The 54,685-nt window shown below is 56.9% G+C and carries 60 protein-coding genes (2 of these 60 cut by a window edge); 35 read left to right on the forward strand and 25 right to left on the reverse strand.

What is annotated here, in order from left to right; genetic code table 11:
• Positions 1-501 carry the 5' end (the start) of an HNH endonuclease gene (locus QOL81_RS07020; RefSeq protein ID WP_283439753.1) on the reverse strand. 675 nt of this gene lie to the left of the window's left edge, so 501 of the gene's 1,176 nt are visible here — the first part of the coding sequence; it begins with the start codon at positions 499-501; the stop codon falls past the left edge of the window.
• 211 nt (positions 502-712) lie between these two features.
• Entirely contained in the window at positions 713-1,045 is a 333-nt protein-coding gene (locus tag QOL81_RS07025; RefSeq protein WP_197757417.1) for an NIPSNAP family protein, read from the reverse strand.
• 1,073 nt (positions 1,046-2,118) lie between these two features.
• On the opposite strand from QOL81_RS07025, the gene QOL81_RS07030 reads away from it, so the two are divergent.
• From QOL81_RS07030 to QOL81_RS07050, 5 genes are all read left to right on the forward strand, one after another.
• Positions 2,119-3,807: a P-loop NTPase fold protein gene (locus tag QOL81_RS07030; RefSeq protein ID WP_197757415.1), complete on the forward strand. Its 1,689-nt coding sequence runs from the start codon at positions 2,119-2,121 to the stop codon at positions 3,805-3,807.
• Between the two features lie 145 nt (positions 3,808-3,952).
• On the forward strand, positions 3,953-4,576 hold the full coding sequence (locus tag QOL81_RS07035) for a recombinase family protein (protein ID WP_283439830.1): 624 nt from the start codon (positions 3,953-3,955) through the stop codon (positions 4,574-4,576).
• A gap of 66 nt (positions 4,577-4,642) precedes the next feature.
• Complete coding sequence (locus QOL81_RS07040) at positions 4,643-4,987, forward strand: hypothetical protein (protein ID WP_197757413.1); 345 nt, start codon at positions 4,643-4,645, stop codon at positions 4,985-4,987.
• 28 nt (positions 4,988-5,015) lie between these two features.
• Positions 5,016-5,963 carry a DUF4365 domain-containing protein gene (locus QOL81_RS07045; RefSeq protein WP_197757411.1) on the forward strand — a complete coding sequence of 316 codons (948 nt, stop codon included), beginning with the start codon at positions 5,016-5,018 and terminating at the stop codon, positions 5,961-5,963.
• A gap of 7 nt (positions 5,964-5,970) precedes the next feature.
• Positions 5,971-6,894 (forward strand): SIR2 family protein, encoded by a 924-nt coding sequence (locus QOL81_RS07050; protein ID WP_197757409.1) that lies wholly within the window; start codon positions 5,971-5,973, stop codon positions 6,892-6,894.
• A gap of 14 nt (positions 6,895-6,908) precedes the next feature.
• On the opposite strand, the gene QOL81_RS07055 is transcribed toward QOL81_RS07050, so the two are convergent.
• Complete coding sequence (locus QOL81_RS07055; RefSeq protein ID WP_197757407.1) at positions 6,909-7,406, reverse strand: hypothetical protein; 498 nt, start codon at positions 7,404-7,406, stop codon at positions 6,909-6,911.
• Between the two features lie 240 nt (positions 7,407-7,646).
• Between QOL81_RS07055 and QOL81_RS07060 the strand changes: the two genes are divergently transcribed.
• The 3 genes from QOL81_RS07060 (at position 7,647) to QOL81_RS07070 (ending at position 10,937) form a co-directional block, all read left to right on the forward strand.
• On the forward strand, positions 7,647-8,111 hold the full coding sequence (locus QOL81_RS07060) for a helix-turn-helix domain-containing protein (RefSeq protein ID WP_001570728.1): 465 nt from the start codon (positions 7,647-7,649) through the stop codon (positions 8,109-8,111).
• Positions 8,112-8,375: 264 nt separating this feature from the next.
• Positions 8,376-10,145, forward strand: a complete 1,770-nt coding sequence (locus QOL81_RS07065; RefSeq protein WP_283439754.1) for a hypothetical protein — start codon at positions 8,376-8,378, stop codon at positions 10,143-10,145.
• A 573-nt stretch (positions 10,146-10,718) separates the two neighbouring features.
• On the forward strand, positions 10,719-10,937 hold the full coding sequence (locus QOL81_RS07070) for a TM2 domain-containing protein (RefSeq protein WP_015376761.1): 219 nt from the start codon (positions 10,719-10,721) through the stop codon (positions 10,935-10,937).
• Positions 10,938-10,988: 51 nt separating this feature from the next.
• On the opposite strand, the gene QOL81_RS07075 is transcribed toward QOL81_RS07070, so the two are convergent.
• Positions 10,989-11,522 carry a hypothetical protein gene (locus tag QOL81_RS07075; RefSeq protein ID WP_060423146.1) on the reverse strand — a complete coding sequence of 178 codons (534 nt, stop codon included), beginning with the start codon at positions 11,520-11,522 and terminating at the stop codon, positions 10,989-10,991.
• A gap of 485 nt (positions 11,523-12,007) precedes the next feature.
• Between QOL81_RS07075 and QOL81_RS07080 the strand changes: the two genes are divergently transcribed.
• Positions 12,008-13,123: a hypothetical protein gene (locus QOL81_RS07080; RefSeq protein ID WP_283439755.1), complete on the forward strand. Its 1,116-nt coding sequence runs from the start codon at positions 12,008-12,010 to the stop codon at positions 13,121-13,123.
• A gap of 3 nt (positions 13,124-13,126) precedes the next feature.
• Here QOL81_RS07080 and QOL81_RS07085 read toward each other — a convergent pair whose 3' ends face one another.
• The 5 genes from QOL81_RS07085 to QOL81_RS07105 all read right to left on the reverse strand — a co-directional run bounded on the left by QOL81_RS07085 (position 13,127) and on the right by QOL81_RS07105 (position 18,764).
• The gene (locus QOL81_RS07085; RefSeq protein ID WP_283439756.1) at positions 13,127-13,831 is read right to left on the reverse strand and encodes a hypothetical protein; all 705 of its coding nucleotides are present in this window, start codon (positions 13,829-13,831) and stop codon (positions 13,127-13,129) included.
• Between the two features lie 16 nt (positions 13,832-13,847).
• Positions 13,848-15,023 carry a hypothetical protein gene (locus tag QOL81_RS07090; protein ID WP_197757403.1) on the reverse strand — a complete coding sequence of 392 codons (1,176 nt, stop codon included), beginning with the start codon at positions 15,021-15,023 and terminating at the stop codon, positions 13,848-13,850.
• Positions 15,020-16,306, reverse strand: a complete 1,287-nt coding sequence (locus QOL81_RS07095; RefSeq protein WP_197757401.1) for a hypothetical protein — start codon at positions 16,304-16,306, stop codon at positions 15,020-15,022. Before QOL81_RS07095 ends, QOL81_RS07090 begins: the two co-directional genes overlap by 4 nt.
• A gap of 53 nt (positions 16,307-16,359) precedes the next feature.
• Positions 16,360-16,884, reverse strand: a complete 525-nt coding sequence (gene cybB, locus QOL81_RS07100) for a cytochrome b561 (RefSeq protein WP_197757439.1) — start codon at positions 16,882-16,884, stop codon at positions 16,360-16,362.
• Between the two features lie 278 nt (positions 16,885-17,162).
• Positions 17,163-18,764, reverse strand: coding sequence for an ABC transporter substrate-binding protein (locus QOL81_RS07105; protein WP_169318083.1), 1,602 nt, complete (start codon positions 18,762-18,764; stop codon positions 17,163-17,165).
• 174 nt (positions 18,765-18,938) lie between these two features.
• On the opposite strand from QOL81_RS07105, the gene QOL81_RS07110 reads away from it, so the two are divergent.
• Complete coding sequence (locus QOL81_RS07110) at positions 18,939-19,520, forward strand: flavin reductase family protein (protein ID WP_033641194.1); 582 nt, start codon at positions 18,939-18,941, stop codon at positions 19,518-19,520.
• Here QOL81_RS07110 and QOL81_RS07115 read toward each other — a convergent pair.
• Positions 19,517-19,897 carry a winged helix-turn-helix transcriptional regulator gene (locus QOL81_RS07115; RefSeq protein ID WP_084826778.1) on the reverse strand — a complete coding sequence of 127 codons (381 nt, stop codon included), beginning with the start codon at positions 19,895-19,897 and terminating at the stop codon, positions 19,517-19,519. The genes QOL81_RS07110 and QOL81_RS07115 overlap by 4 nt on opposite strands.
• A gap of 84 nt (positions 19,898-19,981) precedes the next feature.
• Here QOL81_RS07115 and QOL81_RS07120 point away from each other — a divergent pair, with 84 nt between their 5' ends.
• The gene (locus QOL81_RS07120; protein ID WP_070915491.1) at positions 19,982-20,749 is read left to right on the forward strand and encodes an NAD(P)H-dependent oxidoreductase; all 768 of its coding nucleotides are present in this window, start codon (positions 19,982-19,984) and stop codon (positions 20,747-20,749) included.
• Here QOL81_RS07120 and QOL81_RS07125 read toward each other — a convergent pair.
• Positions 20,746-20,994 (reverse strand): hypothetical protein, encoded by a 249-nt coding sequence (locus QOL81_RS07125; protein WP_038873128.1) that lies wholly within the window; start codon positions 20,992-20,994, stop codon positions 20,746-20,748. The genes QOL81_RS07120 and QOL81_RS07125 overlap by 4 nt on opposite strands.
• Before the next feature lie 191 nt (positions 20,995-21,185).
• On the opposite strand from QOL81_RS07125, the gene QOL81_RS07130 reads away from it, so the two are divergent.
• Positions 21,186-21,590 (forward strand): Exc2 family lipoprotein, encoded by a 405-nt coding sequence (locus tag QOL81_RS07130; RefSeq protein WP_197757400.1) that lies wholly within the window; start codon positions 21,186-21,188, stop codon positions 21,588-21,590.
• A 107-nt stretch (positions 21,591-21,697) separates the two neighbouring features.
• Positions 21,698-22,339 carry a DsbA family protein gene (locus QOL81_RS07135; RefSeq protein ID WP_049202306.1) on the forward strand — a complete coding sequence of 214 codons (642 nt, stop codon included), beginning with the start codon at positions 21,698-21,700 and terminating at the stop codon, positions 22,337-22,339.
• A 35-nt stretch (positions 22,340-22,374) separates the two neighbouring features.
• On the opposite strand, the gene QOL81_RS07140 is transcribed toward QOL81_RS07135, so the two are convergent.
• Entirely contained in the window at positions 22,375-23,097 is a 723-nt protein-coding gene (locus QOL81_RS07140; RefSeq protein ID WP_049202307.1) for an acid phosphatase, read from the reverse strand.
• Positions 23,098-23,319: 222 nt separating this feature from the next.
• Here QOL81_RS07140 and feaR point away from each other — a divergent pair, with 222 nt between their 5' ends.
• Entirely contained in the window at positions 23,320-24,219 is a 900-nt protein-coding gene (gene feaR / locus QOL81_RS07145) for a transcriptional regulator FeaR (RefSeq protein WP_197757399.1), read from the forward strand.
• A gap of 33 nt (positions 24,220-24,252) precedes the next feature.
• Here the strand turns inward: feaR and QOL81_RS07150 are convergent, their stop codons facing one another.
• A complete protein-coding gene (locus QOL81_RS07150) occupies positions 24,253-25,752 on the reverse strand; it encodes an aldehyde dehydrogenase family protein (protein ID WP_060456776.1) in 1,500 nt (499 codons plus the stop codon).
• A gap of 159 nt (positions 25,753-25,911) precedes the next feature.
• The gene (gene leuE, locus QOL81_RS07155) at positions 25,912-26,550 is read right to left on the reverse strand and encodes a leucine efflux protein LeuE (protein ID WP_016928933.1); all 639 of its coding nucleotides are present in this window, start codon (positions 26,548-26,550) and stop codon (positions 25,912-25,914) included.
• 237 nt (positions 26,551-26,787) lie between these two features.
• Here leuE and ada point away from each other — a divergent pair, with 237 nt between their 5' ends.
• Both ada and QOL81_RS07165 read left to right on the forward strand, forming a co-directional pair.
• Positions 26,788-27,843: a bifunctional DNA-binding transcriptional regulator/O6-methylguanine-DNA methyltransferase Ada gene (ada, locus tag QOL81_RS07160; RefSeq protein ID WP_070915494.1), complete on the forward strand. Its 1,056-nt coding sequence runs from the start codon at positions 26,788-26,790 to the stop codon at positions 27,841-27,843.
• Entirely contained in the window at positions 27,840-28,553 is a 714-nt protein-coding gene (locus QOL81_RS07165; protein WP_070915496.1) for a 2OG-Fe(II) oxygenase, read from the forward strand. Before ada ends, QOL81_RS07165 begins: the two co-directional genes overlap by 4 nt.
• Here the strand turns inward: QOL81_RS07165 and tehB are convergent.
• Complete coding sequence (gene tehB / locus QOL81_RS07170; protein ID WP_070915498.1) at positions 28,548-29,411, reverse strand: SAM-dependent methyltransferase TehB; 864 nt, start codon at positions 29,409-29,411, stop codon at positions 28,548-28,550. The two genes, QOL81_RS07165 and tehB, sit on opposite strands and share 6 nt — an antisense overlap.
• 178 nt (positions 29,412-29,589) lie before the next feature.
• On the opposite strand from tehB, the gene QOL81_RS07175 reads away from it, so the two are divergent.
• On the forward strand, positions 29,590-30,693 hold the full coding sequence (locus QOL81_RS07175; RefSeq protein ID WP_060423200.1) for a DUF1615 domain-containing protein: 1,104 nt from the start codon (positions 29,590-29,592) through the stop codon (positions 30,691-30,693).
• Between the two features lie 53 nt (positions 30,694-30,746).
• Here QOL81_RS07175 and QOL81_RS07180 read toward each other — a convergent pair whose 3' ends face one another.
• Positions 30,747-32,426 carry an alpha-keto acid decarboxylase family protein gene (locus tag QOL81_RS07180; protein ID WP_060423204.1) on the reverse strand — a complete coding sequence of 560 codons (1,680 nt, stop codon included), beginning with the start codon at positions 32,424-32,426 and terminating at the stop codon, positions 30,747-30,749.
• 674 nt (positions 32,427-33,100) lie between these two features.
• Between QOL81_RS07180 and QOL81_RS07185 the strand changes: the two genes are divergently transcribed.
• The 4 genes from QOL81_RS07185 to QOL81_RS07200 all read left to right on the forward strand — a co-directional run bounded on the left by QOL81_RS07185 (position 33,101) and on the right by QOL81_RS07200 (position 35,256).
• Positions 33,101-33,580: an adenine nucleotide alpha hydrolase family protein gene (locus QOL81_RS07185; RefSeq protein ID WP_060423210.1), complete on the forward strand. Its 480-nt coding sequence runs from the start codon at positions 33,101-33,103 to the stop codon at positions 33,578-33,580.
• 156 nt (positions 33,581-33,736) lie between these two features.
• Positions 33,737-34,327 carry a lipid IV(A) palmitoyltransferase PagP gene (gene pagP / locus QOL81_RS07190; protein WP_025301698.1) on the forward strand — a complete coding sequence of 197 codons (591 nt, stop codon included), beginning with the start codon at positions 33,737-33,739 and terminating at the stop codon, positions 34,325-34,327.
• Positions 34,328-34,453: 126 nt separating this feature from the next.
• Positions 34,454-34,942 carry a YjjA family protein gene (locus QOL81_RS07195; RefSeq protein WP_015376789.1) on the forward strand — a complete coding sequence of 163 codons (489 nt, stop codon included), beginning with the start codon at positions 34,454-34,456 and terminating at the stop codon, positions 34,940-34,942.
• 50 nt (positions 34,943-34,992) lie between these two features.
• The gene (locus QOL81_RS07200) at positions 34,993-35,256 is read left to right on the forward strand and encodes a putative hemolysin (RefSeq protein WP_004940597.1); all 264 of its coding nucleotides are present in this window, start codon (positions 34,993-34,995) and stop codon (positions 35,254-35,256) included.
• A gap of 42 nt (positions 35,257-35,298) precedes the next feature.
• On the opposite strand, the gene QOL81_RS07205 is transcribed toward QOL81_RS07200, so the two are convergent.
• Both QOL81_RS07205 and QOL81_RS07210 read right to left on the reverse strand, forming a co-directional pair.
• Positions 35,299-35,916 (reverse strand): hypothetical protein, encoded by a 618-nt coding sequence (locus QOL81_RS07205; RefSeq protein ID WP_047728779.1) that lies wholly within the window; start codon positions 35,914-35,916, stop codon positions 35,299-35,301.
• A 106-nt stretch (positions 35,917-36,022) separates the two neighbouring features.
• Positions 36,023-36,712: a ZIP family metal transporter gene (locus QOL81_RS07210; protein WP_070915500.1), complete on the reverse strand. Its 690-nt coding sequence runs from the start codon at positions 36,710-36,712 to the stop codon at positions 36,023-36,025.
• A gap of 138 nt (positions 36,713-36,850) precedes the next feature.
• Between QOL81_RS07210 and QOL81_RS07215 the strand changes: the two genes are divergently transcribed.
• The gene (locus QOL81_RS07215; RefSeq protein ID WP_070915501.1) at positions 36,851-37,633 is read left to right on the forward strand and encodes a DeoR/GlpR family DNA-binding transcription regulator; all 783 of its coding nucleotides are present in this window, start codon (positions 36,851-36,853) and stop codon (positions 37,631-37,633) included.
• Between the two features lie 2 nt (positions 37,634-37,635).
• Complete coding sequence (locus QOL81_RS07220) at positions 37,636-38,019, forward strand: VOC family protein (RefSeq protein ID WP_060423221.1); 384 nt, start codon at positions 37,636-37,638, stop codon at positions 38,017-38,019.
• On the opposite strand, the gene QOL81_RS07225 is transcribed toward QOL81_RS07220, so the two are convergent.
• Positions 38,020-38,928: a LysR family transcriptional regulator gene (locus QOL81_RS07225; protein WP_049273915.1), complete on the reverse strand. Its 909-nt coding sequence runs from the start codon at positions 38,926-38,928 to the stop codon at positions 38,020-38,022. It abuts the gene before it with no gap.
• 125 nt (positions 38,929-39,053) lie between these two features.
• On the opposite strand from QOL81_RS07225, the gene QOL81_RS07230 reads away from it, so the two are divergent.
• The 5 genes from QOL81_RS07230 (at position 39,054) to QOL81_RS07250 (ending at position 42,029) form a co-directional block, all read left to right on the forward strand.
• A complete protein-coding gene (locus QOL81_RS07230) occupies positions 39,054-39,935 on the forward strand; it encodes a pirin family protein (RefSeq protein WP_283439757.1) in 882 nt (293 codons plus the stop codon).
• 117 nt (positions 39,936-40,052) lie between these two features.
• The gene (gene ycaC, locus QOL81_RS07235) at positions 40,053-40,679 is read left to right on the forward strand and encodes an isochorismate family cysteine hydrolase YcaC (protein WP_060423224.1); all 627 of its coding nucleotides are present in this window, start codon (positions 40,053-40,055) and stop codon (positions 40,677-40,679) included.
• A gap of 154 nt (positions 40,680-40,833) precedes the next feature.
• On the forward strand, positions 40,834-41,163 hold the full coding sequence (locus QOL81_RS07240) for a hypothetical protein (protein WP_025301705.1): 330 nt from the start codon (positions 40,834-40,836) through the stop codon (positions 41,161-41,163).
• Positions 41,164-41,238: 75 nt separating this feature from the next.
• Positions 41,239-41,691: a thiol-disulfide oxidoreductase DCC family protein gene (locus QOL81_RS07245; protein WP_070915503.1), complete on the forward strand. Its 453-nt coding sequence runs from the start codon at positions 41,239-41,241 to the stop codon at positions 41,689-41,691.
• Between the two features lie 86 nt (positions 41,692-41,777).
• Entirely contained in the window at positions 41,778-42,029 is a 252-nt protein-coding gene (locus QOL81_RS07250) for a hypothetical protein (protein WP_033642017.1), read from the forward strand.
• Here the strand turns inward: QOL81_RS07250 and QOL81_RS07255 are convergent.
• From QOL81_RS07255 to QOL81_RS07265, 3 genes are all read right to left on the reverse strand, one after another.
• A complete protein-coding gene (locus tag QOL81_RS07255) occupies positions 42,020-42,568 on the reverse strand; it encodes a GNAT family N-acetyltransferase (RefSeq protein WP_087763260.1) in 549 nt (182 codons plus the stop codon). The two genes, QOL81_RS07250 and QOL81_RS07255, sit on opposite strands and share 10 nt — an antisense overlap.
• Before the next feature lie 95 nt (positions 42,569-42,663).
• The gene (locus QOL81_RS07260) at positions 42,664-43,410 is read right to left on the reverse strand and encodes a DUF2076 domain-containing protein (protein WP_060423237.1); all 747 of its coding nucleotides are present in this window, start codon (positions 43,408-43,410) and stop codon (positions 42,664-42,666) included.
• Positions 43,411-43,535: 125 nt separating this feature from the next.
• Positions 43,536-44,321 (reverse strand): helix-turn-helix transcriptional regulator, encoded by a 786-nt coding sequence (locus QOL81_RS07265; RefSeq protein ID WP_038873182.1) that lies wholly within the window; start codon positions 44,319-44,321, stop codon positions 43,536-43,538.
• A 117-nt stretch (positions 44,322-44,438) separates the two neighbouring features.
• Between QOL81_RS07265 and QOL81_RS07270 the strand changes: the two genes are divergently transcribed.
• Entirely contained in the window at positions 44,439-45,209 is a 771-nt protein-coding gene (locus QOL81_RS07270) for a class I SAM-dependent methyltransferase (protein ID WP_087763262.1), read from the forward strand.
• A gap of 57 nt (positions 45,210-45,266) precedes the next feature.
• On the opposite strand, the gene aqpZ is transcribed toward QOL81_RS07270, so the two are convergent.
• Positions 45,267-45,962, reverse strand: coding sequence for an aquaporin Z (aqpZ, locus tag QOL81_RS07275; protein ID WP_025301712.1), 696 nt, complete (start codon positions 45,960-45,962; stop codon positions 45,267-45,269).
• A 426-nt stretch (positions 45,963-46,388) separates the two neighbouring features.
• Between aqpZ and QOL81_RS07280 the strand changes: the two genes are divergently transcribed.
• The gene (locus QOL81_RS07280) at positions 46,389-47,750 is read left to right on the forward strand and encodes an esterase-like activity of phytase family protein (protein WP_169318088.1); all 1,362 of its coding nucleotides are present in this window, start codon (positions 46,389-46,391) and stop codon (positions 47,748-47,750) included.
• Between the two features lie 197 nt (positions 47,751-47,947).
• Here QOL81_RS07280 and QOL81_RS07285 read toward each other — a convergent pair whose 3' ends face one another.
• Positions 47,948-49,123: a low temperature requirement protein A gene (locus QOL81_RS07285; RefSeq protein WP_283439758.1), complete on the reverse strand. Its 1,176-nt coding sequence runs from the start codon at positions 49,121-49,123 to the stop codon at positions 47,948-47,950.
• Positions 49,124-49,432: 309 nt separating this feature from the next.
• Between QOL81_RS07285 and QOL81_RS07290 the strand changes: the two genes are divergently transcribed.
• Positions 49,433-49,717: a YdgH/BhsA/McbA-like domain containing protein gene (locus QOL81_RS07290; protein WP_038873191.1), complete on the forward strand. Its 285-nt coding sequence runs from the start codon at positions 49,433-49,435 to the stop codon at positions 49,715-49,717.
• Between the two features lie 240 nt (positions 49,718-49,957).
• Positions 49,958-50,515, forward strand: coding sequence for a class I SAM-dependent methyltransferase (locus tag QOL81_RS07295; RefSeq protein WP_060423257.1), 558 nt, complete (start codon positions 49,958-49,960; stop codon positions 50,513-50,515).
• Here QOL81_RS07295 and QOL81_RS07300 read toward each other — a convergent pair whose 3' ends face one another.
• The gene (locus QOL81_RS07300; RefSeq protein WP_060423260.1) at positions 50,516-50,977 is read right to left on the reverse strand and encodes a GNAT family N-acetyltransferase; all 462 of its coding nucleotides are present in this window, start codon (positions 50,975-50,977) and stop codon (positions 50,516-50,518) included.
• A gap of 214 nt (positions 50,978-51,191) precedes the next feature.
• Here QOL81_RS07300 and QOL81_RS07305 point away from each other — a divergent pair, with 214 nt between their 5' ends.
• The 3 genes in view from QOL81_RS07305 to QOL81_RS07315 are tightly spaced (at most 53 nt apart) and all read left to right on the forward strand, a layout consistent with a single transcriptional unit that may run on beyond the window.
• The gene (locus QOL81_RS07305; RefSeq protein WP_089185552.1) at positions 51,192-52,307 is read left to right on the forward strand and encodes an ABC transporter substrate-binding protein; all 1,116 of its coding nucleotides are present in this window, start codon (positions 51,192-51,194) and stop codon (positions 52,305-52,307) included.
• Positions 52,300-54,423, forward strand: a complete 2,124-nt coding sequence (locus QOL81_RS07310) for a TonB-dependent siderophore receptor (RefSeq protein ID WP_084826761.1) — start codon at positions 52,300-52,302, stop codon at positions 54,421-54,423. Before QOL81_RS07305 ends, QOL81_RS07310 begins: the two co-directional genes overlap by 8 nt.
• Before the next feature lie 53 nt (positions 54,424-54,476).
• Positions 54,477-54,685: the beginning of a GNAT family N-acetyltransferase gene (locus QOL81_RS07315; RefSeq protein WP_141958081.1), read on the forward strand. 310 nt of this gene lie beyond the right edge of the window; only the first 209 of its 519 coding nucleotides appear in the window; it begins with the start codon at positions 54,477-54,479; its stop codon lies beyond the right edge, outside the window.

A 54,685-nucleotide genomic window follows, 5' to 3' on the forward strand; every position in this document is an offset into this window, starting at 1 on the left:
TTCAAACTTAATGCTAGCTCTTATAACAGGAGCCTTAGTTGTAACATACTTTGCATTAATATCCCCTATATTAAGTCCGCGCTTCTTAAGAATTCCTACAATCCTATTAGCATCACCTACATCTTGAGCAACGAAATCAAAGGCTGTATTGCTATCAGTTTCATCTTTTGAGGGTATTCTTGACTTAGACACAATAGGTGTCAAGTTGGGTGCGAGATCATACTTGATGCCATCATCAAACTGACCTGCTTCCTTTATTGTTGGTGGTGGGTTTCCTCTTCCAGACCAAACATTCAAAGCATTCCTGATATAAATGAAGTTATCAGCCAGAGCGATCTCAACCGCATCTGAACTCGCTTCTGAAAATAAATTGTTGCAACTTTTGCATGTCGCATGTGTTGTGGTAATTCTTCCACCTAACGCACTAGGGAATACATGCTCTAGGCTACCTTTATCAAAGGGAATATCACAAAAAATACACTTCTCTGGGTTTGTTTGCATGTTTATTTAACTTTTATATTAAAATAAGAATGTTTAAGCATGTTTTAACTTACCATCATTGAACTAATTTGCATCATTTTTTTGTCGTTAATCCTAGCAACACAACTTGATACATGAAGGACCGTTCTTGGCACAAAGCTGCCTGTCAGATTAGGTTTGGCTATCTGCCTTAGCTGTTTTAGGTCAAATCTAATCTAATACACTTGATTACCTACGATTGCACCCGCAGCCTTTTCACGCTTTCTGATGGTAGGCTAATCACTGTTTTAATGCAGTTCTCAATGCTGCCAACGATGTCTTCGCGTGGGCCGCTGCGCCAGTCTGCGCTTGCGTAAAAAGCATCGAGAACCGCAGTCATGCTTTCAACGCTGTCAAAGGCGCGAATCAAGTAGTAGCAATCCAGGTCATGAAGCGAGTTGCCAAACGAAACAACATAGATCCCGTGGTTTTGGTGTAGGGGAGCACTGATTTCCTGCATTATGGCGTGAAAAGCGGCTCCGCTGCCTTTACGTAAGGTGTATTGCACTATTTCGACGGTTCTCAAGCGTTATCAACGTGTTGCCCTTGGGCGCCTCCTAGTTGATAGCAATAAAGTAAACCGGACTGGGCCATGAAGCTACTGCTAATCAGACAGTAATCCGTAAGCAGAAGCTGCGATATGCGGTTCAAACGCGCTGTAAGGCTCTCTGGCGAGTATTTTAAAGAAGATAGTCGAAATCATGGTGCAGAATTCGCGGCGCTCTCATAGAGTGACTGGCGAAGCCAGTTGAAACAAGCGTAGCGGAGTTCGAGCAATCAATGAGAAATCTGGGCGAGCTTTAGCTTTACCGCGTCGCTTAACTTTGGAGGCTGATTGCCTCTATAAGGACTGTCTCGCCACCACGGAAATTTTCGGATGCAATTCTTAAGAGGGGCGCTTCCAAACCTAGAGCATCCACTTTTTCGCTCCCAACTTATCTGGCTGCATTTACACCGCGAACATGTTGAACGTTAGCAGCTTCTGGTTCGTGTTTGGTTGTTACGCAGGTGAGGTAAAAACGGCAGGTTTACTTTTGACGGGAACGCCATAAGACACCAAACAGCAGAGAAGTATAATTGTTAAAAATGTTAAAACATAACTTGTTCTTTAAGATGTAAACCCTTCCTCGGGGGGGAAGCCGGACATATCAACCCTAAGGCCATCTGAGAAGATAGCCTGTAGGTTTGCTCGGTTCCCCTTGCCAGATGAAGATCAAGTCTTCCTCGTGGTGTGACGACCTTTCTTGAAAGATGCATTATGCGCAAAAGTAGCTACTCAAGAATCCGCCGATAGATACTTTCACCCTCTGCTTGGCTGCATCAAACGCTTGCGCGCCCTACCTACCACAATCAACGTTACGCAGAGTTCCCATCCTGACGTTTTCCGCAAAAGAGCGGTGATGCTCCACCTACCCGGACCGGTTTACCGCATGAGGTAGGTGTGACAGCAAGTTAGCATAGATGTGAGTTCAATAAAAGTGTTATATATCAGATAGGTGCGTTCATATTTTGAAAGCACTAGACACGCTGTAATTAGAGCTTCTAGTGTTATATCCAACTAATGTATCTTGAAACGAAAGCTCCATTTCGGGGGAATGTATGTCATTGAAATCGACCAAGGAACAGTTGAAGCGGTTACTCACAGAAAAGGACAACAAGGTTATAGCGTTGTCTGGTAAATGGGGCACTGGCAAAAGCTACATGTGGCAGCAGGTAAAAAAATCGTCCGCAGATGAAACGGTTAAGGGGGCGCTCTATGCTTCACTCTTTGGCTTATCCGGGATTGAACAAGTAAAGACTAAGCTAATTCAAAGTATGGTGCCTGCTATTAAGGCCAATCCGAAATTATGGGAGGGCGCCAAGCAAACTGTTAAGTCGGGCGTGAAGGTTTTGGAGGGATTCCACAAGGGATTTGGTGCTCTTAATGACCTTAATCTAGTATTTGCTCCTGCAATTCTTCGGCAAAAACTGATCGTCCTTGACGACATAGAGCGCAAACATGAAAAGCTTGATATAGACGAGGTATTAGGTTTTATCGATGAGTTTACTCAGCAACACGGATGTCGGTTTGTGCTTATTCTCAACAGTGATCAACTAGCCAAACGGGATGTGTGGGACTTACTTCGAGAGAAAGTTGTAGATCAAGAGATTAGACTGACAACATCATCAACCGAGGCTTTTGATATTGCCACAGGATATACAGCTTCAGGATATGCAGAGCAAATTAGAACCTCAGTTGTATCTTGTGGGGTAACAAATATTCGAATCATTAATAAGATCATTAAAGTAGTTAATCGCATCTTAGGAGAACGACAAGAACTTACTGACGCAGTGCTCTGGCGCGTTATCCCCTCAACTGTCCTTCTGGCTGCGATCTATTATAAAGGGATCGAAGACGGACCTAGTTTCGACTTTGTGCTTACGCAAAATTCTGTAGAGTTGACTAGTTTTTCTGAACACAAAGATGAAAGGACGACCGCTGAAAGTAAGCAGCATACAAGATGGCGACAGCTCATGAGCGAGCTTAAAATTCTACAGTGTGATGACTACGAACTTTTGGTAGCTGAGTTTTTACAATCCGGTCTATTCGATGTTTCTCTACTGACACAGATAATTGATCGTTATGTTGATGAAGCAGATGCAACAGAAGCTATGCATGCGGTGTGGCATTTTTTTGAACAATACACTTGGAATCATAAACTATCAGATGAGCAACTTCTGTCAGAAGCAAAATCTGTTTCCATAAAGCCACATTTGTTGGATGCGCAAACTATCAGTTCTCTTTGTGAAACTGTCATGAAGTTACCTGGTGGTTTTGTGGTTGCAGAACAAATGATAGATAGCTGGATATCATTTTTTAGACTTAAAGATCATCTAGATGTCACACTCCCCAATGCTTTTCGCAACAAGCTTCATCCTAGAATCCAAGCAGAGTTAGACGTAGCTACAGCAACGGCACAAGCCCAAATATCGATTTTTGATGCCTGTCGTTATGTGATGGAGAATAGGGCCTGGGGGGCTCGTCAAACTCAAGTATTGAATTCTGCGACTGAACAAGAGATGGAGGACATCATTAAAAACAGTGATATTCCCAATATGCGTTTTTTTATGGCAACAATGTTAGAGTTTTGTATCCATAAAAATGCCTATGAATCGAGTTTTAAGCCAGCAATGGACACTTTTATACAATCATGTAAGAAAATCGTTCAGACTGGCGGATCTGATCGTCTTAGTAAGCTTGTAGAACATTTATTCTCTGAGTCGGAGCTTAAGAACTTGCTGAATTAATGTGACAGTTATGCCAACAAACGACCGTTTTCCGACACCTTCCACTCGCACGCTTTCGCACTGTTGGAAAATTAGCCTTGGCTTTTCTGGCAGGTCATCCTATTTTGACACCGTTTTCTGGCAGGGGCCGGATGAGGAGATGATGATGGCGAATTTTGGCTATGGACGTGTTTCTACAACGCAGCAGGATACCGAAAACCAGCGTCTGGAACTTGAGCAAGCTGGATGGAAGATCGACTACTGGTTTGCCGATGTTGTTAGCGGAAAGGCTCCTGCGGTGCAACGCAAAGCGTTTTCAGAAATGCTCAGCAAAATCCGCGATGGCGAAACACTGGTTGTTGCCAAACTCGACCGACTGGGACGCGATGCAATTGATGTTCTCCAGACGGTCAGGGCGATGGCAGAGCGTAATATCAAGGTCATTGTGCACCAGCTTGGCACAACTGATCTCACTTCTGCTGCCGGTAAACTTCTGTTGTCGATGCTGGCAGCAGTTGCAGAGATGGAGCGTGACTTGCTAATTGAACGCACTCAGGCGGGGCTATCACGAGCAAAAGCCGAAGGCAAGAAGTTGGGAAGACCGTCTAAAATCGCGCCAGAAGCTCGTGGCACTATTGTAGAGAAAAAGAATAGCGGAACAAGTGTCAGTGCTTTAGCACGAGAATATGGCGTTTCTAGAGCGACTATAGCGTCTATCATGCCTTTAAACGAGAGCAGAGTGTCACAGAATGAGAAGGATGAGATTGATGTCATTTATAAGGTGTTGTAGATTTTCTGAGTAGCTCATGATCGTCATGATGAGATAAGAGCGTCGTAATCATTATAGGGGGTGTAAATGTCGCTTGTTCTTCCTGTGAGATTAGATAGCGAAATATTAATTTCGAACGGAAATGATTCTTTTTCGATAACTCAATTATCAGATTTTTATCTAACTGGTAATTATAGTTTTTTTGATTTGTCTGGGATGCCAACAAAGGTGAATGGTTATGACTCTTCAAATGAAAATGAAGGTAGAGGACTGAGGGTAACCAATCTATGTGGGATTCTAAATGGAGAATTTCTTAAGCTATGTCCAAAATGTGGTCAGGCCAAGAACTTTTATCATTATGGAGCTTCATACAGAACGACTAATGAGAAAAGAGACCAAAGTGAATGTGAGGTTTGTAGAGGTAATTATTAAAAAATGAAATGTTGCTAGGTGGTTTTTTATGACAAGAGTAACTGCTGAATCCCACATTGGCGAGCTCGGTTCAGCTTTTTTACAATATCTATGTAGCAAACAAGAGGTAATTTACCGCCCAGTTAGGATTTTTGATGTTGGTATAGATGCGTTTATTGAGCCTCAAGTGGGCAATATTGCTACAGGAGCAATGATAGGAGTTCAAATAAAAACAGGGAAAAGTTTTAAAACGAGTTCAGGTCGTTATTCTTTCAAAAGTGATAAAGCTCATTTTGAATATTGGTCTAGATGCACTTTACCTATCATAGGTGTCGTCTATGATCCTGAGGATGAAAAATGTGTTTGGGTTAATTTGAGCGATATAGCTAAGGACAGGCTTACCAATAAAGGGCCATGGGTTATTAATCTATCGGTTCAAGAAAACTTATTAGACTCTGACAGCTTACAAACACTTATTGATAGCGCTGAATTAACAAGGATTAAGAAAGATTTTATTAAATTTTCTTACTTAACTATGCCTCAGTCGAATCAAAATAAAGAGAAAAATTCATTTCAAAATTTAAGCACTATCTCATCTCATACTGCATGGGATGAACTCTTAGATACTTTTCTTTCCCTTCTTTATGATGACAGAATTGTTGCTGATGCTGGTTATAGATTAAGTTTGTATTTCCCAAAGGAAAAAAGTGATTTTCGCTACCAATATATTATAAAAAGATTGTCTTTGCTTAATGATGTCCAGTTAATCAAAATGATATTTTCAGTGAAGGTTGCATTGGATGATTGTTGTGAGCATGTAGCAGAACATATTTGTAATATAATGAGACATATCCCCGATATATGTTTAAGGTTGGAAGGTATTATCTGTAACAATAATATGGGTGATGATGTGAATGTTGTTGCTATTCAATTGATTGAATCTTTATCAGAATATGAACGTCAAGATTTATGGGACATGGTTAGTAATAAAAGGTAATTATAATATGATTTCTCTATTCTTAGGGGCCGGTTTTTCTAAATGGGCTTTCGATTTGCCACTGGTAAGTCAGCTTTTTGATTTTAACATTTCTTACCTTACAGCCTCAGAAGAGAAAAAACTCCATCGAATTAAAGATGATTGGTCTGTCTGGATACAAAAAAATCCGGGAGCAACATACGAGAATTTTGTTTATTGGTGTATTAATAAGTCTTCTCATCGTAGGAGTAGAGTTGTTTGGTATGTTAATAGAAGGTTAACTGAACCATTCATTACAAGGATTCTCGGTGGATATTCTGCTGCTATGTTTGATGAAAAGGTTGTGAAACAAAATGAAAGAATAGTTTTTTTACGTGATCTATTTAATTGGCTAGAGAAGGCTGGTTTAAAAAATATCATTACTTGTAATTATGATAATATTGTCGAGTATATCCTAGGTTGCTCTGGGTTTAATTATGGTATAAAAAATGAAATTTTAGTGGGAAGAGGAAAGAATCCACAATTTCCTTGGCAAAATGCAGATGTGAGAGTTACTGGAGAGATCCTGCTGGCTAAATTGCATGGCTCTTTATCGTGGGACAAATATAATAAATACACCAGCGGTAAACCTGGCAGGACAGGGAAAGCTTTAATTGTCCCCCCTGCTCCTGAAAAAGAACCTCCGCTTGAATTACTAGATGTTTGGTCATTTGCTAGAAATGCCTTAGCCAATAGCAAAGCCTTAATTGTTTTTGGCTTTTCTTTTAATGCGTATGATAATGCTTTGCTGAATCTACTAAGGGAAAGTGGCTCAAATTTGAAAAAGGTAATTTTGATTGATCCCTATCCTAAAGTTGATGAGGCCAAATGTCTTTGGCCTTCGGCATCAATAGAGACTATCAACCCCTTAAATGATATTGTTTTTCCGGAAAAGTGGTTCGAAATATTATGAGCAGATTGCTTAATTCATTCAAATGAAGCTGCGATTACTTCCCCGGTATTGGCGTTGAAAACACAAAAATACTGAAGCGGTGTTAGCATTCCCAGACTGTTAATAGCGTTAGCCTGATCTCCAAATGCTTGAATCGTTTTCTTTTTCTCATCATGCCACAAGTAAGATCCGAAAACTGGCTGCGCTTCACCTTCATGCCACATATGGCGAAACGTCGCTTTCTTGTCCATTACCTGCTTGCACTCCCTGACCGGGTTGTGATGCGTTTTCGCATAGCATTCTGGGCTGTTACCTGAACATAAGGCATTTTGTTTTGTTGGCGGTTGTTTTGCACCTAGAGCGGAAAAGGCGCATACGCCCAGCACCAATGAAAGAGTGCCCAGAACTCCCCATGAAATTGCTCTTAGACCGCTGATCTGCCGTTTTGATGTAACGTGAGCAACCATGCTGTAACTGGCCCAGCTAAGCACGGTTCCCGCAGCCATCGGTAATATAAAGTCTGATCCCGTCATAATTCCCTCATTTGCCAAACAACATCACGTCTTGTAGTGAGTGCTGGAGACACACAACCAGTGATGACTATCATACGATATTGATTCGATTTGTCACTATTGGTGTTCATTCCTGATCTTATTAGTCGTAGTCATTCACGCTTCTTACGAGGGAACGTGTGCTCACGAATAGAGCTTATTGATTCAAAATGTCTCAAATAGAGCGTGGCCTTATAGTGGTCAAAATTGCACATTCAGTGCATGAAAAAGACCTTGAGAATACAGTTTGGCGAGCGGGTGAAAGAGCTGCGAATAGCCACCGGAATGAGCCAGGAAGCCTTTGCCGATCTATGCGGGTTTGCGAGAAGTTATATGAGTCGCATTGAACGTGGCGGTTCTAATGCTTCTCTGGATGCGATTGAGGTGTTGGCTGGGGCTTTGAGTGTCGAGCCGTGGCAACTGTTAGTGTCTGGTTTGTCCGAAGATAGCGACCCGGAATTACTGGTTCCCTATGCGGCTGATGGCTCGTGTTTTCATCCTGGGCTGGCGAGCACCCGCGATGGCTCGTTTGGCGTAGGTGATAAAGCGGCTCAGAAGCGTTTTGGCACGTTTTATGAAGCTCTTGAATATCTACGTAGCATGGAGACAGCAAAATGGCGTAGGCCCAATGCCAGCGGCAATTGGGGCATTGTGTCAGCGGTGCGTTGGGACAAACTGAAAAAGTAGTGCAAGTGTAAGTTTGTAAATTCTAGGGGCTGTATGAATGAACAGATTTCTTTAGCAGAGGGGAATCCCCATTGAATCAGCGTGTTTTTTTATAGCAGTCAGTAAAACATCAAAATACAGGTGCGTTACGTAGGCGTTACGGTTGCATATTATAAACATGATTGACGGTTTTTAATTATTAAGTCATTGAAAATTATTATCTTAATACAGCCGATACACACCTATCCAAAGCTAAATCAATTAAACATAAAATTTGGAGAGATGATGGAACAGCAATGGTTTGAACTTAAAGATGCAAGACGTAAAGACTGGAATAAATCAGTATGGATAGTTCTGAGGGCCATCAAAAATATTGAAGAAGTTGGGAGGTATGGTTTCCTCGGATATAAAGCTGATTTCTTTGGGGCAGGAACAGTTGCATTTTCTTTAGAGCAATTAGATAAGGTCAAAAATCTTGGTTGGTCAGATATAGGTATTGGCCAACAACATGCCGGTTATGTTGATGATAGTGAATATATTCCAGCCGAAGTTTTCAGAGACACTTGGCGAGAAGTCGATGGAGTAAACCTTGTTTTGGAGCAAAGGTCTGAAGGGGGATATCCAAGACGATGGTTTTTGAATCCAGATATTATTCTGACCTTAGGATTATTTCAGGATGGGAATGTTTGGGTTTGTCCAAAGGAAGGGTATGATGAAGTAGCTAGAATTGAGTATGAAGATAATGAGCCAGTTTCTCTTGAGATTAAAAGTAAGTATTTGAAAGATTATTTATGTGCTCGTGGCATGTTTCTGTATGTGACTAGCTATTATAGCCGGGATTGCATACTTGAGAATGTAGAACATCTTAAATGGGAAGAAAAAGAGCTAAAATGTAAGGATGATGAATTTTCCGAATGGGAAGTAAGAATTACTCCTATTCATGAGGGAGGCGAGACCTATGGAAGCAAGATGGCTGTTTTCCATATGTCCAGAACTGACATAGATGAAGATGACGAATTTCCTGATATATCTCAGTTTCCTACAGATGAAAATACAAAAAGTAGTCATTGGGAGAGAGGATTTGAGGGGCGTAAATTATATAGAGTTATGGGGGAGCTATGGCGTAATTTTGTTGTTAATCCTTCTTTAGCGAGCCCAATTGTTCGAGGTGATGAAGTAGATTCAAGCTCTTATTTTATTATTGATCTTGAAGGGAATAAAATATCCGGAAAAGAACTCATCGATTCAGGTAAGTGGCTTTGGTTTAAACCGGATGTAATGAACATTTTAAGCAGCAGAAGAGGTGGAGGGTTAAGGTTTTATTCTCGAACTACAGGTTCTGTATCTTGCTATGAGGGATATAATACTCATTTTGGGGTTAATGATTTAGGTTTAGTTAATGTCTATGCTAAAGACATTGGCCTTCTTCCAACATGGCAGCAGCAGATATGGGCTGGATTCAATTGTTCACCAGAGGGTGGCATATCAAAAGAACTTCATGCCTCTCAAGTTCTTGCAGAGCCTGCTGATACTAAAGCCCCTGAGAAATACTTGCCTATTTCATTAGATTATATAAATAAATCAACATTAGAATTATTTGGGTTTTGTCTATTTAGAGATCATGAGTCGATTCCTGATATAGTTAAAAGTATTCATAGATTTAGATCAGTCACACAGGAAACATTCTATGGTTTGGCAAAGGATTTAGCTCGGGTAATTGTTGATAACTTAGATGCAGCTTCTATGCAAAAGATCATAAGCCCGGGAAAGGGGGAGCGTTGGGGATCTATTAAATCTTTGGAGAAGCTTTTAAGTTCAAAATATGATAGTGACTTTGTTAGAAAGATAATGGCTCCACTAGTGGGAGTCTATGAATTGAGGCATGCCGATGCTCATCTACCTGGTTCTCAAATTGAAGAGGCATTTTCATTAATTGATATTGATCGCAATTCCCCATTTGTGATCCAGGGAGAGCAAATGCTCCACTATGTTGTAAAAAGCCTTTTCACGATTTTTGAGCTTTTCAGAAAATGGCACAATCAGCCGAGCGATTGAATTAGCAACGTTTGAAATCAAAGCTTGGATATTCTAAGTATATTAGCTTAATGGGATGAGTCTTAGTCATGGCTCATCTTTCGTATGAAACTTGAGTGAGATAGCAACGGTTGGCTTTGATTTGGGTAAAAGGCATTGACCAACATCCTATTGATTTAACATAACTCATTGTTAGTGATTCCTACATACGCTGCATTAGGACAAGGTTCTGATGGATCGTTTCTCCGCAGAACTTGTATAGTTTTTCGAGGCAGGACATGCTTCAACATATAACATCTACTACAAATACATCCTACAATCTAACTTCACAAACTCATGTGGTTACGCGAGTTTCGGTAATGCGAAGGTCGTAGGTTCGACTCCTATTATCGGCACCACCTCTCCTTCAGATTCCCTTTGCTTACCTTTTCGCCGGTTAAACAACCGTTTAATCATCCGCTGTTATAATTACCCCTGTTGAGTCTTGATGGATGAATGTTTTTCTCCTCAAGCATTGTGATGCGGCGCTCTGTGGAGCGGCATCCGTTTTTTGGACATGCCGGTGGTTCGGTGAGAAGTTAGGAGAAGTGCACTATGAGCAGAAAAGACAAGCTCGCGGCGGCCCTGCTGGCCATCTTCCTGGGTGGGTTGGGCATTCACAAGTTTTACTTAGGCATGAAGTGGTGGGGGCTGTTCTACCTGCTGTTCTGCTGGACGGGGATCCCGGCGATTGTCGGCTTTATCGAAGGCATTATTTATCTGTTCCAGTCGGAAGAGAAATTCAACCAGAAATACAATCCTGGTCTGATTTAACGCGTTTTCTGGCGGCGCTTCCTGTTAAGGGGAGCGCCGCTTTTCATTCCGCTACTGTTTTTTCATCATCATCTTGCCGCGCATCTCTTTGCTCATCATTTTATTCGAGCTGGAGATTACGCAGTTATATTGCTTGCCTTGGTTGATGATCATAAAGGTGCTGACCGGATTTTTAAAATCCTTGTCGATGGTGAAATAAATATAGGCCTGCGGCAGTGCGGCCGGTTTAAAGGCGCCGAAGGCATACACATCCGCCAGGCCCAACGCGGAGAGATCGACCGTCAGCTCCATGGGCTTCATGGAATCCGGTGATGGGAACATCGATTTGGCCGACATCATCATGGTGCTGCTGTTAATGGTGTAATCGGTTTTAACCTTCATGCCCATATATTTCGATTCCGGCATGGAAAGTTCTTTTTTGCAGGCGGCGTCGTGCTGTGGAGCCGGGCTGCCGTTTTCCATCACGGCGTGCACGTGTTCCAGCGTCACTGCCGCGCTGCCGGTGGTAGGCTGCGCATCGGCCGCGTAAGCCGCGCCGCTGAAGGCGGCTACAGAGGTAAGGATGATGCCTGTAACGATTTTCATTGTCGCTCTCCGGAATACTAATAATGATATTAATTGCGGTGTGTAGCCTATTGGCTTGATAAAACGCAAGGTTACCCGTTCCGTGGAAATAAAATCCCATCGGAATATTGCTATAGAATGTTTTTCCACCCTCGCGGTTAGCGGGGGTGATTCAACTTTGCTAAACGCCTTTCACTTTTTTATTCAGCGTTTTTACCTGCATATAAATAGTATGTCTAAACATAGTCAATGTTTAGAATATACACAAATTATTGCGGTTTTTTTCCTCTTTTATCTTTTGGCTTTTAATGGGGTTGCGAATATTGCATTGAGATACAGAGGGTTATCTTTTTACGTTGAAATCAACTCTGTGAAGCGTTATTTATGTGATCTTCATAGTCACAGAAATAACGATGAAATTATTACCTTTCTATTTAACGGCTAATTATTCATGGCATAGGCTTCAACCCCGCTAACCGCCTGAGCTAGAATCAGGCGGTTTTCTCGTGGAAAAGGATATCGCCATGGCCGCCTGGGCCCTTTTGATCGTCGGTTGGTTGTTGATTTGGCAGGATCACCCGGTTTTCGGCGTGCTGTGCATCGCGCTGTTTGCCATGCTGCAATGGGCGAAGTACGCCGCTAAAAGCGCGCAAGACCCCGCAGAGGCGGCAGAATGGCGCAAGACCGACTGGCGCTCGCAGCCGATTGAGATGGCGCACGCCGGCGACAGCGATCGGCAGATTGGCGGCGTGGGGGAGCTGGGCATGGGCGGCCCCAATTTTTGGACGCTGCTGCTGCGTGACGGGGCGATTGTGTATAGCGCCTGTGCCGCGCCGCAGGACGTGGACGGCGGCAAGCTGCGCCTGATCCCGACCCGCAGCCGCGAGGGTGAGGGGTTGACGGTGTACGAGCCTGCCGCCCGAGTGATGTACGCGCTGCCTGCATTGACCGATTGCGAGCAGGCGGCATTGGCCGCCGGTTCCGCCGAGGCGCTGGCGCGGCTGCGGGCGAGGTGTCGGCAGGCGGAGGCTACGCCGCTGCGTCAGGTGCGCGGTCTGTGGGTGCCTCAGTGGATTGAGGATTCGGCGGATCGTCTGGCGATCGCCTTATCCAGCGGGCGGGCGCTGGCGGCGCGCTCGATGTTGCCGGCGGATCTGCGCCATGCGGACGATCCTGCCGCGCTGCTGCACGCGCCGCCTTATGAACTGTTGCTGGATAACCGGCCGACCAATCTCTTCGTGCGCGATCTCGATCGCGTGGCGGAATCCCCGGCGGGCGACGGCTTGAGCGTCGGCGGCTGCCAGTTCCACGGTGAGCATATCGTCGATGGTCTGTACCATCTGCACTTCGCCGGCGAGTGGTTCAGCTTGCTCTCTCACGCGCACAAACCGGCGGGCGGGCGCGGTTCGGACACCACTTTTTTCGTCGAGCGGGTCGAGCCGCAAGACGGCGGGGTGTTCGTGATTGAATGGGATGCCTACGGCGTGGGGCCCGACGGGCGTGCGCCGCGCGTAGCGGCGCCGCCGGTCTTGGTTATCGCGGTGAGCTGGCAGGAAGCGCCGCTGCAGCTGCCCACGGCCAATAACCGCGTGACCGTGCGCTTGCCCAACGCCACGGCGTAAGGCTTAAGGCAGCACCCTGACTTCGCCGTTGTGCAAGGTCAGCACGGCGATCGGGCTGCCGGAGAAGCACTCCCTAAAGGCCCAACTGCTGGGCCGAAACGCTGCCGCAGGCAGCCCGGCCTGCCACTCCTCCCCTTGCGGAGCCGGCCGATCCGGCGGCAACAAGAAGGTGACCAGCCAACCGGCTTCGCAGCGCACCCTTTGGCCGCTCGGGCGGGTAAAGGTGTGCGCGCTCGCCAGCTCCATCACCGGCGGTAAAACCTCAAAGGCGATGATCGGCACGCCGGCCACGCTCTGTGGCTGAGGAAAACGCACGGCGGTCACGCCGTCCATCGTGATAGGGCTGTCTTCGGTGCCGGGCAGGCGTGGCTCCTGCCGATTTACCCAGCTTCCCTTCGGCAGCGTGATTTCACCAAACGGTTTTGCCTCGTTGAGCGTCAAGTAGCTGCGTTGATTCCAACGTTCTTCCGCCCGCTGGCTCTTGATGTCCTGGATGGCCATGCCGATCAGCATCAGCGCGCACGCCACCGGGTAGACCGCCAGCGCCGAGGCCAGCAGATAGCCGCCCCAGGAGAGCGGCGGTCGAGCGCGGCCGCAGCGGGCGGCGGCGTAGCGCCAGCCCCACCAGGTGAGCAGGATACCGGTGAGCAGCAGGGCCAACAACAGCGCCAGCAATCCTGCGGCGCCGGCGCCATAACCTAACAGCATGGCAAGTTCCTTATGTTCACGGCGTGGTGGAACGATAGCGAACGAAGTAGGGCAGTGGTGGGGTCTCCCCGTCATCGCCATAGTGGCTTTCCGGTTCGATCACGGTCTGACGTGCGTCGTCGCGCCCGTTGTAGCGGTACTCCAACGGCTGTCGGTAGCGCACGTCGGATGAGCGCAGATCGAAAATCAGCGAAAGACGCGCATCGCCGTTATCCGTTTGGGCGACCAGCTTGTCGTTGCCCGCCCACAGCTGATACAGCGATTTATCGCCGTTTTCCAACAGCACCGTCAGCTGCCCGTCGGATTGATAACGCAGGAGCTGATACAGTCCTCTGTCCAGCGTTTGCGCGATCAGGTAGATGCCGCCATTCGGGGCCTGGGCGCTTTCCTTCACGCGCACCGTTAGCCAATGCAGTTCGGCCACCTCGCCGGTTTTGCCGTTAACGGCAATATGCAAGGCGCCGGAGCCGAGCACCGGGTTCATCCAGAACAGCACGCGTTCGCCATCAACGGCGGTAAAGATCTCGGGCATGGATTTGCGCTTACCGGAGGCGTTAGCCGTCGGTGAGTCCTCCTCGCCGCGCTCAAAGCCCAGCAGCTGCCGCGCTTCCAGCTGTGCCGGCAGATCCAGCGTTTGCCGCCAATGGGCGCCAAAGTCCGGGCTGTAGAATACGCCTTCGGTGCTGATGAAATACAGCGCGCGTTTCCCCGGCAGCGCCACCAGTTTGCCGCCGATAAAGGAAGGCAGGTTGTCGTCACCCTCCGGCCAGGGGATCAGTGGCCCGATGGTGCCCCGTTGCACATCGACCAGCCGGCGTCCCTTGGACAGAAAAAGCACGCACTCCTGCTCGACGCAAACCGCATCGTAGATCAACTCGTCGAGTTGCCCCAGCATCTGCAGCCCCTTCGGGCCGGTGAATAACACCTGGCTCAGGTAGTTGGCCGCCCAGCCGTAAAAGCTATTGTAAGCCCCGCGTTCGCTCCTTTTGCTGATGAGCAGCAGAGCGCCGTCCTGCGCCGGGTAGCTGTGGATGAGATCGTAACGGGCTATCGTCGGCAAGGCCTCGTCGCTCTGGGTCCATTGCCACTGTGCATAGCGTTGCTCAGGGGCGAGAAAATAGACGCCCAGCGCGCTGGCCAAAAACAGCGTCAGGATAATAAGGGGTCTTTTATAAAGCGCTAACGTCATCATTTCAGCTCCGTCACCTGCTCCTGCCGCCATAGCCTGCGGCGCAGATTGCGCAGGTATTTGAACGTCTTAAACGTGCGGTGCTGCTCAAAAGCGTAGAGGCGACAGATCTGGGCGAAGCCCTCGATCAGCAGCGCCAGGCCGCTGATCATCAGCATCAGCAGCAGCAGAATCGGCGGCAATTCACTGCCGAGGCGCTTCAGGGTCCAGGCATCCAGGTAAACGCCCGCTGGGGTATCGGCGTTATCCCACACGATCAGGCCGAGCATCAAACACATCATGATCGCGCCGAGGATGAAGACGACGCGTGCGCTCAGGTTAAGGCCGGCTTCGGTGAAGTAGCGGCTGCCGCCGATGAGATAGGTCTGGCGATCGCGGTGATTGATGATCCCACGCACCGTCGGCAGCTCGGGGACGGTGTCGTTCTCGCAATACAACACCTGCAGCGAATCGCCTTTGGCGATGAAAAGCGGATGTTGCCGACGAAATACCGGATGCAGTTTGGTATTGGGGACGTTGAGCGCGCGGGTCGTCAACGCGAAGTGCGTCTCCTTCTGGCGCCACGCATAAGTGTCCAAATACTGCACCTGCCGCGGGATCTCATAGTGGAGGAGTTCGTAGCTCAGGGCGTTGACCGTCTCGATGCCGGAGGCCTCGACGCCGTCAGGGAGGGGGAACTCGGTTTGTTGCGTTGTGGGCGCTGACGTTGCGTCTGCACGGACGGCCCGGTATTTGATGCCGGGAATTTTCAGGCTGAGTGAGCCGGGCGGCGTGACGTCTTGCCCCAGCAGCACGCGATCCAGCGCCCTGAGCAGGCGCCTGCGGCCGCGGTGCGCTATCAGCAGGAGATCCGAACCGACGAACAGCACCAGGCCGATGCCGATAAGGCCGGCGATAATGGCGATAAAGAACAGGGCGATGGTCAGCCAGGAATCTTCTCGGTCCATGATGAAAAAGGCCGCCGGGAAACCGCCGGTGAGCGCCGCGCCCAGCACCAGCAGGGCGAAGTATTTCAGCTTGTATTTCAGCGTTCTGTCTGGCTCCAGCCGGCCTTTAGTGCTGTGTAGCAGCCAGTGCAGCCAATAGCTGCCGTCTTGCAGGCGGTGGGCGCCAATCTTCACCCGATCGCCGGCGGCGAGCCTGGCCAGCAGATTTTCGCTGTCGCTGAAGTCGTCACGGTAAAAAAAGAACGTCTGGCCGGAAGCGATGATCCTCACCAGGTTGTCGGGCGCCGTCTGTTGGCTAGCGCATTGCTCGACGGTCACATGAAAAAATTGGGTTTGCATGTCATTCCCTGTCAGCGGGCGTGGCCCGAAAATTCATCCCTGGCGCCGGGTAGTCAGCGCTTTTTCATCAGTGGCAGCATGCGCACCAGCGCATTGTCCTTGACGATATAGTGGTGGAACAGCGCGGCGGCGGCATGCAGGCCGATCAGCCAGTAGCCGAACGACGCCAGCGTTTTGTGCCAGCCGATAATCATCCGCGCCTGCGGCCGATCCGCCACGTCGGCGAACGGCATCGGCAGGCCGAACAGATACCACTCCTTGCCGCCCAGATAGCGCGAGTACACCCCCAGTACCGGCAGCGTTAGCAGCAGCAGGTAAATCAGGGTGTGCGTCAGGTGCGCCAGGCCGGTTTGCCACTTCGGCGGTTTGGGCACGATAGCGGGCGAAGGGTGGCGCCAGCGCAGGAACAGGCGGGCGATCATCAGCGCAAATACCGTTACGCCGCAGCTGAAGTGGGTGACAACCAGCACGTACCAGGGGGCGCTGCCCGGTTCGGCCAAGCCGCGCAGCTCGATGGTGACACAGGTGATGACCAGCAGGATCGCCACCAGCCAGTGCAGGCGAATTTGCCACGGCATGTAGGTGTTCTGCACCGGGTTACCTTTTGATGTTAAAGGGTCTGTGCGTCGATGGTAACGAAATGTTACAGGCGAGGAAAGCGCCTGTGCGCAGATTAAGCAAAATGCCAGGGATTACGCCGCTTATTAAGCTATGAATTTAGTGGGTTAAGTGCCTGGCGGCAGGGGAGGCAGTTAGCATCGTAAGTTGTGAAGCTAATGCGCGGTAGGTTCAGAGGCTGGCAACTTATTAAGCGATGAGGCGGGTAGCGCCGCAGCTCTCGCCGCGGCGCCTGGGATCAGTTCAATTTGGCCTTGGCGAAGTCGCTGCCGTTCACGTCCACCACGTAGCCGCTCAGGTTGCTGCGGGTGGCGTAGAACACTTTGCCGGTGGCCAGCGGCAGCCACGGCGCCTGTTTGGCGAAGATCACCTGCGCCTGTTGATACAGCTTGGCGCGCGCCTGCGGCTGATTCTCCTGAATCGCCTGCTGGATCAGGCTGTCGTAATCCTTATCGCACCAGCGCGCCACGTTGGCGCCGCTCTGCACCCCGGCGCAGCCGAGCAGGGTGGCGAAGTTATCCGGATCGCCGTTGTCCGACACCCAACCGTACAGCGCGCTCTGCTGTTCGCCTTTGCGCAGCCCGGCCAGATACTGGCCCCACTCCCAGGTGACGATCTTGGCTTTCACGCCCACCTTCGCCCAGTCGCTTTGGATCATCTCGGCGATGCGCTTCGAGTTCGGGTTGTAGGGGCGCTGTACCGGCATCGACCAGATGTCGGTCTCAAAGCCCTGCTCCAGCCCGGCCTGCTTCAGCAGCTCGCGCGCCTTCTGCGGATCGTAGGCGTACTCCGGCAGTTTATCGTTGTAGCCCAGCATGCCCGGCGGCAGCAGCGAGTTGGCCGGCGTGCCGCTGTCTTTGAACACTGCGGCGACGATCGCTTTCTTGTCCACCGCGTAGCTCAGCGCCTGGCGCACCAGCAGGTTGTCGAACGGTTTTTTCTGGGTGTTGAACGCCAGATAGCCGACGTTCAGCCCGGTAATGTCGTGCAGCTGCAGGTTGCCGTCGGCCTTGATGGCGGCGAACTGTTCCGGCAGCGGCGCGGGGATGATCTGGCATTCATTGGTCTTCAGCTTGGCCAGCCGGGTTTGCGGATCCGGCGTAATCGAGAAGATCAGATGCTTGCTGGCCACTTCGCCCTGCCAGTAGTGCGGGTTGGCGATGTAGCGGATCAGCGAATCCTGCTTGTACTGCTGCAGCGCGAACGGCCCGGTGCCGATCGGCCAGTTGTCGACGTATTCCGGCGTGCCCTTTTTCAGCATGGCGTCGGCGTATTCGGCGGACAGGATTGAGGCGAAATCCATCGCCCAGTCGGCGACGAAGGCGGCGTTGGGCTGGCTCAGCGTGAAGCGTACGTGATGCTCGTCCACCGCTTCCACCTTGGCGATCAGTTTATCCAGACCCATGTCGGTGAAGTATTCATAGTTGCCGCCGGAGACCTTGTGATACGGGTTAGCGGGATCCTTCTGCCGCATCACGGTGAACACCACGTCTTCGGCGTTGAAGTCGCGCGTTGGGGTGAAATATTTGTTGCTGTTGAATTTTACGCCCTGGCGCAGGGTGAAGGTGTAGGTCTTACCGTCCGGGCTGACGCTCCACTCGGTGGCCAGCGAAGGGGCGGGGGTTTTATCGCTTTCGCGCAGCGTTACCAAGCGGTTGTACAGCACCTGCGAGGTGGCGATAAAAGTCGGCCCGGAGCTGGAGAGCTGCGGGTTGAACGATTCCGGCGAGGCGACGGTGCAGTACACCAGCGCATCGGAAGCGGCCAGCGCGCTGCCCGCCGACAGCAGGCTGGCGCTTGCCAGCGCCAGCGCGGCGATAGGGTGTTTTGAAAACGTCAAGGCAAGATCCTCAGGTGGGGGGAGCCGTTAGCGGCGAATTGATTTAACTATAGATAACGGATGGCGCGACGGGGAACAAGCGCCTCAGCTGCGCATTCTGTGCGCCTTGCGTTGCCTGCCGCCACAGCGCAGATCTACACTGCTGGGCAATCACTCACTCGCAAGGATTTCCCGATGAGCCACTTTCGCCCTGTCGCCCTCGAACACGCCAGCCGCCTGCTGAACCACGGCCCGACGGTATTGATCACCAGCCGCAGCCGCGACGGCGCCAAACGCAACGTGATGGCTGCCGCCTGGTCGATGCCGGTGGAGTTCAGCCCGCCGCGCATTGCCATCGTGGTGGACAAAGGGGCGCACAGCCGGCAAATGATCGAGGAAAGCGGCGCATTCGGCATTTGCGTGCCGGCGGCCATGTTCATCGACGCCACCTACGCGGTCGGCAGCGTGTCCGGGCTGGATGACGACAAGTTCGCCCGCTTCCACATCGCCGCGGCGCCGAGCGCCACCCTACAGGTGCCGCTGATCGAACAGGGTTGCGTGGCGTGGCTGGAGTGCCGCTTATTGCCGGAAAGCGGCGCGCAGGAAAAATACGACACCTGCTTCGGCGAGGTGCTGAGCGCGGCGGCGGACGAGCGGGTGTTCCAGCAGGGGCGCTGGAACTTCACCGCCGCCAATGCGGATCTGCACACCATTCATCATCTGGGGGCGGGCAACTTCGTGCGCAGCGGCGAGACGCTGCGGGCCAAACCGCTTTAATCGGCCTCGCGCCCGCGGTCGGCATCATAGCGCTCGCGGGCGGCGTCCAGCTCCGGGAAATGGTATTCCGCCCACTTATCGAGCGCCGTCAGCGTCTCGACCAGCGAGCAGGCGACGGCGCTGAGCCGGTATTCCACATGCGCCTGATTCTTTTCACTTAAATCCAGCCGTTCGAGCAGCCCGTTGCGTTCCAGCTGGCGCAGCGTTTGCGTCAGCACCTTCTGTGAAATGCCGTCGATGCGGCGCAGCAGCTCGCCGTTGCGCATCGGCCGCTGCGCCAGCGCGGGCAGGATCAGCATCACCCACTTGCCGGAAATCAGCGCCAGCGCATCGCGCGCGGAGCATTTACTCGAATAGACGTCGCCGGGATAGGCCATGGGGGGTTACCTTCAGGTGCGTAATTGCCAAGGATGCGATAAAGCCACAGCATAGCAGCACCACCTTACCGCGGGAGAAACAGGATGAACGTGCTGATTGTGCTGGCTCACCCCGAGCCACATTCTTTCAATGCCCATTTGGCCGAACAGGCGCGGCAGGCCTGGCTGGCGCAGGGGCACCAGGTGAAGACGGTCGATCTGTATCAGGAGGGGTTTGATCCGCGCGAAGGCGCCGGCCATTACCCCAGCAGAAAGCAGGCGGACAGGTTCGATGCGATGCAGGAGCAGCGCCATCACTGGACGATCCAGGCGCTGCCGGCGGAGATTCGGCGGCATATCGAGCTGCTGCGCTGGGCGGATACGCTGGTGCTGCAGTTCCCTTTCTGGTGGTTCGGCGCACCGGCCATCCTCAAAGGCTGGATGGATCGGGTGTTCGTTTACGGCGGGGTGTACGACAGCCGCCACCGCCATGAGAACGGCGTGATGAGCGGCAAACGGGCGCTGCTGACCGTTACCGCCGGCGCTTCCGCTCAGGCCTGCGCGCCGGACGGGCGCGACGGCGATATGCGGCTGATGCTGTGGCCGATCATGCATGCGCTGCACTATATCGGCTTTAGCGTGCTGGAGCCGTTCCTGGTCTATGGCGTGCGCGGCGGGTTGGCGGGCGAGGAGCTGCGGGCGCAGAACGCCGCTTTGGCGCAGGTGACGCAGGCGTATCGGGAAGGCTTAAGCGATCTTGCCGCCTGGCCGGCGGTACCGTTCAACCGCAATGACGATTTTGACGCCGATCTGGCGCTGAAGCCCGGCGCGCCGGTCTACAGCCCGTTCGTGCGGCACCGCGATCCGATTTAGAACCCGGCCTTCAGCAGTTCCTCGCGCAAGTCGTCGATAATCGCCGGTTCGATGTCGGGGAACTGTTGCTGGATATCGGCGATGGCGTCGGCCACGCTCGGGCCGGCGAAGGTGCCGGAGAAGGGCACCAGCGGCAGGTTGGCGTCGCTGTCCGGCAGTTCACCGCGGATAGTGCCGGTGATCATGCCCGCTTTTTTTTCCGCCGTGAGGTCGTACTCCCCCACGTTTTTGTCGATCGGTTTCATTGGCCGCCTCGCTGTCGGTGAGTGTTTACCCTGTCTGTTAAAGCATAGTGTTTCAGGCAATGAATACCAATCAATGTATATAATATTAATATAAAACAAAGTGATGCGCGATTTGTCGTTTGACGTTCACCGGGGGCCGGCGCTATGCTCGTGGCGCTAAAGGACCTTCCTCACTGACAGGGACAGACGACATGAAAAAACTGAAAAGCGCGGCGCTGTTGTTGCCGCTGTTGGCGCTCAGCGCCTGCACCCACCACCTCAGCAGCGCCGAGCAGCATGCCAAACACTACGTTTATCAAACCCGCGACGACTTCGATCCGCAATTCCGCACCGATGTGAACGGCAGCATTAAAAACGCCGTGCCGATGTTCGAACAGTTCTACCAGCAGGGGAAAAAGGATCGCGCGGCGGGCGTGGCGCGCAGCGAGGCGCAGAAAAAGGCCGACTATCTGGCCAGCCCGGAATTCCAGCAGAACATGGAACACAAAACCATTTTCATCAATCGCGCCTACAGCGGCTCCGACAATCCTAAGCGTCGCCAGGTGCTGTCGCAGGAAGCGGTGGGCGCCTATTGGGACGGCTACGAAGGGCGCTGACTGAATCCCACATAAACAGAAGGTAATAAAAACTGGCCTTCTGCCGGTTATTTGATTATAAAAACCGCCGCTAAGGACGATGTTCATAATCGAAACCAGGAGTGTTTATGTTGGCAAAAGTTAAGCGTTCGTTCGCCGCCGCCGTCGTATTGATGTTGGCGTTGCCCGCGGTTCAGGCCGCGGATTACCGTGCGGGCGAGCAATACACCCGGCTGGATAAGCCGGTGGCCGCCGCGCCGGCGGTGGTAGAGTTCTTCTCCTTCTACTGCGGCCCTTGCTATCAGTTCGCCGAAACCTACCGCGTAGGCAGTACCGTTGCTCAGGCGCTGCCCGCCGGTGAGAAAGTCACCAAGTATCACGTCAGCCTGATGGGCAAACTGGGCAATGAGCTGACCGAAGCCTGGGCGGTGGCGACGGTGCTGGGCGTGGAAGACAAGATTGAAGGAGCGATGTTCGACGCGGTGCAGAAACAGCGCGCCGTCAACGGCGCCGAAGATATTCAGCGGGTGTTCACGGCGGCCGGCATCGATGCCGCTACCTATGAAAACGCGCGTCACAGCCTGCTGGTCAAAGGATTGATCGCCAAGCAGAATGAAGCGGTGAAAGCGTTCGAGGTGCGCGGCACCCCATCGTTCTACGTGGCAGGCAAATACAAGATAGACAATGCCGGCATGGCCAGCACCAGCGTCGAAGGCTACGCCAAAGAGTACGCGGCGGTGGTGCGTTACCTGTTGGACAAGCAGCCGTAAACCGGGCCATCAGGGCCCGGTGTTAGCCGCCGGGTCTATTTTTCCGCAGGCAAATCCAGCGCCAGGCGCAGCTCGTCGCGCGCTTGCCGGTACTGCTGCTGGAAATCCTGCTGCTGTGAAAGCTGCTGGCTGATTACGCTGCCGGCGATGCGGCCCATCTCGATATCGGAAGGGTAGTGGATCCCTGCCACCACTCGGTTGTCACCGTATTGCCAGGCGCGGGTCATAATGGCGGCGCGCTTTTCCGGCACCATATTGGCCAGGGTGATGCCCATCAGCGTGCCCAGCGTGGTGTGGCCGGAAGGCCAAGAGCCGGAGCTGGAGCGCTTGACGATCGGCTCGATGCGGCTGTCCAGCATATGCGGGCGCGGGCGCTTCCAGAAATCTTTCGCCGGATCGACCACCGCCGCTTCGGTGGCGACGATGCGATCGAAGAAGGCGCTCACGGCCGGCAACGCTTTGGCGTTGAACTTCGGCCCCATCACGTTGCTGTACACCCAGACGTTCTCTTCCGCATCCGCCTTGGCCTGGCTGGCCATTTCCGGCGTGCGTTTCTGCTGCATGTCGAGCACTTCCCGCAGTTCGCGCTGGGTCTGCGCCGAGTCGTTGGCCGGCGGCGGCGGCAGGATGTGGGTCAGATCCACCTGCTGCGCGGTGGTGAACGGTTGGGCTTCCTCTGCCGCCTGCGCGTGGAACGCGGTCAGGGCGCTGGTGGTAAACAAACACAGCGCTAAAACGGATTTCTGCAACGATTTCATCGGGTCATGTCCAGGGTGTCAAAGTGAAAGGGGAGCAGTCTGTATCTTTGGCGAGGCCTGTGACGATGAGATGACGGTTTCGTGGCGGATTGATGACGGGCGCCGGGCGAACTGTGATCGCGGCGCCAAATCCCCCGCTCGCCATTGATTGTGTGTTAACGGATTGTTATGGTGTTTTTCTGTTCAACGGCGCAGCACCGCTGCTGTTTGAAGGGAGAGATCATGACGGCATTGGCAACGCTCCGGGACGTCGGCTTCGAAGAGTGGCTGGGGAAAATCAACACCGCCTGCGGCCGATTCTGCGCGAAAACGCTGGGGCCGGGCTTCAGCGGGGCGATGCAGGAATTCCGCGCCCATGCGCTGCGCCTGAGCGTGGTCGACGTGTCTCAGGCCCGGCTGTACCGCACGCCGCGCGAGATCGCCCGCAGCGACGGCGCGCACTTTTTTACCGTCTTCCAGCTGCGCGGCAGCGCGTTGATGGAACAGGGCGAGAGCCAGACGGTGCTCTCTCCCGGCGACATCACGCTGATCGACGCCTCACGGCCCAGCAGCTTCACCTTCCAGCGCGATTCACGCCAAATCTCACTGCTGTTGCCGCGCGGCTGCCTGCCGGTGCCGCCGCCTTGTGCCCAGCGTCTCGGAGCAGAGCTCAGCGCGGTGCGCCTCAGCCGCCAGCTGGTGCTGAGCAGCATGCAGGATCCTCAGCTCGTCGCGGCGGAAAGCGAAGCGGTGCTGAATGCGCTGGCGGCGCTGCTGCGCCCGGCGCTGGCGCTCGAACAGGCGCGCCCGGAGGGGCAACAGCCGGTTTTCGACAAGGCGCTGGCGTTGATCGACAGGCATATTCAGTCGGCGCAGCTGCGCCCGGAATGGGTGGCGGCCGAGTTGGGGGTGTCGCTGCGCAGCCTGTATCGGCTGTTCGCCCGCCAGGGGCTGGTGGTGGCGCAGTACATCAGAAATCGCCGGCTGGATCTGTGCGCGCAGGCGCTGCGCAGTGCCGCCGGGCAGGAAAAGCTGGCTGGAGTCGGCCTCGACTGGGGGTTTGCCGATCACAGCCATTTCTCGACCGCTTTCAAGCAGCGTTTCGGCATGTCGCCGAGCGAGTACCGCCGGCAATATCAATAAGTCAGGGCGCGGGCCAGGCCCGCGCCGCCTCACTCAATAGCGGATGCAGACCGATTTGGTTTCGGTGTAGGCATCCAGCCAATCCGGGCCGAAGTCACGGCCGCTGCCCGACTGTTTGAACCCGCCGAACGGCATGTTCGGGTCGATCAGCGTATGGGTGTTGACCCACACGGTGCCGGCCTGGATGCGCGGCGTCAGCGCCATCGCTTTCTGCAGGCTGGTGGTCCACAGGCTGGCGGTCAGCCCGAAGTCGGTGTCGTTGGCCTTGCTCAATGCCTCTTCGGCGCTCGCTACCCGAATCAGGTTAACCACCGGGCCGAACACTTCCTCGCGCGTCAGGTTCAGCCTGTCGTCCGGGTTGATCACCAGCGTTGGCGGGATGTAGAAGCCATTGGCATCCGGCCCGGCCGCGCCGCCGATAAGCTCGGCGTTTTTCGCCCGGGCATCGTCCAGGTAGGCCGCCACCTTGTTGCGGTGCGCGAGCGACACCAGCGGGTTGATTTGCGCGCCGGTGTCCATGCCAGGCCCGACCGACAGCGATTTCACCGCCTGTTCGAAACCGGCCACCAGTTGGTCATAAATCGGCGCTTCGATATAAATCCGCGAACTGGCGGCGCACACCTGCCCCTGGTTGAGGAAGCTGCCGAGCATCAGGCCTTCGATCACCTGCTGCGGATCGGCGTCTTTCAGCACGATGGCCGGGTTTTTGCCGCCCAGCTCCAGCGTCACCCGGGTCAGGCGATCCGCCGCCGCGCGCGCGATGCTTTTGCCCACCGGCGTGGAGCCGGTAAAGCTGACTTTGGCGATCAGCGGATGTTCGGTCAGCGCCTTGCCGCACAGGGTGCCGCGGCCAGTGACCACGTTGAACACGCCCGGCGGCACGCCGGCTTCGCTCGCCAGTTCGGCCATGCGCAGCAGGGTGAGCGGGGTGGTTTCCGACGGCTTGATGACGATGGAGCAGCCTGCCGCCAGCGCCGGCATCACTTTCCACATGCCGATCATCAGCGGGAAGTTCCAGGGCACGATGCCGGCGACCACGCCAATCGGCTCTTTACGGGTATAAACCTGATATTTGGCGCCCGGCGGCATCGGAATGGAGACGTCCAGCGTCTGGCCGGTGATTTTGGTCGCCAGACCGGCGGTGTAGCGCATCCAGTTCAGGGTGCTGCCGACTTCGAAGGCGCGGGCGATGTTGATGGACTTGCCCTGCTCCAGGGTTTCCAGCTGCGCCAGCTCCTCGGCGTGTTGCTCCACCAAATCGGCGTAGCGCAGCAGGATGCGTTCGCGCTCTACCGGCAGGCGCTGCGCCCAGACGCCTTCGCTGAAGGCTTTGTGGGCGGACTGCACCGCCAGCGCGACGTCGTGTTCGTTGGCGTCGGCGGTGGTGGCGATCTGCTGCCCATTGGCGGGGTTATACACCGCCAGGCGGCCTTCCGCGGCGGACGCGCGCCACTGGCCGTCGATGTACAGCCCATGCTGACGATCGAGAAAACGCGACACGCTATCCAGCACGGCTACGGTATTGTCAGACATACATCCTCCGATCAGGCTCATCAGGTTATCGTTAACCCTGCAAGTCTAGATCAGCGGGAAAGCGGCGGCTTTGGTCTGCCTGACATTCGGTTTGCCCTGCGTGTCATTTTGCCGTGACGAACGAGTAAACCGCGGCCGGCGGGCGCCGGCCGGGAGGGATCACGAACTCAGGGTTGCCAGACGGGTGGCGAAGCCGAGGAACAGCAGGCCGATCAGGCCGTTGCCGAGCTTCGCCAAGCCTTTCTTGTGATTGAAGAAATGCGCCAGCATCGCGCCGGAGAAGATCAGCGTGCTCATGTAGATAAAGCTGACGGCTTCGAGGATCAGCGCCAGAATGGTGAACGACAGCCCGGTGTGCGCGTAGTTGAAGTCGATGAACTGCACGAAGAACGACACGTAAAACAGGATAGCTTTCGGGTTGGTCAGGCTCAGCGTCAGCGACTTGCGCAGAATGCTGTGGCCGCCTTCAATCTGCTGCTGTTGCGCCTGTGCCTTCTGCACGAAGGTGGCGTAGAGGATTTTTGCGCCGAGGAACAGCAGGTAAATCGCGCCGAGAAAACGCACCAGGGTAAACAGGAACGGCGTGGTGCGGATCAGCGAAGCCACGCCGATATAGGCGCAGAAGATCAGGATCGCATCGCCGATGAACACGCCGAGCGCCGCGGTGTAGCCGGCGCGCACGCCGCGCGATACGCCGGTTTTCAGTACGTACAGCGTATTCGGCCCCGGCAGAATGATAATGAAGACCACCCCGGCCAAATAGGTCCATAAATTCAGGACGCCAAAACTCTCTAACACAATAACCTCTCCATGCGCGCAACTAACAGGCAAAAACACTGGCCACGCCCGTGGCCGGCCGCGATCCTAACGCTGTGCAACCGGGTTGGCAACGTAATAAACTTCATGTTGTTGGTTAAAAATTGTCGAAACATTGTTGAAAACGTCGGCGCCGAATTAAAAAGCAAGAGTCGGCGTGTTTCGCCAACGGCCCGTCACTATGCTGGTTAACATCGAAACCGCAGTGAGGAACGGATGATGAAAAACGTAATCGACAGCGCCGATCCGCGCTGGCTGGCGATCGTCAGCCGCGACAAGCACGCCGACGGCCGCTTTATCTACGCGGTGAAAACCACCGGTGTGTATTGCTCACCTTCTTGCCCGTCACGCCAGCCGAACCAGCAAAACGTGGAGCTGTTCGACGACGCCGAGCAGGCGGAGGCGGCCGGCTATCGGCCCTGCAAACGCTGCCGCCAGGGGCTGACGCCGTTGACGGAGCAGCATGCGCGGCAGATAGCCGAGGCCTGCCGCTATATTGAACGGGCGGAGAAAGCGCCGTCGCTGCAGACGCTGGCGCGCCACGTCGGGTTGAGCCAATACCATTTCCACCGGCTGTTCAAAGCGATCACCGGCCTGACGCCGAAAGGCTATGCCGACGCGCAGCGCAGCCAACGGCTGCGCACCGGTCTTACGCAGCAGGAGACGGTGACCGACGCGATCTTCGACGCCGGCTATGGCGCCAACGGCCGTTTCTACCAGCAAGCCAACGCCGCGCTGGGCATGACGCCGAAGGCTTACCGGGCGGGCGGCAAAGGCATGCGCATCCATTTCGCCGTCGGGCGCTGTTCGCTGGGCGAGATCCTGGCGGCGCAGAGCGAGGTGGGCATCTGCGCCATTTTGCTGGGGGACGATGCGCAGCGGTTGGTGCAGGATCTGCAGGACAAGTTCCCTAATGCCGAGCTGATCGGCGGCGACGCTCAGTATGAAGCGCTGATGGCGCAGGTGGTGGGGTTGATTGAAGCGCCGGAGAACGGGTTGGCGCTGCCGCTGGATATTCGCGGCACCGCGTTTCAACAGCGGGTTTGGCAGGCGCTGCGGACGATACCGGTCGGCGAGACCGTCAGCTATGCCGATATCGCCCGGCGCATCGGCGCGCCCAAAGCGGTGCGCGCGGTGGCCGGCGCCTGCGCCGCCAACGTGCTGGCGGTGGCGATCCCCTGTCACCGGGTGGTGCGCAACGACGGCGCCTTGTCCGGCTATCGCTGGGGCGTCGAGCGCAAGCAAGCCTTGCTGGAAAAAGAGGCGCAGCGATGAGCGGCCCGCTGGCGGCGCGGCTGGCCGAATTGGACTGGGCGGCGATTGAACGCGAACTCGATGCGCAGGGCTGCGCGCGGTTGCCAGGCGTGCTCAGCCAAGACCTGTGCCGCGAGCTGGCGGCGTTCTACCCGCACGATGCGCACTTCCGCAGCCGCGTCGTGATGGCGAAGCACGGTTTTGGCCGCGGCGAGTACCGGTATTTCGCCTATCCGCTGCCGCTTCCGGTGGCCGAGGTGCGCAGCCTGATGTATGCACGGCTGGCGCCGGTGGCCAACCGGTGGAATACCTTATTGGGTTTGACGGCGCGCTATCCCGCCGAACACGAGGCCTACCTGTCCGAATGCCACCGGGCCGGCCAACGGCGGCCGACGCCGCTGCTGTTGCGTTACGAAGCGGGGGATTACAACTGCCTGCATCAGGATCTGTACGGCGAGCGGGTGTTTCCGCTGCAGGTGGCGTTTTTACTTTCCGCCCCTGAACGGGACTTCACCGGCGGCGAATTCGTGCTGACCGAACAGCGGCCGCGGATGCAGAGTCGGCCTGAGGTGGTGCCGCTGCAGCAGGGCGACGCGGTAGTGTTCGCCGTGCATCACCGGCCGGTGGCGGGAGTGAAAGGCTACTATCGGGTCAATCTGCGCCACGGCGTCAGCCGGATACACGCCGGCCAACGCCACACGCTGGGGGTTATCTTTCACGACGCGCTATAGCTTGCGCGCCAGCAGGGTGGCGAAGCGCAGCGAGATGCGGTTGCCGGCGGCGTCGGTCTTGTGCAGTTGGCCGACGTCTTCGTTGTATTTGAGGATCTCCCAGTTGCGATAATAATGCTTCAGCTCACCCGGGCTGAAGGTGAACGGGAACGGCAGCGGGCAGGGATAATCCTCGGTATCCATCGCCGCCACGATCAGGTTATGGCCGCCGCGCACGGTGCTGTCCTGCATGTTTTGCACGATAGACGGAATTTGCTGGCGTTCGAGGAACATCATCACCACGGTGGACAGGATGAAGTCGTATTCGCCGCTGAAGCGGTGGGTATTGAGATCCTGCACGCTGGCGCTCAGGCGGGTCAGCTGCTCGGCGTCGATGATCTGATTGAGGCGGTCTATCGACGGCGCGTGCTTGTCCCAGGCGGTGACGTCGAAACCTTTCAGATTGAGATAGAGCGAATTGCGGCCGCCGCCGCAGCCCAGATCCAGCGCCTTGCCCGGCGCGATGCGCGCCGCCGCCTCGATCACTTCAGAGTGGGTGCGCGTCAGTTCGTATTTCTTGTGGTAGTAATCTTCCGGCGTGCAGTAAAACGCCAGCCGGCAGGTCATGTCGTCCGAGAAGGAAACGATGCGATGCCACTGCTGCGGCGCGATAAACGGCGGCTGGCTTTCGGGGCTGAACTGCCAGGTCTCGGTGGTGGCGCCGTCTTCGGTCATCATGGCGAACGTCAGGCTGCCGCTCAGGACGGTGAGCTTCGCCCAGGTGCCGCTCTGGGTGTTGTGGCGCTGGCGGAAGGCCTCCGGCAGCGTGTCGCTGCTCCATTCCGGCAGGGTTTTGTAGCAAAGCAGCTGCTGCTCCATAAGGGGCTCCTCTGGCTGGGCAAGCAAAGTGATTTATATGATGTATATAAAATACATCTTTATGAGGCGTTTGAACATAGCGGCCTGACGGGAAGGCGCGGCGATATCTTTATACTGGATTGTGCGCGGCGGCTGGGCTAATTTCAGTGCTGTTCATGTCATCACGTTCAGGGAAAAGATGCCGATACCTCGTTTATTTCACCCGACGCCCTTCCGTTGGCTGAGCCTGGCCGCGCTGCTGGCGCTGGCGGGCTGTACCAGTAAAACCCCCACCACGGCGCCGGCGGCGCGCCCCGCCGACGTCAAAGCCCGACTGATGACGCTGATCCCGGCCAACGCCGGCGATCGTCAGGGCTGGGCTACCGATATTACCGCCGCCTTCGCCGCGCAGGGCATCGAGCCGAGCGATGAGAACCTGTGTTCGGTGCTGGCGGTGACCGAACAGGAGTCGACGTTCCAGGCCAACCCGCAGGTGCCGGGGCTGCCGAAGATCGCCTGGAAGGAGATCGATCGCCGTGCCGATCAGATGCACATCCCGAACTTTTTGGTGCACACCGCGTTGAAGATCTCGTCGTCGAACGGGAAGAGCTACAGCGAGCGGTTGGATAAGGTGCGTACCGAGAAGGATCTGAGCGATATCTTCGATGACATGATCGACCGCGTGCCGATGGGGCAGAAGCTGTTCGGGCATTTAAACCCGGTACATACCGGCGGCCCGATGCAGGTGAGCGTCGCCTTCGCCGAGGCGCACGCCAAAGGGTACCCTTATCCGATCGACGGCTCGATTCGCCGCGAAGTCTTCAGCCGGCGCGGTGGCATGTACTTCGGCATTATGCATTTGCTGGGGTATCCGGTCGATTACAGCCGGCCGATTTATCGCTTTGCCGACTTCAACGCCGGCTGGTACGCCAGCCGCAACGCGGCGTTCCAAAACGCGGTCAGCCGGGCGAGCGCGATTCCGCTGGCGCTGGACGGCGACCTGATCGATTTCGGCAGCGACAAGCCCGGCTCGACCGAGCTGGCGGTGCGCACGCTCGGCAAGCGCCTGAACATGAGCGACAGCGCCATTCGCCGGGCGCTCGAGAAAGGCGACACGGCCGGCTTTGCCGACACCGACCTGTATAAGAAGGTCTACGCGCTGGCGGGCGGCAAGCTGCCGCGTGAGATGCTGCCGGGTATCCAGCTGGAGAGCCCGAAAATCACCCGCAAGCTGACCACCGCCTGGTTCGCCAAGCGGGTGGACGAACGCCGCCAGCGTTGCATGGCGCGCGCCGGCGGGTAACGACATAAAAAAATGCCGCCGGTGGCCTGAACCACCGGCGGCGCGGTAGCGCCTCAGGCGCTGCGGCGTGGGTTGGTCAGGCCGAAGTTAAAGCTGTTGCAGCGGTTGCAGAACTCTTTCATCACCGGCGGCGTGTCCATCATCGGCACTTTCACCTCGATAAACGCCAGCCGATCCTGCCGCGAGGCGCGTTCCAGGGCCATTTCCAGCTGCTGCGTGGTCTCCACCGCCACGCTGAACGGCTGCGCCTGAGTATTCAGCACCGCCGGCAGTTTGGCGTAGTCCCACGGGCCGATGTCGTTGTAGGACGAGTTTTCGCCGAGGATATACCGCTCGATGGTGTAGCCGTCGTTGTTGATCAGGAAGATGATCGGCTTTTGCTCGCAGCGCAGCAGGGTAGACACTTCCTGCGCGGTGAGCTGGAAGGAGCCGTCACCGATGAACAGCAGATGCCGGCGCTCCGGCGCCGCCATCAGGGTGCCGAGCAGCGCCGGTAGGGTATAGCCGATCGAACCCCAGATCGGTTGGTTGACCACCTTGACACCGCCGGGCATGCGCATGCCGCCGATGGCGGCGCCCGAGGTGCCGTTTTCCACCACCACCACGTCATCTGCCCGGATAAATCGCTGGATCCGTTGCCACAGATAGGCCTGGTCGATGGGGGTATCGCTCGGCGTCGCCAGCTTCTCTCGTGGATCGGGCAGCGGCGCCAGGGGCTGTACCGGCGCGTCTTCACTCAGATCCAGCAGCGCCTGCAGCAGATCCGCCGCCGCCACCGCCGGGTAGGAGGTGTTGTCCAGCTTCAGCGAGAACGGTTGGATATCCACCTGAGCGGCGGCGGGAATTTGCTGCGAGAAATAGCCGGTGGTGGAGTCCACCAGACGCACGCCGAAGCTCAGCACGCAGTCCGAGTGGGCCATGCGTTCATACAGTTCGGGGCGCGACAGGTTGCCGCTGTAGCCGCCCATCCAACCGGCGGTATCTTCCGGAATAATGCATTTGGCGGTCGGCATATTGGTCAGCGGAATGGCAAAGCGATGAGCGACCTCGATAACCCGCTGCTGCAGCTGATAGCGATCCACCATTTGGTCGATCAACATGATCGGGCGCTGTGCGCGTTTTATTTTGGTTAACAGCGCCATCGCCGCTAATTGCACATTGTATTTATCGCTGGCCGGCAACTGCGGCGCCGCTGCGGCTGCGGTGATTTCAATTTCGACGTCGCAAATATCGGAAGGCAGCTGTAAATAGACCGGTTTCTTCTCTATCCAGGCGCGGGAAATAACGCGCGGAATTTCCTGCGCGGCATTTTCCGGCGTAATCAAGGCTTGAGCAACGGTGAATTGTTTAAAACAGTTCATGACGTTGTCGAAATTGCCGTCGCCCAGGGTATGGTGCAATAGCTGATGATTCTTCATCGCGTGCAGCGGCGGCGTGCCGGCAATGCAGATCACCGGCGAAGATTCGGCATAGGCACCGGCGATGCCGGACAGCGCGGCCAGATCGCCAACGCCGTAGGTGACGATCAGCGCGCCGGCGCCTTTCATTCGGGCGTAGCCGTCGGCGGCGTAGGAGGCGTTCAATTCATTGCAGTTGCCGATAAACGCCAATCGGTCGTCGCTTTCCAGCAGCTCCAGCAGGCTGAGGTTATAGTCGCCGGGCACGCCGTAAATACGATCGACGTTCAGGGCGTGAAGCTGTTGCAGAATGAATGACCCGATAGTTATTTTCATTGATTGCTCCGGATTATTTATCTTTATTTTGTCAGGCGAAAATCAGCAAAAATAAATTGCTGGCGATGTTGTGTCGTTAGCTTTAACAGTTATTTAAAGCGTCGACTTGTTCAAGATAGGGTTGGCAGCCGAAAAATGGGCGGTTTGTATTCGGCGCTTTACGCGATTGAGTAATACATAAAAAGTAGGGGTATTGCGTATTGGCGTGCGGCGGTATTTTTCCTTGATGGAATATCAGCAGAGAAACGGCGCCGCGTTGGCATTTATCATGACGCAGGGGGAGTTTACCGGTACTTTTGATGCCGCGTTAAATCCTGTCTGGCGGTACCCGGCAGTTAGCCTGGAAAAGAAAAGCCGACGCTGACGTAAAGGGGGATTTTGGTGATCCGCCGCACGCTTATTTCAAGAAACCATTCTGTAACCAATTAAAAACAAAAATTTAACAGCGATCGTTTTTTATTCGTCGGTTTCCGTCAGCTTTGCTTTACGGGGGCGGCGGTGCGCGCCACGTCGGGCCGGCGTTAAAATGCGCCGCCACGGTCGCTAAGATAACGTGGTGGCCATCACATTCCGTGGGAAGTGATACGTAAACTTTTCTCTACGTGCGCGCAGATGGCGTATACCTACCAAAGAGGGCGGTGCCCCAGTGGCACTGAATGACGGGGGAAAGAGCGATGAAAAGCTATCGACACATTCTGGTACTGATTCACGATGAGCGCGATGGGCTGCCGTTACTGCGTCAAACGCTAGCGATGGTGGGCGGGCTGCCGATCGCCATCACCGTCGGCCACCTCAACGCCGACTATGCGGAGCTGGAGTACGGCAGCGATGCGCTGGTCAAAGATCGCCAGGCGCAGGAGGTGATCGCCGCCAAGGCGATGCTGAGCCGGCTGGTGAGCGCCGTCGAGGCGCCGGTTGCGGTCAAGGAAATCGTCACTATCCGGCGCTTTAAGGACGTCAACGATTTCATTCATCAGGCCGGTATCGATCTGGTGGTGGTCGGGCACCAGAATCGCCTGTTCGGTCTCTATTCTTCTTATTCCCTGGAGTTTGTGAACCGTCTCGATGTCGATGTGTTGGTCAAGCACCTTGCCCGCGAGTCGTGTGCGACAAAGCGGACTTTTCCCACGGCTTTGCCGCCCGAAAGGCGATAGCATACGCAGGCCGGCACAACCTGTTAAAAGTTATCGGGAATTTTCCGGTGCTAAACTTAACCAAAGCACAACGGGCGTTGGATAAATTAGATACAGCTTGATCTTGCCTGGGCTATCGGTAAGAATCTTCGGCCGTATTTTTACAGGAGCTTTACGATGTTTCTCAAACGGACTCTTTTGGCATGTTCTCTGGCGTTGATATTTCCTGCACTGCCTTCTTACGCTGAGGTTGGTACAGAAAGTGGCAATACCGCGCAGGCTGAAAAACCGGGTCTATGGCAGCGTTTTACCGATAACGTGGCGGAGACCTGGAACAACTCGCCTAACCACGATCTCTATATTCCGGCCATCACCTGGCACAACCGTTGGACTTACGATGATGAACATATCGATAAGTACAACGAGCGCCCGTGGGGGGCCGGTTACGGTATCTCCCGCTACGACAGCGACGGTGACTGGCACGGCATCTACATCATGGCGTTCAAGGATTCCTTCAACAAGTGGGAGCCGATCGGCGGCTACGCCTACGAGAAGATCTGGCGCCCGCTGGATGACAAGGATTTCCGCCTGGGGCTGGGCTTCACCGCCAGCGTCACCGCGCGTGACAACTGGAAATACATTCCTATCCCGGCACCGCTGCCGCTGGCCTCTATCGGCTATCAGCGGCTGACGTTCCAGGCGACCTACATTCCCGGCACCTATAACAACGGCAACGTGTTCTTCGCCTGGCTGCGCTGGCAGTTCTAAATTTCCTGAATTCCGAAAAACGGCGCGGCGGCGAGATAAAAGGAACTTGTCGCCGCCAGCGGCGTCGGAAGGGTATCCCGGCGCGCTGCGCCGATCGCATGCCGTTATTACAGGAGTTTTACCACTATGATCACCAAACATCGTTTACTGCTGGCCTTGGCGCTGTCCGCTACCCTGGCCAGCGGCGCCACTCAGGCTGCCGGGCTGATGGATTCCCTCAGCAGCGCGGCGGGCGAACTGAGCAAGTCGGGCGGCGACAGCAGCGGCGGCATGTCGCTCTCCTCGCTGACCGGCCTGTTGAACGGTGGCGACAAGGCGTTGAGCTCCAGCAGCATGACCAATGCCGCCGGTATCCTGCAGTACTGTGTGAAAAACAACGTGCTGTCGGCTAACGGTGCCGAAGGGGTGAAAGATCAGCTGCTCAGCAAGCTGGGCATCACCAGCACCGAAAACGCCAAGAGCCAGGATTATCAGCAGGGCCTGGGCGGCTTGCTGCAGACCGGCGAAGGCAAGAGCCTGGATCTGAACAGCCTGGGCACCTCGCAGATCACCGAGAAGGTGAAGCAAAAAGCCTGCGATCTGGTGCTGAAACAGGGCAAATCCTTTATTTCATGATGAACGAACGGCGGAGCGCTCCGCCGTTCTTTTTTGCATAAGCTGGAAAAATGAAAAAAACGTTGATGCTTTCCCTGTTGGCGGGGATGACGATGTTGCAGGGGTGTTCCGTGAAATCCAACGATGCGCCGCCACCGCCGCAGGTGAAACCGATCGGCATGGCGAACCCGGCCGACGTGTATTGCACCCAAATCGGCGGCAAGCTGAATGCCAAAGAGAACGCGGCAGGCCAGTATTCCACCTGCACCTTGCCGAGTGGGCAGGAAATTGAAAGCTGGGAACTGTTCCGCCGCGATCACCCGGTGAAAAAGTAACCCTCGCGGCGCCGGCGCTTCCGCCCGGCGCCCGGCGCCCGATCAGAATTGGCGATCCCCTATCGACTGCAGCTGCAGGCTGCCGTCTTTTTGTAGCGTCAGCGGCATGCGCCAATCGCTCTGTTTATCCAGGTTGAACGGCCGGGAGCGGAACATGCAGCCGGTCTTGATGTTCTTGATTTTCATGACGTGTTCCGCGTCCGCATTGATTTTCACTTCGAAGCTGCCGGCGGGCGGAATAAAGACTTCCGCCAGCTGCTGCGGTGCCGTCGGCGTTTCCAGCTTGACCAGCACCGCGAAATCGTTGCCCTGATTATCCAGCGTCAGCCGATGCAGACCGGTCGCGGGCAGCCGCGTCGGCTGGTGCAGATAACCGGCTGAGGCGGGCCACGGCTGCCCGGCATTGTCGTGCAGCGGCCCCCCGCACTGTTCACGCGCCTCGCGCAGCGGCATTTCGCGCTTTATCGCGCGGTTGTAATCGGTGGGGGCGGCGAGGCTGAACTCGTCGTCATATTGATGAGCGCGCAGATAGCGCTTGGCGCCGAGCACCGCGATGGCGACCAGCATAAAGAACAAAAATATCCTCAGGCGATTTTTAAAAATCAGCCCGAACAGCTTCCCGGGGAGTTGAAACAGCCACCTTGCGATCGTCAATAACATCGTTTTCCCTTTACGCCCAAGCCGTTACGTCTACGGTAACTTCGCCTGCCTCAGTATAGCCAAAGCGTTGCCTCCGGGCGGCATGCGCCATGAAATTCCTGTTTTTTTACCCCAAACCTTCCTCTAACAGCAACAGCAGCAGGAAGCCGGCAAAGAACATCGCGGTGGCGAACGGTGTCTCTTTTCCGCCTTCATGCGCTTCGACCAGCAGCTCCTCGGTGACCAGGTAGAGCAGGGCGATCAGGCCAAAGGCCAAAAAGGCGGTCAGCCAAAATGCGCCCAGCATGGCCACCGGCGCCCCCAGCAGGCCACCGATGGGCAGCAGCAGCGCCAGGCCGACTATCGCCGCCATGGCCCGCAGCCGCCTGCCGAGAAAGTCTTTCAAATCGCCGACGATCGACAACCCCAGGAACAGCACTTCCAGCGTCAACGCCAGCGTCAACAGCAGACCGGCCTTGGCGCCGGCCGCGAAGGCAATACCCAGCACCAGCCCATCGATAAAGATATCGACGCCGACCGCGGCGATAAAACCGACCGGCCCCTGCGCTTTTTCACCCAGTTGCCTAACCAGCAGCATTAACAGCACCCCCGCAGCGCCGCCCAGCAACACGGCCAAAGGTGACTGCTGCTTGAGATCGGGCAGGATTTCGGTGGCGGCGGCGGCGAAAACGATGCCGGCGGTAAAGTGATGGATGACGCGCATCGTGGCGGCACCGGGGCGGCGATAGAGTGCCACCGCAGCGCCGACGACGGTGGCTGCGGCGGGAAACAGCGTATAAAGCACGGCGGAAGTCATCGCGTCATAATCCCTTATCGGTGATGTCACTCTCAGTCTAGACGAGCGCTGCCGCTTCAGCGTGGCGAAAAAAATGATTGTTCGATTGTGTACGTTTATGTACATTCGTGATCACTTTAGCGTCACCGGATTTACGCGATGTCCAAACTGTTACCGAATGAACGCCACCAGGCCATTCTCGACGCGCTTCGCCAACAGGGGCGGGTGCTGGCCCTGGAGATGGCGCAGCGGTTGAATACCACCGAAGCCACCATCCGCCGCGATCTGCGCCAGCTGGCGGCGCAGAACCTGTGTAAACGTATCTATGGCGGTGCGCTGGCGCCGACGCCGGCCGAAGGGCCCGTTGCGGCGCGCATGGCGCTCAGCGGCGATGAGAAGCTGACGCTGGCGCAGACCGCGCTGGGGTTGATAGGTGAAGAGCAGCTGATCTTCCTCGATGCCGGCAGCACCCACCTGTATCTGGCGGATCTGTTGCCGCGCGATCGGCGTTTGACGGTGGTGACCAATGCATTGAGCATCGCCGGCAAAATGCTGGAACGGCCGGGGATCCGCACCATCCTGATCGGCGGTGAGCTGGATGCGCAGGTTGGCGGCTGCGTGGACGCCAAGGCGGCGGAAGAGATAGACGGTTTCCATTTCGATCTGGTGTTCACCGGCATCTGCGCCTACGACCCGGACGGCGGCTTCTCCGCGCTGAGCTACCAGGACGCCACCTTCAAAAAGCGGCTGCTGACGCGCGCCGGCAGCGTGGCGGTGCTGTGTACCCGCGACAAGCTCAATACCTACGCCCCTTACCCCTTCCTGCCCGCCGGGCGGGTGGATCATCTGGTGACGGCGCGCGGCGCGCACCCGCAGCTCGAGCTGCAGGTGGCGCAGGGCGGCGGCCAGGTTTGGCACAGCGATTTACCGACCGGAGAATGATGATGAAAATAGCCCATGTTGCCCTGTGGACCCGTGATATCGACGCGCAGCTGGCGTTTTGGCAGCGCTATTTCAACGGTGAGGCGGGTGAGGAGTACGTCAGCCGCAACCGGCCGGGGTTTGTTTCCCGTTTCGTCAGCCTGGCGGCCGGGCCGACGCTGGAGATCATGCGCGTGCCGACGCTGTTGCCGGCGCAGGCCCTGGAAGAACGGGTGGGCTGGGCGCACATCGCGCTGTCGCTGGGGGATGAACGGCAGGTCGATCGATTGGCGCAGCGCGCGCAGCAGGAGGGTATCTTGCAGTCCGCTCCGCGCTGGACCGGCGACGGCTTCTATGAGGCCGTCATCCGCGATCCGGACGGCAACGCGATCGAAATTACCGCCTAATCACTCCTCTTCGATGCTGGCGAACTGCTCGCCCAGATAATCGAGCAGCAGCCGCACCGCCGGCAATAAACCGCGGCGCGACGGGTAGACCGCATGCACCACGCCGCCCTGCGGCTGCCAGCCGGGCAGCAGCTGGACCAGTTCGCCGCGCAGCATGTCGTCACGCATCATCATCGCCGGCAGCTGAACGATGCCGGCGCCGGCGATGGCGGCGGTGCGCAGCATCAGCATGTCGTCGGTGACCAGCCGCGGCGTGTGTTCCCACTCGACCCGTTCACCCTGCGGGCCGGTCAGCCGCCATTGGTGCTGAGCGCGCGCCGGGCCGAGATCGAGCGTCGGGTATTTACGCAGGTCTTCCGGCGTGTGCGCCGGCCCGAGGGTGCGCACCAGCGCCGGGCTGGCGGCGACGCACCAGGTGCGCTGCGCCAGGATCTTCAGCACCAGATCGCTGTCTTCCAGCGGCGGCGGCCGCACGCGGATCGCCAGATCCAACCCTTCCCCCACCACGTCCACCCGGCGGTTGGTGGCCTCCAGATGCACCGTCACCTTCGGATAGTCGGCCATAAAGGCCGCCACCATGCTGCCGACGCGGGTGTGCAGGATCGCCACCGGGCACGACATGCGCACCGTGCCGCAGGGCTCGGCGCGCGTCTGTTCGATCGCCTGCTGCGCCGCTTCCGCTTCCACCAGCATCGCCTTGCAGTGTGCGTAATAGTTTTGGCCGACCTCGGTCACCGAGAAACGCCGCGTCGAGCGCTGGATCAGGCGCACGCCCAGCCGCTCTTCCAGCAGCGCCACGCGGCGGCTGAGCTTGGATTTGGGAATGCCCAGCGCCCGGCCGGCGGGAGCAAATCCCTGGTGATCGACCACGCTGGCGAAGAAAAACAGATCGTTCAGATCGGTCAGCATCGTATCCCTTATCGTTCTACCAGTAGAACGCTGAGTGTACATCTTGCCTACTACTGCAGCAAACCCCGGCAGATTAAACTTCTGCCATCAACTTAAGGCCGTGAGGTCTGAAACGGGAGTTCAAGATGAAAAAAATCCTCGGTATTCACAACAGCCCGGAAGCACATTGGGTCGGTAACGGTTTCCTGGTGAATTCGCTGTTCTCTTATAACGATTTGGGGGCGGAAATGAGCCCGTTCCTGCTGCTGGATCACGCGGCGCCAACCAAATTCCGCTCTGCCTCCGGCACCCGCGGCGTGGGTCAGCATCCTCATCGCGGGTTTGAAACGGTGACCATCGTCTATCAGGGCGAAGTGGAACACCGCGACTCGACCGGCAGCGGCGGGGTGATTGGCCCCGGCGACGTCCAGTGGATGACCGCCGCCTCCGGCATTCTGCACGAAGAGTTCCATTCGCGGGACTTCTCGCGCAAGGGCGGCACCATGGAAATGGTGCAGCTGTGGGTCAACCTGCCGGCCAAGGACAAAATGGCCGAGCCCGGTTACCAGACGCTGCTGAACGCCGATATTCCGGTGGTTCCGCTGGCGGACGGCGCAGGGCAGGTGCGGGTGATCGCCGGTGACTTTGGCGGCCACGCCGGCCCGGCACGCACTTTCAGCCCGCTCAACGTGTGGGATATGAAGCTGAATGCCGGCCACACCACCACGCTGACGGTGAAAGAAGGCCATACGCTGGCGCTGGTGATGCTGCACGGCGCGATCCTGGTCAACGGCGAAGAGGTGGTGCGCGAAACCCAAATGGTGCGTTTCGACCGGGCGGGGGATTCGATCACGATTGAAGCCAACAACGACGTCGCGCTGCTGGTGCTGAGCGGCGAACCGATCGATGAGCCTATCGTCGGCTACGGCCCGTTCGTCATGAACAGCGACGCGGAAATCCAGCAGGCGTTCCGCGACTTCAACAGCGGCAAGTTCGGCAGCATGAACGCCGAAGAGAGCGCCGGCTGACCTTGGTGCCTGGGGCGGGACGTGTTCCCCGGCCCAGGCGCTACACTTAAACCTCAACGCCCCGTCCCAGCGGCGGGGCGTTTCATCCGCAACATCAACCCCCACAGGAGTAAAACCATGACTGCAAATTACAAGCGCCTCGACAAGGACCAGGCCGCCGTATTGCTGGTGGATCATCAGGCAGGGCTGCTTTCGCTGGTGCGCGATATCGATCCCGATCGGTTTAAAAACAACGTGCTGGCGCTGGGTGATTTAGCGAAGTACTTCAATCTGCCGACCATTCTGACCACCAGTTTCGAAAACGGCCCCAACGGCCCGCTGGTGCCGGAGCTGAAGGCCCAATTCCCCGATGCCCCTTTTATTCCTCGCCCCGGCCAAATCAACGCCTGGGACAACGACGACTTCGTCAAGGCGGTAAAAGCCACCGGCCGTAAACAGCTGATCATCGCCGGTGTAGTGACCGAAGTGTGCGTGGCATTCCCGGCGCTGTCGGCGCTCAATGAAGGCTTTGAGGTCTTTGTGGTGACCGACGCCTCCGGCACCTTCAATGAGCTGACGCGTCAGTCGGCCTGGAGCCGCATGGAAGCCGCCGGCGCGCAGCTGATGACCTGGTTCGGCGTCGCCTGCGAGCTGCACCGCGACTGGCGCAACGACATCGAAGGCCTGGGCACGCTGTTCTCCAACCATATCCCGGACTACCGCAATCTGATGACCAGCTATAACACGCTGGCCGGCGGTAAGTAACACGGCGGCCCTTTACCCCACCTTTCGCCTTTCATCACGTTAGATGCGGGATGTAAGCAAAACGTAGCGGGGCGAAAAGGTAGCGAAAAGCGGCTTTCTCATTGGCCGGGGGCGGGGTAGCGTAATCCCGAACCCGGCAAATGAGGCTAATTCAATGAAACAAGCAATCAAGATCCTGGCGCTGCCCTGCATGGGCATGGCGCTGTTGTTCAGCGCGAGCGCGATGTCGGCCCCTGAGGCGCCTGCGGCCAAAGCGTTGCCGCCTGTGGCGGATGAACCGATGCGCATGCCGCCTTTCCCGGGCGGGCACCCGCCCAAACCGGGGTTCTGCCACGGCGGCGAACTGTTCTGCGCCACCTCGGCCAGCGACAATCCGGTGGAAACCATCAACAAACTGACGGCGGTGATCCCGGCGGGCAGCGCCAAGCATTACGAGGTGCGCGTCGCGGTGGTGGCCGTGCCTGACGCCCCGCCTGCGCCTTAACGGGCCCTGTCATCCCGCTCTGGTTCGCACGCTCAAGGCGCGTTAGGCTAAGGCGAGCGTTTATCGGGAGGCGGGATGACCCTTTTAGCACAACTGCCCTGTCTCCAGCCCGGCGAGTGCGCGCTGTTGTTCGACGGCGAATGCAATCTGTGTCACGGGCTGGTGAGGTATCTTATTCGCGCCGATCGGCAGCGGCGCATTCTGTTGGCGACGGTGCAATCCGTCGAAGGGCAGGCGATCCTGCAGGCGCTGGGATTGCCGACCGATCGTTTCGATTCCGTGGTCTATGTTGAGCAGGGGCGCTGTTGGCTGCGTTCGGCGGCGCTGTTCCAGGCGTTGCGCCAATTGGGATGGCCGTATCGCGCGCTGGCGCTGGCGCGTTACCTGCCACCGCGGCTGGCGGACAAGGTCTACGATGCGGTTGCCGGCAATCGCTACCGGCTATTTGGCCGCAACGACGGCACCGGTTTGCCGGGCGCCGACCAGCCCGGGCGCTATCTGCCCCGGCGGCGGGAACCGCCGGCCTGAGCTTTACGCTTCTTTACCATCCAACCGCTTGAAATATCAGCACTCCGGCTCCATATAATGGAACGTTCAGCCAACAAGGAGCGCGTATGGGAATCAGTGAAGAAGAGCACATCCGCCGTTTGACCCAGGAGAAGAACGACATGGGCAATACGGCGAAATGGGTGGCGATCGTTTCCGCCGTGTACTTTGCCTTGATGGTGTTTTACGGCCACCCGACCGGCGTATTGGCGATGTCGGGCGCGGTGTTCATCGTTTCTACCGCCACCTGGCTGAAAAAGCGTCAGAAGGTCAAATCTTACCGCATGGCGTTGGCCAAAATCAGCGACGATCAGCCCTGATAGTCGCCGCGCTTTAGCGTATACACCAGGCTCGGCGCTGCGCCGGGCACGTCATCCAGCGTATCCACCCGCTGCATGCCAATCTTTTCCAGCACCCGCCACGAAGCCTGATTCTCCGCGCGCACAATGGCAGAAATCTCACCCACCTCCAGACCGACAAACCCGTATTGCAGTGAAGCCCGCGCCATCTCGGTGGCCAGCCCCATGCCCCACACCCGGGTGTCGAAGCGATAGCCGAGGTTAACGGTGCGCTGCGCGCCGAGCGGTTTCCAGGACAAGCCGCCAAAGCCGATAACCCAATCCGACCGTTCGCGCAGGGCGAGCGCCCAGGAGCCGTAGCCGTGTTGCCGCCAGACGGCGAGCCGCTCCTGCAGCGCCGAAGCGGCCTGCGCTTCGCTGGTGAGCGGGCCGGCGGGGTTGAAGCGTTGGGTTTGCGGATCGCCAAAGATGGCGTAGAAACGTTCGAGGTCCGCCATCACCGGCGGCCGCATCTGCAGGCGCTCGCTGAAGTACGGGGCTGAAGGATTAAAGCTCGGCATCGTTTCTCCCGGCCGGATCAATGAACAGCGTTCACTGTAGTCCAGATCGGCGAAACGGGAAATCCCCCTCTGCGGGTGAGAGGGGGAGAGGGGCATTACAGGAAGGAATCGTCGTCGTCGTTGTAATCGTCGTCGGCGTAGTCCGTGTCATCCTGATAGTTGGCGTTCTGGAAGCCGTTGTCCTGATTCAGGAAGCTGCCGCCGTCGCCGTTGTTGAAGGTATCAAGGTTGTTGGAGGCGTCGAAATTGCGCATCGCGCTGTCGTCCAGCGGTGCCGGGTTTTCTTCGATAATATTCACGATTTCCTGCGGCTGCGAATGGCGGAACATGCCGGTCAGCATGTCGGCCAATACCACGCCGCCGGCGACGCCCGCCGCGGTTTGCAAAGCCCCACCCAGGAAGCCGCCGGCGCGCGAAGGCGCCGCCTGCTGCGGTTGGGCATAGGCTGGCTGCTGCGGCTGTGAGTAGCCCCCTTGCTGCGCGTTGTTCCAGGCCGCCGTATTTTGCTGCTGCGCCTGATACTGTTCACGCGGGCTTGGCGTACTGCGGCTGCCGCCGCCGAACAGGCCGGCCAGGAAGCCGCCGCTGCTCTGTTGGCCGCTGGCGGTTTGCTGCAGCTGCGCGACCTGGGCTTCCAGCTCTTTGACCCGCTGGTCCATCTGTTTGAGCGCCGCTTCCTGAATGATCATTGCCTGCGCCATGTAATAAGGGGCGGAAGGCTGCTCGCGAATATGCTGATTAATTTGCTGTTCTGCCTGGAGATCCCGTGGGCCCGTCTTGGTCTCGGCTTCTTTCAGGCGGCCAAACAGACCATCGATAAGGCGTTGTTCTTCGGATTGCATAGGCGTACCTCGGGAGATAAATAACGGTGCTGGATGATCGTTGTCATCGGTAACAATCACCCTAGCGCGTTTGCATGAACCAATAAATAAATGGCGGGTAAACCTGTCTATGAATTTGTTACCAATTACGGCAGCGGGATCAGCATTACCAGCTTCAGACCGCCGTGCTCCGCCGGATGGAAGGTGAGCTGGCGATAGCGCAGCGCACCTTGCTGAGGGTGCTCGAACGCGCGCTCGCCGCCTTCGCGCGCCATCACGTCATGCTGTTTCCACCAGTGATTAAAGTCCGCGCTGTTGTGCGTCATGTTGCGCACGAAGGCGCGCATCTCTTCGGTGTTTTGGTGATGGCTGGTCTCGGCGCGAAACTCGGCCACCACGCGGCGGGCACGTTCTTCCCAATCACTGACCAGCGTTTTCGCCAATGGGTGGAAGAACATGAAGTGCAGCAGGTTGGGGCTGTTGGCCACATCCAGCCAGCCGCTGAACAGCGCCGCCGCCTGCGGGTTCCAGGCGACGACGTTCCAGGTCACGTCCAGCAGGTAGCAGGGCACCGTCATCTGGTGCACGCTTTGCAGCACCGCGTCGTTGGCGGTTTCGCGGTGCGTTTCCTGCTCGGGATCGGCGACGCGCGCCAGGGTAAACAGGTAGTGGCGTTCGGCGGGGCCCAGCCGCAGCGCCTTGGCGATGCGTGCCAGCGTATAGGGGGAAATGGACACCTCGCGCCCCTGTTCGATCCAGGTATACCAGGTGGCGCTGATGCCGCTGATTTGCGCCAGCTCTTCGCGCCGTAGGCCGCTGGTGCGGCGGCGCGAGGAGCTGGGCAGGCCGAGCATTTCCGGCGTGATGCGCTCGCGGTGCGCGCGCAGGAATGCGCCGAGGGCCTTTGGCCCGGATAAGGCTTCTGATGACATAGCGTGGTACCTATTTATACCAGGATAACTGCTCATATTGTACCCGTATAGTAGCCTGATTATAGTAGCCGAAAGCCTTCAGGCACAGGCGCAAGCCGGATAATAACGGGAGCAAACATGAGCATCAGCAACAGCCATAAAAACGCGGTAGACCGGCAGTTCGGCGAGCAGGCCAACGCTTACTTAACCAGCGCGGTGCACGCGCAGGGCAAGGATTTACAACGCCTTGCACAGTTACTGGAACCGCATGCCGGCGCGCGTTTGCTCGATCTGGGCTGCGGCGCCGGGCACGCCAGCTTCACGGCGGCGGCCAGGGTGGCGCAGGTGGTGGCCTACGATCTGTCGGCGCAAATGTTGGCGGTGGTGGAGCAGGCGGCAGCGGAAAAAGGCTTGAGTAACATTCAGCTGCAGCAGGGCGTGGCGGAGTCTTTACCGTTTGAGGACGCCAGCTTCGATCTGGTCATCAGCCGCTATTCGGCGCACCACTGGCACGACGTTGGCCAGGCGCTGCGTGAGGTCAAGCGGGTACTCAAGCCGGGCGGCAGAGCGATCTTCATGGACGTGGTCTCGCCGGGGCATCCGCTGCTGGATATCTACCTGCAAACCGTGGAAGTGCTGCGCGACACCTCACACGTGCGCAACTATGCGCCGGGCGAGTGGCTGGCGTTATTGACCGAGGCTGGGTTGGTGGTGCGCGAGGTAACGTCGGATCGGTTGATGCTGGAGTTCGGCAGCTGGGTGGCGCGCATGCGCACGCCGGCGCATTTCGTTACCGCGATCCGTGCGCTGCAGCAAAGCGTGTCGCAGGAGGTCGCGGCGCACTTCGCCATTCAGCCGGACGGCTCCTTTACCAGCGATATCATGATGTTTGACGTGACGAAGGGCTGAAAGCAACGGGGCAGCCGATGAAGGCTGCCCCGTGAAACGCTATCGGCTGCGATGCGCTTATTTTTTATCTTCCAGCAGGCAGCGGTAGATCAGGCCGCCGATAATGCCGCCGACCAGCGGCACCAGCCAGAAGACCCACAGCTGCTGCAGCGCCCAGGTGCCCTGGAAGATCGCTACGCCGGTGCTGCGCGCCGGGTTGACGGAGGTGTTGGTCACCGGGATGCTGATCAGGTGGATCAGGGTCAGCGTCAGGCCGATCGCCAGCGGGGCAAAGCCTGCCGGCGCGCGTTTGTCGGTCACGCCATGAATAACGATCAGGAAGAAGGCCGTCAGCACCAGTTCAATCACGATTGCTGATTGCAGAGAATAACCGCCCGGAGAGTGTTCGCCGTAACCGTTGGAGGCGAAACCGCCTGCGGTGGCGTCGAAACCGGCTTTGCCGCTGGCGATCAAATACAGCACCGCCGCTGCGGCGATACCGCCGATCACCTGTGCGATAACGTAAGGAATCACGTCTTTCGCCGCGAAACGGCCGCCGGCGAATAAGCCAACGGTGATTGCCGGGTTAAAGTGCCCGCCGGAAATATGGCCGACGGCATAGGCCATCGTCACCACGGTCAGGCCGAAAGCGAGCGCGACGCCGAGGAAACCAATACCCAGCTGTGGGAATGCCGCTGCTAATACTGCGCTACCACAACCACCAAACACCAACCAAAATGTGCCAAAAAATTCGGCAAAAAGTCGCTTTGACATAGATTCCATCCTGCGGAATAGACTAACGGGTGTTAGCACTAAAAACTATAGAACAGCTTTTTCAGTTCATGCAGATATTCTATAGAATTTTCTTAATGCACCTTGAATAACGGCGGTATTAAATCCCCGGTATTTTATTTTGTCTATGAGAAAAACGCCGTTTTTCGCCGTGCCGGCGCGCGTTTGCCGATTTTTTTATCTTTGATATAAGAATTTACCCTAAGCGAAATAACGGGTTATTTTCAGGCGCTTTTTTCCAGCGGTTTTCTCCATTCAATATCCCCAGGTTAATTGCTAATTTCTATTTGCCAGTCAACCTTGTTGCCTATTGCACATTTGACGAAACGCCTGTTGTCATCTCAGTGTCATGCTAAATTAATATCTTCTTCTGCCTGATAACGCTTCGTTCAACCTCGGGTAAAAACCATGAAAATAAAATCGCTCTCCCTGCTGTTGGCTTCACTGTTTCCTGTATTCACCTACGCTGCAGATATTGAGGTAGCGCGTTATGTGGTCGGCTTCCCCGGCGGGGAACGCGTCGCCTATCAGGGGGCGTTCGCCAAGAATTTCCCGCAGGGGCTGCCGGTGGGGATCGGCTCCGGGCTGACGTTCAATCGCAAGCAGGGCGACGATTTGGTGCTGACGACGCTGACCGATCGCGGCCCGAATGCCGATGCCCCGGCGGTGGGCAAGCAAGAAGCCAAAATTTTCGCCAACCCGCAATTCGTGCCTCTGTTGATGGACATTCGTATCGGTGGCGGCAAGGCCGTGGCCGAGAATGCACGGCCCTTGCATGACGAAAAAGGGCCGATTAGCGGGCTGCCGCTGCCGAGCGAGCTGATTGGTTCCACGAACGAAGTGGCGTTGAACGACGCGTTGCAGCCGCTGCCCGGCGATCGCCGCGGGTTGGATACCGAAGGCATCATCGGTGACGGCAACGGCGGCTATTGGCTGTGCGATGAGTACGGTCCGTTTCTGATCCATGTCGACGGCAACGGTAAAATTCTCGCCAAATACGGCCCAACGCCGCAGGCCGGCGAGCAGGCGGTGGCGGGCGGTTTGCCGAACATCCTGAAGTGGCGCCAGCCCAACCGCGGTTTTGAGGGGCTGACCCGGATGCCGGATGGGCGCATTCTGGCGGCGGTACAGAGTACGCTGGATGTCGATGGCAAAAGCAAAAACAAGGCGCAGTTTACCCGGTTGGTGAGTTTCGATCCGCGCAGTGGCAAAACCGCCATGTACGGCTATCCCATCGATATCGACAGCTATAAAAAAGCCAAAGACGCCAAGATTGGCGATGTGGTGGCGTTGGACAACCAGCGCATCCTGTTGATTGAACAAGGAACCGGTAAAGATAAGACGATGATCAACAAGATCTATCTGGTGGATCTCGCGCAGGCCAGCGATCTGAGCGCGTTTGACGGCCAGGGGAAAGCGCTGGAGTTCGACGATGCGAAAGATCTCGCCAAACGCGGCGTGAAGCTGGCGCAGAAACAGGAAGTGGCGGATCTGCGCCAGTTGGGCTGGCGCCAGGAGAAAGCGGAAGGGTTGGCGCTGATCGACGATCGCACGCTGGCGGTGATTAATGACAACGATTTCGGCCTGCAGGCCAAGCTGGTGGACGCATCGCCAAAAAGCAAGAAAATCGGCGATTATCAGCTGGAGAAAGAAGGGCGGCTGAGCCTCGACGGCGACAAGACCGACGCCCGTATCGAATTGCGCCCGCTGGAGCAGCCGGAGTCGCTGAGCGAGCTCTGGGTGCTCACCTTGCCGCATCCCTTGAAGTGAGACAGCGGGGGCGATAGCGCCCCCGTCAGACCGTTGACAAAGGAGGAAAAAACGTGGTTTTTCCTCCTTTGTGGCCATCAGCCGAAAATCAATAAATTGATTTTCCTTATTTTTTATCCGCTGCTCTCTGCAAACCCGGCAATGGCATGAGGTTTGTCATCAATCTCACAGCGGAGGCGGTGACGCCCCCGTTTGCTTCAGGCTTCCGCGTGCCGCTGCGGCGCTCTGCCGCGCGAGATGCTCTCCCACACCGCCACCACCACCATGATCAGCGTCGTCAGGCCATTGACCATCAGCAGATCGGTTAAATAGGCGACGGGGGCCAATACCGCCAGCGCCAGTAGCCCCACCAGGTGCGACAGCGGGAAGCGATGATATACCAGCCGTTTATACAGCGCGTTGGCGAACAGGTAGAGCGCCGGCCCGAGCAGCAACACCGCCGCCGTGGCGTTTTGGATGTGGCCGTCGGGATGGGCGATCACCAGCTCGTTGGCCACGGCGCAGACGATGATCGCCCCCACCAGCGCGACGTGCACGTAATGGAAGTAAGCGCCCAGCTGGCCGGGGTTTTCCGCTTGGCTGATGGCGTGGCTGCCGGCTTTGCTGCTGGTGTCGAAGTAGACCCACCACATCGCCAGGCTGCCGAGAAAGGCCACCAGCGAGGCGATGAGCACCGGCAGGTTCCAGCTTTCCATCTCGCTCAGGGTGGCGCCGGTGATCAGAATGGTTTCCCCCAGCGCCACGATAACGAACAGCTGGCAGCGCTCCGCCAGATGGTGACCCTCGATGGTCCATTCGCTGCTGCTGTCCGAGCGCCCCAGCACCGGCAGCCGGAAGCCGAACATCGGCGAGACGTATTCGCACAAGACCGCGACCGCCCACAGCGCCAGGCGGGCGTTGCCTTCCGCCAGCCCACCGGCGATCCAGAAGACGGCAGAGATGCACAGCCAGCCGAGAATGCGGTGAAAGTTTCGTTTTAACGGATGACCGGGCGCCAGCAGGCGCAGCACCGTGACGGAGCGCCCGACCTGAATGGCGACATAGAACAGCGCGAAGATCAGGCCGCGCTCGCCAAACGCCTGCGGCAGCGCGGCGGCGGCGAACAGCCCCAGCAGCATGATAGCGAACAGCAGCAGGCGGATCTGACGGGTATCCGGATTGAACCAGTTGGTGACCCAGGCGGTGTATTGCCAGGCCAGCCAGACGGCGAACCACAGCAACAGGGTTTCCAGCGCGCCAGTCAGCGTCAGGTGATGCAACAGATAGTGGGAAAGTTGGGTCACGGCGAAAACGTAGATCAGATCGAACAGCAGCTCGGAAAACGAGACTGAAGCGCCCTGACCGTCACGCACGCGCAGCAGGTTTTGCGACATAAGCGTTCTTCCTTAAAAGGGTAAGCCACAAAATCAGCGTAGCTCAGCGCGCCCCGGCGGGTAAAAAATCTTAAATAGCGGCGGCGCGCGTTCTTTCTTTCTCCCCGTCTTTAATTGTTCATCAAATAAGGGTAAGGTGAACCCTATAAAGTCATTTCCGCCTTAAAATACACACTCGCTCTCACTTCCTCCTTATTCTCCTCACAATGATTGATGTTCTTTACGTTGCATGACGTCCGTTTTCATTGGCTAGCGGATAATTAACATCACTGACAACGAGCTAATAAACAAGAACACCTGGAGTCAATCATGAAACTTATCCCAAGCATCGCAGCAGTATTGATCGCCGCCGCTTCCTTCTCCACTTTCGCCGCGCCGCTGTCGTCGGTGAAACAGGTCAACAGCGAACAGGCCGCCAATCTGCAAAGCCTCGGCGTGGTGTCGGTTTCCGGCATTAGCGGCTCACCGCATGACGCCATTCACGCCCTGAAAGAAAAAGCCGCGGCGGACGGCGCCGGCCATTACCGCATTATCGGTCTGGACACCCCCGGGGATTCCAGCAACTGGCGCGGCAATGCGGAAATTTATCGCTAAGCGTTGGTTTTTTACCCTCTGGCCACGGCAACGTGGCCAATAAAATAAACGGTCGTAATAATTATCTGATAGGGCGCGCGTGGGCGGCTTATTTTCAGGTCATTATTACGACCGTTTTTCATTTTTCCGCTGCGGCTGAGGTTGCATTTTATTACAACTGTGTCCGCCGCTTTCGGAATCATGTTAATGAATACTTAAGAAATTCGGCTCACATTGAGGACTTAACCCAAGGAGGCCTCAATGTTAAATGCGACCCGGCTGCAACTGATGAATCACTTCGCTTACCTGCAGCAATTTATGGCTTCACCGCGCACCGTCGGTACGCTGGCGCCTTCTTCCCCGTGGCTGTGCCAGGCGATGCTGAACCAGGTTGAATGGACCCGGGCGCTGTCGATCGCGGAGCTGGGGGCGGCGGACGGCGTATTGACCAAACGCATTCTGGGGCGGATGCGCGCCGATGCGGCGCTGGAGGCTTTCGAGATCCAACCGCATTTCGTGCATCGGCTGCGGGGGATAGACGATCGGCGGCTGCAGGTGATGGCCCATTCGGCGACCCAAATGGCCACGGATTATGACGTGGTGTTTTCCTGCCTGCCGCTGCTGTCGATCCCGGTCAGGATCAGCGTGCGCATCCTTCAGCAGGCCCGGCAGCGGCTGCTGGCGCGCAACGGCACGCTGGTGCTGTTCCAATACAGCCACCTGTCGGAAAAATTGCTGTCCCGCTATTTTCACTGGAAGCGCCTGCGGGTGGTGCGCAATTTCCCGCCGGCGCTGGTGTATGTCTGTACGCCGCGTTAACTACAGCGTTTTCACCATCACCACCACGTCTTCGTCATACTGCCGCCGGCGCTCCAGAGGTTGCCAACCCCAGCCGGCGTACAGCGCTTCCGATTTGTCGGTGATGAGATGCAAAATCGAATGATGGCGCTGCCGCGCCGCTTCGACGATCGCCATCTCCAGGCGGTGGGCAATGCCCTTGCGGCGGTGATCGGGATGCACGAAGACGCCGGCCAGCCACGGGGTGAGATCCTGGCGCTGATGATCGTCGCTGGGCCACAGGCTGGCCATGCCCACCGGGCGATCGCCGTCGATCATCATCAGCGTCAGGTGATCGTCGCTTGGCCGGCTGCATTGGGCGAAGCGCAGCTGGGTGCGCTCCAGCGTGCCGCCGCGTTGTGAACCCCACTGGCCGAAGGCCCAGGCGGCGCACACATCGGCAAACTGCGGGCACTCCGACAGCGGAATAATGCGTTGATCCATGGATGTCTCCCTATTTTGGTGGTTTCCGCTCTATTTAACCGATTTCCCCGCCATTTTTTTAACTTTTTAAAGCCGCTCTTTTAGCGGTTTCACGGTGTTTCGCCGTGCGCCCGGCGCCATTTCCCGGATTTCTTTTGGCAATCGCCGTGCAGGATTGCAAGTGCTAATGAGAGTGATTATCATGCGCACACTATTTCCCCGTGCCGGCTTAATCATGCGCAATTCCCTCATTTTACTGCTGCTTTCCCTGTGCTTCGGCGTGTTCTCCGCTCAGGCGAAGACGGTGACCGATATCACCGGCCGCCAGGTCGTGGTGCCGGACAACCCGCAGCGCATCGTGGTGGGGGAAAGCCGCATGCTGTATACGCTGGCGCTGCTGGAGCCGGGCAACCCGGCGCAGCGCATCGTCGGCTGGCCGGCGGATCTGGCGCGGTTCGATGCGCAAAGCTGGCAGCTCTATACGCAGAAGTTCCCGCAGATCGCCGCGATCCCCATTATCAGCGGCAATAATTTCCGCCAGGTCAATATTGAAAGCCTGCTGCAGCTGAAGCCGGATCTGGTGATCCTGGCGCGCTACGCGCGTGAAGACGGCGACAACGATCTGCTGGTTTCCGCGCTGAACAAGGCCGGCGTGGCGGTGATCTACGTCGATCTGCGCATCGATCTGCTGAACAACACCGTGCCGAGCGTACGGCTGCTGGGCGAAGTGCTCAATCGCCAGCAGCGCGCCGAGCAGTTTATCGCGTTTTATCAGCAGCATATGGCTGTGATTCAGCAGCGGCTGGCGGGCTATCAGGGGCCGAAGCCCAAAGTGATGCTGCACCTGCATCTGGGGCGGCGCGACACCTGCTGCACCACCGCCGCGCATGGCAACCTTGGCGATCTGCTGAGCTTCGCCGGCGGCGACAACATCGCCAACGCCAGCGTCAAAGGGGTGTATGGCGAGCTGAACCCGGAAACCATTCTGAGCGCCAACCCCGACGTTTACCTCGCGACCGGCATGGCCGGGCCGCAGGGCAAGCGGCTTTCCGATCTGCGCCTCGGGCCGCAAGTCAGCCAACAGGACGCCGCCGACAGCTTCCGCCGGCTGATCGCCACACAGCCGATGCTGGCCAGCCTGCAGGCGGTGAAGCATCACCGCGCCTGGAGCGTCTGGCACAACTTTTACCTCAGCCCGTACCACGTGGTGCTGGTCGAGATGTTCGCCAAAGCGTTTTACCCGGATCTGTTCGCCGACATTAACCCGCAGCAGACCTTCCAACAGCTGTATCAGCAGTTTTTGCCGTTACCTTTTTCAGGGACCTATTGGAGTCAGTTAGATAATGAATAACAACAAGCGCGGCTGGTGGTGCGCATTGCCTTTGGCGGCCTGCGCGACATCGCCGACGTGGGCGGCGGAGAAAGCCGCGCCGCAGGAAGAGAGCCTGGTTGTGGTCGGCCGCAAAGACGCCGACGGCGTGCAGAGCTATCAGCCGTTGACCAGCGTCACCGGCACCCGCAGCGAAACCAACCTGCTGAACGTGCCGCAGGCGATCGACGTGGTGCCGCAGCAGGTGATTACCGATCAGGCGGTCAGCAGCCTGGACGAAGCGCTGTACAACGTCAGCGGCATTACCCAGGCCAACACGCTGGGCGGCACCCAGGACGCGGTCATGAAACGCGGCTTCGGCGACAACCGCGACGGCTCCATTCTGCGCGACGGCGTGCGCTCGGTACAGGCGCGCAACTTTACGCCGACCACCGAGCGGGTGGAGGTGCTCAAGGGGCCGGCCTCGATGCTGTACGGCATGGGCGAGCCGGGCGGGATGATCAACATGATCACCAAAAAGCCCCAGCTGCAGCAGCATACCCACGTGGAAGGCTGGGGCAGCAGCTTCAACGGCGGCGGCGGCCAGCTCGACGTTACCGGGCCGCTCGGCACGTCGGGGTTTGCCTATCGCATGATCGTCGATCACGATGAAACCGATTACTGGCGCAACTTTGGCCGCAATCGCCAGACGGTGATCGCGCCGTCGTTGATGTGGTACGGCGAGAACACCACCGTGCGCTTGGCCTATGAACATATGGAATATCTGGTGCCGTTCGATCGCGGCACCATTATCGATTCGCGCACCGGCAAACCGGTGAATACGCCGCGCGATCGCCGTTTCGACGAAGCCTATAATGCCACCCGCGGCGATCAGGACAGCATTACCCTGCAGATCGATCAGACGCTCAACGAGCGCTGGAAAAGCTCACTGACCTACGCCTACAGCCGCAACAGCTACAGCGACAACCAGGCGCGCGCCACGGCGCTGAACCCGGTGACCGGCGTGTTGAGCCGCCAGGCCGACTCGACCGCCAACGCCGTCAGCCACGCCAACGCGGTACAGCTGACGCTCAATGGCGACGTGGACTGGGGCAGCATCAACCACCAGATGCTGTTCGGCTTCGATTTTGAAGATAACCGTACCTTCCGCGGCGACATGATCCGCGGCAAAAAGAACAGCGATTTCAATATCTATCATCCGGTATACGGCCTGATGCCGCCGTCGACGGCGGTCAGCGCCAAAGACAGCGACCAGCGGGAAAACCTCACCAGCTACGGTTGGTTTATGCAGGATTCCATCCAGCTAACCGATAAATGGCTGGTGATGGGCGGCCTGCGTTACGACGCTTTCGACGTCTATGCCGGCAAGGGGCGGCCGTTCCAGGCCAATACCGACAGCTCGGACAGCAAGCTGGTGCCGCGCGCCGGGGTGGTGTACAAGCTGACGCCTTATGTGTCGCTGTACAGCAGCTATACCGAGTCGTTCAAGCCGAACTCTTCCATCGCCACCCAAATTGGTTCGCTGCCGCCGGAGCAGGGCAAGTCGTGGGAAGTCGGCGGCAAGCTGGCGTTGCCGAACGGCGTCACCGGCACGCTGGCGCTGTTCGACATCACCAAGCGCAACGTGATGGTCAATGAGCTGGTGGAGGGCGAAACCGTGACGCGCACCGCCGGGCGCGTACGTTCGCAGGGCGTGGAGCTGGACGTAGCCGGTAACCTCACCGATTCGCTGAGCCTGATCGGCTCCTATGCGTATACCGACGCGCGGGTGGTGGACGATCCGGACAACAAGGGGAAAGAGATGACCAACGTGGCGCGCCACACCGCCTCGCTGTTCCTGACCCAGAACCTGGGCAGCCCGGGTTTCTACAGCGGCGATGAGGTGCGCATTGGCGCCGGTGCGCGCTACGTAGGACGCCGCCCGGGTGACGCTGCCAACAGTTTCTCCCTGGATAATTACACCGTTGCCGATGCGTTCGCCGCTTACACCATGCCGATCAACGGCTATCGGGTGAAATGGCAGCTGAACGTGAAGAACCTGTTCGATAAAACCTACTACCCGTCCAGCGGCGGCAATTTGCGCGTGGCGGTGGGGGAACCGCGTGAGGTGGTGCTGCGCGGCAGTATCGATTTCTAAGCTACGGGCGGTGAAATTTGCTTAAATAACCGCCCCAACGTTAAGGAGAACCCATGAGCCTGCAGATTCGTTTGGCGCAGCAACGGGATATCGTGCATTTGATGGCGGTTGAACGTTCGGCGGCGCAGCTGTTTCGCCAGCAGCCGGAATGGCGCTTTATCGCCGAAGGCGAGGTGATGGCCCCGCACCAGCACGCCGCGTTTATCGCCGAGCGCCGTGAATGGCTGGCGGAAAGCGACAGCGGCGAGTGCGCCGGTTTTAT

Origin of the sequence: Serratia sp. CC22-02 (genome assembly GCF_900182895.1) — a bacterium.
Lineage (GTDB): Bacteria > Pseudomonadota > Gammaproteobacteria > Enterobacterales > Enterobacteriaceae > Serratia > Serratia nevei.

Coding starts and splice junctions, on each gene's coding strand:
- QOL81_RS07200 (WP_004940597.1), top strand. CDS start 34,993: ATGAAAAAAACGTTGATGCTTTCCCTGTTGGCGGGGATGACGATGTTG.
- ycaC (WP_060423224.1), top strand. CDS start 40,053: ATGACTGCAAATTACAAGCGCCTCGACAAGGACCAGGCCGCCGTATTG.
- QOL81_RS07295 (WP_060423257.1), top strand. CDS start 49,958: ATGTTAAATGCGACCCGGCTGCAACTGATGAATCACTTCGCTTACCTG.
- QOL81_RS07065 (WP_283439754.1), top strand. CDS start 8,376: ATGGAACAGCAATGGTTTGAACTTAAAGATGCAAGACGTAAAGACTGG.
- QOL81_RS07075 (WP_060423146.1), bottom strand. CDS start 11,522: ATGAAAATCGTTACAGGCATCATCCTTACCTCTGTAGCCGCCTTCAGC.
- QOL81_RS07260 (WP_060423237.1), bottom strand. CDS start 43,410: ATGCAATCCGAAGAACAACGCCTTATCGATGGTCTGTTTGGCCGCCTG.
- QOL81_RS07085 (WP_283439756.1), bottom strand. CDS start 13,831: ATGCTGTTAGGTTATGGCGCCGGCGCCGCAGGATTGCTGGCGCTGTTG.
- QOL81_RS07270 (WP_087763262.1), top strand. CDS start 44,439: ATGAGCATCAGCAACAGCCATAAAAACGCGGTAGACCGGCAGTTCGGC.
- QOL81_RS07300 (WP_060423260.1), bottom strand. CDS start 50,977: ATGGATCAACGCATTATTCCGCTGTCGGAGTGCCCGCAGTTTGCCGAT.
- pagP (WP_025301698.1), top strand. CDS start 33,737: ATGTTTCTCAAACGGACTCTTTTGGCATGTTCTCTGGCGTTGATATTT.
- QOL81_RS07290 (WP_038873191.1), top strand. CDS start 49,433: ATGAAACTTATCCCAAGCATCGCAGCAGTATTGATCGCCGCCGCTTCC.
- QOL81_RS07230 (WP_283439757.1), top strand. CDS start 39,054: ATGAAAAAAATCCTCGGTATTCACAACAGCCCGGAAGCACATTGGGTC.
- QOL81_RS07110 (WP_033641194.1), top strand. CDS start 18,939: ATGAGCCACTTTCGCCCTGTCGCCCTCGAACACGCCAGCCGCCTGCTG.
- QOL81_RS07310 (WP_084826761.1), top strand. CDS start 52,300: ATGAATAACAACAAGCGCGGCTGGTGGTGCGCATTGCCTTTGGCGGCC.
- QOL81_RS07285 (WP_283439758.1), bottom strand. CDS start 49,123: ATGTCGCAAAACCTGCTGCGCGTGCGTGACGGTCAGGGCGCTTCAGTC.
- QOL81_RS07045 (WP_197757411.1), top strand. CDS start 5,016: ATGACAAGAGTAACTGCTGAATCCCACATTGGCGAGCTCGGTTCAGCT.
- QOL81_RS07070 (WP_015376761.1), top strand. CDS start 10,719: ATGAGCAGAAAAGACAAGCTCGCGGCGGCCCTGCTGGCCATCTTCCTG.
- QOL81_RS07195 (WP_015376789.1), top strand. CDS start 34,454: ATGATCACCAAACATCGTTTACTGCTGGCCTTGGCGCTGTCCGCTACC.
- tehB (WP_070915498.1), bottom strand. CDS start 29,411: ATGGAGCAGCAGCTGCTTTGCTACAAAACCCTGCCGGAATGGAGCAGC.
- QOL81_RS07280 (WP_169318088.1), top strand. CDS start 46,389: ATGAAAATAAAATCGCTCTCCCTGCTGTTGGCTTCACTGTTTCCTGTA.
- QOL81_RS07030 (WP_197757415.1), top strand. CDS start 2,119: ATGTCATTGAAATCGACCAAGGAACAGTTGAAGCGGTTACTCACAGAA.
- QOL81_RS07135 (WP_049202306.1), top strand. CDS start 21,698: ATGTTGGCAAAAGTTAAGCGTTCGTTCGCCGCCGCCGTCGTATTGATG.
- QOL81_RS07265 (WP_038873182.1), bottom strand. CDS start 44,321: ATGTCATCAGAAGCCTTATCCGGGCCAAAGGCCCTCGGCGCATTCCTG.
- QOL81_RS07115 (WP_084826778.1), bottom strand. CDS start 19,897: ATGGCCTATCCCGGCGACGTCTATTCGAGTAAATGCTCCGCGCGCGAT.
- QOL81_RS07095 (WP_197757401.1), bottom strand. CDS start 16,306: ATGCAAACCCAATTTTTTCATGTGACCGTCGAGCAATGCGCTAGCCAA.
- QOL81_RS07240 (WP_025301705.1), top strand. CDS start 40,834: ATGAAACAAGCAATCAAGATCCTGGCGCTGCCCTGCATGGGCATGGCG.
- QOL81_RS07060 (WP_001570728.1), top strand. CDS start 7,647: ATGAAAAAGACCTTGAGAATACAGTTTGGCGAGCGGGTGAAAGAGCTG.
- QOL81_RS07175 (WP_060423200.1), top strand. CDS start 29,590: ATGCCGATACCTCGTTTATTTCACCCGACGCCCTTCCGTTGGCTGAGC.
- QOL81_RS07255 (WP_087763260.1), bottom strand. CDS start 42,568: ATGCCGAGCTTTAATCCTTCAGCCCCGTACTTCAGCGAGCGCCTGCAG.
- QOL81_RS07040 (WP_197757413.1), top strand. CDS start 4,643: ATGTCGCTTGTTCTTCCTGTGAGATTAGATAGCGAAATATTAATTTCG.
- QOL81_RS07250 (WP_033642017.1), top strand. CDS start 41,778: ATGGGAATCAGTGAAGAAGAGCACATCCGCCGTTTGACCCAGGAGAAG.
- QOL81_RS07165 (WP_070915496.1), top strand. CDS start 27,840: ATGAGCGGCCCGCTGGCGGCGCGGCTGGCCGAATTGGACTGGGCGGCG.
- aqpZ (WP_025301712.1), bottom strand. CDS start 45,962: ATGTCAAAGCGACTTTTTGCCGAATTTTTTGGCACATTTTGGTTGGTG.
- QOL81_RS07205 (WP_047728779.1), bottom strand. CDS start 35,916: ATGTTATTGACGATCGCAAGGTGGCTGTTTCAACTCCCCGGGAAGCTG.
- QOL81_RS07305 (WP_089185552.1), top strand. CDS start 51,192: ATGCGCAATTCCCTCATTTTACTGCTGCTTTCCCTGTGCTTCGGCGTG.
- QOL81_RS07215 (WP_070915501.1), top strand. CDS start 36,851: ATGTCCAAACTGTTACCGAATGAACGCCACCAGGCCATTCTCGACGCG.
- cybB (WP_197757439.1), bottom strand. CDS start 16,884: ATGCCGTGGCAAATTCGCCTGCACTGGCTGGTGGCGATCCTGCTGGTC.
- QOL81_RS07220 (WP_060423221.1), top strand. CDS start 37,636: ATGAAAATAGCCCATGTTGCCCTGTGGACCCGTGATATCGACGCGCAG.
- feaR (WP_197757399.1), top strand. CDS start 23,320: ATGACGGCATTGGCAACGCTCCGGGACGTCGGCTTCGAAGAGTGGCTG.
- QOL81_RS07150 (WP_060456776.1), bottom strand. CDS start 25,752: ATGTCTGACAATACCGTAGCCGTGCTGGATAGCGTGTCGCGTTTTCTC.
- ada (WP_070915494.1), top strand. CDS start 26,788: ATGAAAAACGTAATCGACAGCGCCGATCCGCGCTGGCTGGCGATCGTC.
- QOL81_RS07050 (WP_197757409.1), top strand. CDS start 5,971: ATGATTTCTCTATTCTTAGGGGCCGGTTTTTCTAAATGGGCTTTCGAT.
- QOL81_RS07180 (WP_060423204.1), bottom strand. CDS start 32,426: ATGAAAATAACTATCGGGTCATTCATTCTGCAACAGCTTCACGCCCTG.
- QOL81_RS07055 (WP_197757407.1), bottom strand. CDS start 7,406: ATGACGGGATCAGACTTTATATTACCGATGGCTGCGGGAACCGTGCTT.
- QOL81_RS07120 (WP_070915491.1), top strand. CDS start 19,982: ATGAACGTGCTGATTGTGCTGGCTCACCCCGAGCCACATTCTTTCAAT.
- QOL81_RS07225 (WP_049273915.1), bottom strand. CDS start 38,928: ATGCTGACCGATCTGAACGATCTGTTTTTCTTCGCCAGCGTGGTCGAT.
- QOL81_RS07210 (WP_070915500.1), bottom strand. CDS start 36,712: ATGACTTCCGCCGTGCTTTATACGCTGTTTCCCGCCGCAGCCACCGTC.
- QOL81_RS07035 (WP_283439830.1), top strand. CDS start 3,953: ATGGCGAATTTTGGCTATGGACGTGTTTCTACAACGCAGCAGGATACC.
- QOL81_RS07140 (WP_049202307.1), bottom strand. CDS start 23,097: ATGAAATCGTTGCAGAAATCCGTTTTAGCGCTGTGTTTGTTTACCACC.
- QOL81_RS07090 (WP_197757403.1), bottom strand. CDS start 15,023: ATGATGACGTTAGCGCTTTATAAAAGACCCCTTATTATCCTGACGCTG.
- QOL81_RS07185 (WP_060423210.1), top strand. CDS start 33,101: ATGAAAAGCTATCGACACATTCTGGTACTGATTCACGATGAGCGCGAT.
- QOL81_RS07125 (WP_038873128.1), bottom strand. CDS start 20,994: ATGAAACCGATCGACAAAAACGTGGGGGAGTACGACCTCACGGCGGAA.
- QOL81_RS07245 (WP_070915503.1), top strand. CDS start 41,239: ATGACCCTTTTAGCACAACTGCCCTGTCTCCAGCCCGGCGAGTGCGCG.
- QOL81_RS07130 (WP_197757400.1), top strand. CDS start 21,186: ATGAAAAAACTGAAAAGCGCGGCGCTGTTGTTGCCGCTGTTGGCGCTC.